Origin of the sequence: Bradyrhizobium sp. WSM3983, from assembly GCF_000473045.1 — a bacterium.
Taxonomy (GTDB): domain Bacteria; phylum Pseudomonadota; class Alphaproteobacteria; order Rhizobiales; family Xanthobacteraceae; genus Bradyrhizobium.
The window spans coordinates 1-56,780 of sequence record NZ_AXAY01000007.1 but is presented as its reverse complement, the minus strand read 5'-3'; the positions used below and the strand labels follow the sequence as shown (position 1 = coordinate 56,780).

Annotated in this window: 57 protein-coding genes and 1 pseudogene (1 of these 58 running past the window's edge); 27 read left to right on the top strand and 31 right to left on the bottom strand. The window is 64.2% G+C overall.

Going from position 1 to position 56,780, the window contains the following annotated elements; genetic code table 11:
- The 11 genes from YUA_RS0113205 to YUA_RS50995 form a co-directional block, all read right to left on the bottom strand.
- Positions 1-592, bottom strand: partial view of a response regulator transcription factor gene (locus YUA_RS0113205; RefSeq protein ID WP_035970992.1) — the 5' portion only. 89 nt of this gene lie to the left of the window's left edge; the window shows 592 of its 681 coding nt (coding positions 1-592); it begins with the start codon at positions 590-592; its stop codon lies beyond the left edge, outside the window.
- A gap of 283 nt (positions 593-875) precedes the next feature.
- Complete coding sequence (locus tag YUA_RS0113200) at positions 876-2,453, bottom strand: Do family serine endopeptidase (protein ID WP_027531124.1); 1,578 nt, start codon at positions 2,451-2,453, stop codon at positions 876-878.
- A gap of 210 nt (positions 2,454-2,663) precedes the next feature.
- Positions 2,664-3,146, bottom strand: a complete 483-nt coding sequence (locus YUA_RS0113195; RefSeq protein ID WP_027531123.1) for a cytochrome c-type biogenesis protein — start codon at positions 3,144-3,146, stop codon at positions 2,664-2,666.
- A 4-nt stretch (positions 3,147-3,150) separates the two neighbouring features.
- Complete coding sequence (locus YUA_RS0113190) at positions 3,151-5,133, bottom strand: heme lyase CcmF/NrfE family subunit (RefSeq protein WP_027531122.1); 1,983 nt, start codon at positions 5,131-5,133, stop codon at positions 3,151-3,153.
- Positions 5,130-5,675 (bottom strand): cytochrome c maturation protein CcmE, encoded by a 546-nt coding sequence (ccmE, locus tag YUA_RS0113185; protein ID WP_027531121.1) that lies wholly within the window; start codon positions 5,673-5,675, stop codon positions 5,130-5,132. Before ccmE ends, YUA_RS0113190 begins: the two co-directional genes overlap by 4 nt.
- Before the next feature lie 37 nt (positions 5,676-5,712).
- On the bottom strand, positions 5,713-6,828 hold the full coding sequence (gene ccmI / locus YUA_RS0113180) for a c-type cytochrome biogenesis protein CcmI (RefSeq protein WP_027531120.1): 1,116 nt from the start codon (positions 6,826-6,828) through the stop codon (positions 5,713-5,715).
- Between the two features lie 131 nt (positions 6,829-6,959).
- Complete coding sequence (locus YUA_RS0113175; protein WP_027531119.1) at positions 6,960-7,229, bottom strand: hypothetical protein; 270 nt, start codon at positions 7,227-7,229, stop codon at positions 6,960-6,962.
- 100 nt (positions 7,230-7,329) lie between these two features.
- Positions 7,330-8,733 carry a hypothetical protein gene (locus YUA_RS0113170; RefSeq protein WP_027531118.1) on the bottom strand — a complete coding sequence of 468 codons (1,404 nt, stop codon included), beginning with the start codon at positions 8,731-8,733 and terminating at the stop codon, positions 7,330-7,332.
- 149 nt (positions 8,734-8,882) lie between these two features.
- Positions 8,883-10,259, bottom strand: a complete 1,377-nt coding sequence (locus YUA_RS0113165; protein WP_027531117.1) for a sensor histidine kinase — start codon at positions 10,257-10,259, stop codon at positions 8,883-8,885.
- Between the two features lie 106 nt (positions 10,260-10,365).
- Positions 10,366-11,037: a response regulator transcription factor gene (locus tag YUA_RS0113160; protein WP_027531116.1), complete on the bottom strand. Its 672-nt coding sequence runs from the start codon at positions 11,035-11,037 to the stop codon at positions 10,366-10,368.
- Between the two features lie 230 nt (positions 11,038-11,267).
- On the bottom strand, positions 11,268-11,423 hold the full coding sequence (locus YUA_RS50995) for a hypothetical protein (protein ID WP_177248457.1): 156 nt from the start codon (positions 11,421-11,423) through the stop codon (positions 11,268-11,270).
- A 235-nt stretch (positions 11,424-11,658) separates the two neighbouring features.
- Between YUA_RS50995 and YUA_RS0113145 the strand changes: the two genes are divergently transcribed.
- From YUA_RS0113145 to YUA_RS0113110, 7 genes are all read left to right on the top strand, one after another.
- Positions 11,659-12,627 carry a Ku protein gene (locus YUA_RS0113145; protein WP_027531115.1) on the top strand — a complete coding sequence of 323 codons (969 nt, stop codon included), beginning with the start codon at positions 11,659-11,661 and terminating at the stop codon, positions 12,625-12,627.
- A gap of 58 nt (positions 12,628-12,685) precedes the next feature.
- Positions 12,686-12,916: a hypothetical protein gene (locus YUA_RS0113140; RefSeq protein WP_027531114.1), complete on the top strand. Its 231-nt coding sequence runs from the start codon at positions 12,686-12,688 to the stop codon at positions 12,914-12,916.
- Positions 12,917-13,149: 233 nt separating this feature from the next.
- Entirely contained in the window at positions 13,150-13,293 is a 144-nt protein-coding gene (locus YUA_RS0113135; RefSeq protein WP_245285158.1) for a hypothetical protein, read from the top strand.
- Positions 13,294-13,479: 186 nt separating this feature from the next.
- A complete protein-coding gene (locus YUA_RS0113130) occupies positions 13,480-13,644 on the top strand; it encodes a Flp family type IVb pilin (protein WP_027531112.1) in 165 nt (54 codons plus the stop codon).
- Between the two features lie 2,063 nt (positions 13,645-15,707).
- On the top strand, positions 15,708-17,363 hold the full coding sequence (locus YUA_RS0113120; protein ID WP_256375365.1) for a thiamine pyrophosphate-requiring protein: 1,656 nt from the start codon (positions 15,708-15,710) through the stop codon (positions 17,361-17,363).
- 124 nt (positions 17,364-17,487) lie between these two features.
- Entirely contained in the window at positions 17,488-19,971 is a 2,484-nt protein-coding gene (locus YUA_RS0113115; protein ID WP_027531109.1) for a GAF domain-containing protein, read from the top strand.
- A gap of 78 nt (positions 19,972-20,049) precedes the next feature.
- Complete coding sequence (locus YUA_RS0113110) at positions 20,050-21,693, top strand: alpha/beta-hydrolase family protein (protein ID WP_084292536.1); 1,644 nt, start codon at positions 20,050-20,052, stop codon at positions 21,691-21,693.
- Here YUA_RS0113110 and YUA_RS0113105 read toward each other — a convergent pair whose 3' ends face one another.
- The gene (locus tag YUA_RS0113105) at positions 21,694-23,283 is read right to left on the bottom strand and encodes an MDR family MFS transporter (protein ID WP_027531107.1); all 1,590 of its coding nucleotides are present in this window, start codon (positions 23,281-23,283) and stop codon (positions 21,694-21,696) included.
- A gap of 162 nt (positions 23,284-23,445) precedes the next feature.
- Complete coding sequence (locus YUA_RS0113100) at positions 23,446-23,961, bottom strand: YcgN family cysteine cluster protein (RefSeq protein ID WP_027531106.1); 516 nt, start codon at positions 23,959-23,961, stop codon at positions 23,446-23,448.
- A gap of 292 nt (positions 23,962-24,253) precedes the next feature.
- Here YUA_RS0113100 and YUA_RS0113095 point away from each other — a divergent pair, with 292 nt between their 5' ends.
- The 4 genes from YUA_RS0113095 to YUA_RS49945 all read left to right on the top strand — a co-directional run bounded on the left by YUA_RS0113095 (position 24,254) and on the right by YUA_RS49945 (position 28,180).
- Entirely contained in the window at positions 24,254-26,548 is a 2,295-nt protein-coding gene (locus YUA_RS0113095) for a transglycosylase domain-containing protein (protein WP_027531105.1), read from the top strand.
- 9 nt (positions 26,549-26,557) lie between these two features.
- On the top strand, positions 26,558-27,136 hold the full coding sequence (locus YUA_RS0113090; protein WP_027531104.1) for a DUF1214 domain-containing protein: 579 nt from the start codon (positions 26,558-26,560) through the stop codon (positions 27,134-27,136).
- Positions 27,133-27,717 carry a DUF1254 domain-containing protein gene (locus YUA_RS0113085; RefSeq protein WP_027531103.1) on the top strand — a complete coding sequence of 195 codons (585 nt, stop codon included), beginning with the start codon at positions 27,133-27,135 and terminating at the stop codon, positions 27,715-27,717. Before YUA_RS0113090 ends, YUA_RS0113085 begins: the two co-directional genes overlap by 4 nt.
- A gap of 247 nt (positions 27,718-27,964) precedes the next feature.
- Positions 27,965-28,180, top strand: coding sequence for a hypothetical protein (locus YUA_RS49945; protein WP_156947110.1), 216 nt, complete (start codon positions 27,965-27,967; stop codon positions 28,178-28,180).
- Between the two features lie 12 nt (positions 28,181-28,192).
- On the opposite strand, the gene YUA_RS0113070 is transcribed toward YUA_RS49945, so the two are convergent.
- The 4 genes from YUA_RS0113070 to YUA_RS0113055 are packed head-to-tail and all read right to left on the bottom strand — an operon-like array spanning position 28,193 to position 32,350.
- Positions 28,193-29,371: an MFS transporter gene (locus tag YUA_RS0113070; RefSeq protein ID WP_035970943.1), complete on the bottom strand. Its 1,179-nt coding sequence runs from the start codon at positions 29,369-29,371 to the stop codon at positions 28,193-28,195.
- A gap of 28 nt (positions 29,372-29,399) precedes the next feature.
- Positions 29,400-30,620, bottom strand: coding sequence for an MFS transporter (locus tag YUA_RS0113065; RefSeq protein WP_051383162.1), 1,221 nt, complete (start codon positions 30,618-30,620; stop codon positions 29,400-29,402).
- On the bottom strand, positions 30,617-31,984 hold the full coding sequence (locus tag YUA_RS0113060; protein WP_027531100.1) for an NAD(P)-binding domain-containing protein: 1,368 nt from the start codon (positions 31,982-31,984) through the stop codon (positions 30,617-30,619). The genes YUA_RS0113065 and YUA_RS0113060 overlap by 4 nt, the downstream gene beginning before the upstream one ends.
- 48 nt (positions 31,985-32,032) lie before the next feature.
- Entirely contained in the window at positions 32,033-32,350 is a 318-nt protein-coding gene (locus tag YUA_RS0113055; protein ID WP_027531099.1) for a helix-turn-helix transcriptional regulator, read from the bottom strand.
- A gap of 136 nt (positions 32,351-32,486) precedes the next feature.
- Between YUA_RS0113055 and YUA_RS0113050 the strand changes: the two genes are divergently transcribed.
- The 8 genes from YUA_RS0113050 (at position 32,487) to dapD (ending at position 36,871) form a co-directional block, all read left to right on the top strand.
- On the top strand, positions 32,487-32,849 hold the full coding sequence (locus tag YUA_RS0113050; RefSeq protein WP_027531098.1) for a helix-turn-helix transcriptional regulator: 363 nt from the start codon (positions 32,487-32,489) through the stop codon (positions 32,847-32,849).
- The gene (locus YUA_RS0113045; RefSeq protein WP_027531097.1) at positions 32,842-33,402 is read left to right on the top strand and encodes an arsenate reductase ArsC; all 561 of its coding nucleotides are present in this window, start codon (positions 32,842-32,844) and stop codon (positions 33,400-33,402) included. Before YUA_RS0113050 ends, YUA_RS0113045 begins: the two co-directional genes overlap by 8 nt.
- Positions 33,402-34,103: an MIP/aquaporin family protein gene (locus YUA_RS0113040; RefSeq protein WP_027531096.1), complete on the top strand. Its 702-nt coding sequence runs from the start codon at positions 33,402-33,404 to the stop codon at positions 34,101-34,103. Before YUA_RS0113045 ends, YUA_RS0113040 begins: the two co-directional genes overlap by 1 nt.
- Positions 34,100-34,501 carry an arsenate reductase (glutaredoxin) gene (arsC, locus tag YUA_RS0113035; protein ID WP_027531095.1) on the top strand — a complete coding sequence of 134 codons (402 nt, stop codon included), beginning with the start codon at positions 34,100-34,102 and terminating at the stop codon, positions 34,499-34,501. The genes YUA_RS0113040 and arsC overlap by 4 nt, the downstream gene beginning before the upstream one ends.
- 335 nt (positions 34,502-34,836) lie before the next feature.
- Entirely contained in the window at positions 34,837-35,064 is a 228-nt protein-coding gene (locus YUA_RS0113030; RefSeq protein WP_027531094.1) for a hypothetical protein, read from the top strand.
- Positions 35,065-35,176: 112 nt separating this feature from the next.
- A complete protein-coding gene (locus YUA_RS51620; RefSeq protein WP_027531093.1) occupies positions 35,177-35,383 on the top strand; it encodes a hypothetical protein in 207 nt (68 codons plus the stop codon).
- Positions 35,384-35,426: 43 nt separating this feature from the next.
- Positions 35,427-35,567, top strand: coding sequence for a hypothetical protein (locus YUA_RS50990; protein ID WP_198029409.1), 141 nt, complete (start codon positions 35,427-35,429; stop codon positions 35,565-35,567).
- A 332-nt stretch (positions 35,568-35,899) separates the two neighbouring features.
- Positions 35,900-36,871, top strand: coding sequence for a 2,3,4,5-tetrahydropyridine-2,6-dicarboxylate N-succinyltransferase (gene dapD, locus YUA_RS0113015; RefSeq protein WP_027531092.1), 972 nt, complete (start codon positions 35,900-35,902; stop codon positions 36,869-36,871).
- A 99-nt stretch (positions 36,872-36,970) separates the two neighbouring features.
- Here dapD and YUA_RS0113010 read toward each other — a convergent pair whose 3' ends face one another.
- The 5 genes from YUA_RS0113010 to YUA_RS0112990 form a co-directional block, all read right to left on the bottom strand.
- Positions 36,971-37,735, bottom strand: coding sequence for a hypothetical protein (locus YUA_RS0113010; protein ID WP_027531091.1), 765 nt, complete (start codon positions 37,733-37,735; stop codon positions 36,971-36,973).
- Positions 37,736-37,737: 2 nt separating this feature from the next.
- Positions 37,738-37,860: a hypothetical protein gene (locus tag YUA_RS52310; protein WP_256375363.1), complete on the bottom strand. Its 123-nt coding sequence runs from the start codon at positions 37,858-37,860 to the stop codon at positions 37,738-37,740.
- 71 nt (positions 37,861-37,931) lie between these two features.
- Positions 37,932-38,375, bottom strand: coding sequence for a hypothetical protein (locus tag YUA_RS0113000; RefSeq protein ID WP_027531089.1), 444 nt, complete (start codon positions 38,373-38,375; stop codon positions 37,932-37,934).
- Positions 38,376-38,401: 26 nt separating this feature from the next.
- Positions 38,402-41,821, bottom strand: a complete 3,420-nt coding sequence (locus YUA_RS0112995) for a CHAT domain-containing protein (RefSeq protein WP_027531088.1) — start codon at positions 41,819-41,821, stop codon at positions 38,402-38,404.
- A gap of 155 nt (positions 41,822-41,976) precedes the next feature.
- Positions 41,977-42,603: a LysR family transcriptional regulator gene (locus YUA_RS0112990; RefSeq protein ID WP_027531087.1), complete on the bottom strand. Its 627-nt coding sequence runs from the start codon at positions 42,601-42,603 to the stop codon at positions 41,977-41,979.
- Between the two features lie 128 nt (positions 42,604-42,731).
- Here YUA_RS0112990 and YUA_RS0112985 point away from each other — a divergent pair, with 128 nt between their 5' ends.
- The 3 genes from YUA_RS0112985 (at position 42,732) to YUA_RS0112970 (ending at position 44,524) form a co-directional block, all read left to right on the top strand.
- Positions 42,732-43,124: a RidA family protein gene (locus YUA_RS0112985; RefSeq protein ID WP_027531086.1), complete on the top strand. Its 393-nt coding sequence runs from the start codon at positions 42,732-42,734 to the stop codon at positions 43,122-43,124.
- A gap of 43 nt (positions 43,125-43,167) precedes the next feature.
- On the top strand, positions 43,168-43,860 hold the full coding sequence (locus YUA_RS0112980; RefSeq protein WP_027531085.1) for an L-2-amino-thiazoline-4-carboxylic acid hydrolase: 693 nt from the start codon (positions 43,168-43,170) through the stop codon (positions 43,858-43,860).
- Positions 43,861-44,158: 298 nt separating this feature from the next.
- Complete coding sequence (locus YUA_RS0112970) at positions 44,159-44,524, top strand: hypothetical protein (protein WP_156947109.1); 366 nt, start codon at positions 44,159-44,161, stop codon at positions 44,522-44,524.
- A gap of 205 nt (positions 44,525-44,729) precedes the next feature.
- On the opposite strand, the gene YUA_RS0112965 is transcribed toward YUA_RS0112970, so the two are convergent.
- Both YUA_RS0112965 and YUA_RS0112960 read right to left on the bottom strand, forming a co-directional pair.
- Positions 44,730-45,491, bottom strand: a complete 762-nt coding sequence (locus YUA_RS0112965; RefSeq protein WP_027531083.1) for a hypothetical protein — start codon at positions 45,489-45,491, stop codon at positions 44,730-44,732.
- A 15-nt stretch (positions 45,492-45,506) separates the two neighbouring features.
- Positions 45,507-45,695 (bottom strand): hypothetical protein, encoded by a 189-nt coding sequence (locus YUA_RS0112960; RefSeq protein ID WP_027531082.1) that lies wholly within the window; start codon positions 45,693-45,695, stop codon positions 45,507-45,509.
- Between the two features lie 253 nt (positions 45,696-45,948).
- On the opposite strand from YUA_RS0112960, the gene YUA_RS0112955 reads away from it, so the two are divergent.
- The gene (locus YUA_RS0112955) at positions 45,949-46,926 is read left to right on the top strand and encodes a DUF2336 domain-containing protein (RefSeq protein ID WP_027531081.1); all 978 of its coding nucleotides are present in this window, start codon (positions 45,949-45,951) and stop codon (positions 46,924-46,926) included.
- Here YUA_RS0112955 and YUA_RS0112950 read toward each other — a convergent pair whose 3' ends face one another.
- The 4 genes from YUA_RS0112950 to YUA_RS0112935 all read right to left on the bottom strand — a co-directional run bounded on the left by YUA_RS0112950 (position 46,927) and on the right by YUA_RS0112935 (position 50,504).
- On the bottom strand, positions 46,927-47,271 hold the full coding sequence (locus tag YUA_RS0112950; protein WP_027531080.1) for a DUF1491 family protein: 345 nt from the start codon (positions 47,269-47,271) through the stop codon (positions 46,927-46,929).
- Between the two features lie 3 nt (positions 47,272-47,274).
- Positions 47,275-47,808 (bottom strand): BrnA antitoxin family protein, encoded by a 534-nt coding sequence (locus tag YUA_RS52540; RefSeq protein ID WP_371259881.1) that lies wholly within the window; start codon positions 47,806-47,808, stop codon positions 47,275-47,277.
- Between the two features lie 106 nt (positions 47,809-47,914).
- Entirely contained in the window at positions 47,915-48,625 is a 711-nt protein-coding gene (locus YUA_RS0112940) for a peptidoglycan-binding domain-containing protein (RefSeq protein WP_027531078.1), read from the bottom strand.
- A complete protein-coding gene (locus tag YUA_RS0112935) occupies positions 48,618-50,504 on the bottom strand; it encodes a PAS domain-containing sensor histidine kinase (protein WP_084292482.1) in 1,887 nt (628 codons plus the stop codon). The genes YUA_RS0112940 and YUA_RS0112935 overlap by 8 nt, the downstream gene beginning before the upstream one ends.
- A 392-nt stretch (positions 50,505-50,896) precedes the next feature.
- On the opposite strand from YUA_RS0112935, the gene YUA_RS0112930 reads away from it, so the two are divergent.
- On the top strand, positions 50,897-51,328 hold the full coding sequence (locus tag YUA_RS0112930; protein ID WP_027531076.1) for a DUF5330 domain-containing protein: 432 nt from the start codon (positions 50,897-50,899) through the stop codon (positions 51,326-51,328).
- A 70-nt stretch (positions 51,329-51,398) separates the two neighbouring features.
- Complete coding sequence (locus tag YUA_RS0112925; RefSeq protein WP_027531075.1) at positions 51,399-51,827, top strand: SufE family protein; 429 nt, start codon at positions 51,399-51,401, stop codon at positions 51,825-51,827.
- 120 nt (positions 51,828-51,947) lie between these two features.
- Here YUA_RS0112925 and YUA_RS0112920 read toward each other — a convergent pair whose 3' ends face one another.
- Positions 51,948-52,361 (bottom strand): MucR family transcriptional regulator, encoded by a 414-nt coding sequence (locus YUA_RS0112920; protein WP_027531074.1) that lies wholly within the window; start codon positions 52,359-52,361, stop codon positions 51,948-51,950.
- A gap of 162 nt (positions 52,362-52,523) precedes the next feature.
- Positions 52,524-53,378 (bottom strand): hypothetical protein, encoded by an 855-nt coding sequence (locus tag YUA_RS0112915; RefSeq protein WP_027531073.1) that lies wholly within the window; start codon positions 53,376-53,378, stop codon positions 52,524-52,526.
- 313 nt (positions 53,379-53,691) lie between these two features.
- On the opposite strand from YUA_RS0112915, the gene YUA_RS0112905 reads away from it, so the two are divergent.
- Complete coding sequence (locus tag YUA_RS0112905) at positions 53,692-55,341, top strand: glycosyltransferase family 39 protein (RefSeq protein WP_027531072.1); 1,650 nt, start codon at positions 53,692-53,694, stop codon at positions 55,339-55,341.
- Positions 55,342-55,512: 171 nt separating this feature from the next.
- The gene (locus YUA_RS0112900) at positions 55,513-56,292 is read left to right on the top strand and encodes a class II aldolase/adducin family protein (protein WP_027531071.1); all 780 of its coding nucleotides are present in this window, start codon (positions 55,513-55,515) and stop codon (positions 56,290-56,292) included.
- A gap of 345 nt (positions 56,293-56,637) precedes the next feature.
- Here YUA_RS0112900 and YUA_RS51615 read toward each other — a convergent pair.
- Positions 56,638-56,780 (bottom strand): annotated as a pseudogene (locus tag YUA_RS51615) (IS701 family transposase); the annotation flags it as partial.

Genomic DNA, 56,780 nt, shown 5'->3' with positions numbered 1-56,780 from the left:
GCCGCGAAATGTGCACGTCGATCACGTTGGTCTGCGGATCGAAATGATAGTCCCAGACGTTCTCCAGCAGCATCGTGCGCGTCACCACCTGGCCGGCGTGCTTCATCAAATATTCGAGCAGGCGGAATTCGCGCGGCTGCAGCGTCAGCTCATCCTTGCCGCGGGCAACGCGGTGGGAGAGCCGGTCGAGCTCGAGGTCGCCCACGCGATAGAGCGTATCTTCAGCCGGGCCACCGCGACGGCGCGACAGCACCTCGACGCGGGCGAGCAGCTCGGCGAAGGAATACGGCTTTGGCAGATAGTCGTCGCCGCCGGCGCGCAGGCCCTTGATGCGGTCATCGACCTGCCCGAGCGCGGAAAGAATCAGCACCGGCGTCGAGTCGCCCTTGTCGCGCAACGAGCCGATCAGCGACAGCCCGTCGCGCTTGGGCAGCATACGGTCGACCACCAGCACGTCGTAATCGCCGTTCTCGGCCATGGCGAGGCCCTCCTCGCCGTCACCGGCCAGGTCGGCAATGTGTCCGACCTCGCGAAACGCCTTCACGAGATAGTCGGCGGATTCGCGGTCGTCTTCGATGATGAGGAGGCGCATCGTGCGTTCGGCGGCGGTCAAGGAGGTCAACCTTCTCTAAAACATGGCGCGAGCGGCGATCGCATGCAAGCCAAGCGAACGAGACTTGGGTAGGCAAAAAGGCGGGCGGTGAAGCTGGGGGGACCTCACCGCCCTAGGCCTTCCGACGGAGGGGGGCGTATTCCACCGGAAGGTAGGAATGGGGAGCAAGCGTTGCGCTGCTCCCCGGAAGAGTGCCGACGGCGGGGGCGACTGATGCCGGCGACACACTTCATCTCGTAAGCCTCCTGAGGCCTGGCCCTTGTCAGCCCTTGGCGATGGGCACTGCGACGAAGCGCGACTGACCGCCGCTCTTCACCCGCATCAGGACGCTGTTCTTGTTGTCGGTCCGCGCCGTGTTGATGGCGTCGCGGACGTCGCCAGCGGTGCTCACGCTCTTGCCGCCGACTTCGAGAATCACATCGCCTTCCTTGAAGCCGCGCTCGGCCGCGGCGCTCTTCGGATCGACCTCAGTGACCACGACGCCGTCCTTGCCGGCGCCGGCCACGGAGTTGGCGGGCGCAACCGTCATGCCGAGCTTCGGCACGTCGGTGCCCTTGCTGGCGCCCTTGCCGCTGTCGTTATCGACGTCGGCCTTGGCCTCGACCGTGTTCGGGAGCTGGCCGAGGGTCAGGTTCACGACCTTGTCCTGGCCCTTGTGCAGCACGTTGAGCTTCACGGTGGCGCCGGGCGCCATGCCGCCGATGGTGCGGGCGAGTTCGCGGGCATCCCTGACGGATTCGCCGTTGACCGACGTGATGACGTCGCCGGACTCGATGCCGGCCTTGGCGGCCGGACCGTTCGCCTGGGGCTCCGCCACCAGCGCGCCTTCGGCCTTCTTCATGCCGAGGCTGTCGGCGATGTCTGATGTCACCGGCTGGATCTGCACGCCGATCCAGCCGCGGCTGACCGAACCCTTGTCCTTGAGCTGGGCGACCACGCTCTTCACGGTGTTGGCGGGGATCGAGAACGCGATGCCGACGCTACCGCCGGAGGGCGAATAGATCGCGGTGTTGACGCCCATCACCTCGCCGTCGGTGTTGAAGGCCGGACCGCCGGAATTGCCCTTGTTCACTGGCGCGTCGATCTGGATGAAATCGTCATACGGGCCGTTGCCAATGTCCCGACCGCTGGCCGAGACGATGCCCGCGGTCACGGTGCCGCCGAGACCAAAGGGGTTGCCGACCGCGAGCACCCAGTCGCCGATCCGCGGCTTGCCGTCGGCAAGCTTGGCAAACGGGAAGTTCGAACCACCCTCGACCTTGATCAGAGCGAGATCGGTGCGCTGGTCGGTGCCGATCACCTTGGCGGTGTAGGTCTTGCCGTCGTCGGTGGTGACCTCGACCTTGTCGGCGCTGTCGACCACGTGGTTGTTGGTCACGGCAAAGCCGTCAGCCGAGATGAAGAAGCCGGAGCCCTGGCCCTGAACCACGCGGCCACGACCGCCCTTCAGGCCCGGGATGCCATCCGGGCCGCCGAAGCGGCGGAAGAAACGCTCCATCGGCGAGCCCGGCTGGAACGGCGAGGCGGAATCATCGCCGTCGTCGTTGCTCGCGGTCTTCTCCTTGATGTTGACCTTCACCGAGATCACCGAGGGCTTCACCCGCTCGACGATGTCGGCGAAGCCGATCGGACGTTCGACCTTCTTGACCTCGTTGTTGACCTGCGCGTGCGCCGGGCTGGAGAACAGGTTGGCGGGCGACGTCGACGGGCTGAAGCCGTGGACGGCGATGCCGAGACCGGCGACGACCGAGGCCATCAGTGCGATCCTGCGGGCGGAAAATACCGACCGGCGCGGTTGCCGGTAGGACGGAAGGTTCGTGAGATCGGGACGGTCGGTCATGCAGAGGTCTCCAGGGCCTTGAAATCCATTTGGTGCCAGATGGCGGCACCTTGCGAACCTGAACATGGGGACTTGCGCCTTACCGCGCGCTGGCTGCGGGGTTAAACTTTTGTAATGAAGGATGCTCCGCGATGCGGCAGTTTAACGCAGGCCAAAAGTCGCAATCGTACAGGAACTTAACAAGGTTCCGGCGACAGGCGCCGCGCGGCTCTAGCGAGATGTCGCATCGTCTGACATCAACGCGGCGAGCCGCGTCTGTTCGTCGGGCGTGAGCGGCGGCAGCGGTACATCTGCACCGACCTGCGCGCGGCGTCGGTTTTGCCGCCACAGCGCAAAGCCACCGCCGGCCAGCAGCAGCGGCGCGAGCAGCCACAGCAGCATGGTCTGCCGTTCGAAGCGCGGCTTCAGCAGCACGAACTCGCCGTAGCGCGCGACCAGGAAGTCGAGCACCTGAGAGTTGCTGTCGCCGGCCGCGATCCGCTCGCGCACGAGAAGCCGCAGATCGCGCGCGAGTGGGGCATCGGAATCGTCGATCGACTGGTTCTGGCAGACCATGCAGCGCAGCTCGCGCGACAGGTCGCGCGCGCGCGCCTCCCTCGCGGGATCCGACATGATCTCGTCGGGCTGCACGGCATGCACCGCCGGCATGGCCAGCAGCACCAGCGCGACGATCGCGGACATTCTCCGGCGCATCGCGTCACTCCGCAGGTTGCAGGCGTTGCTTGGTCCGCGCCGGCTTCGGCGCACCGACCCGCAGGCGCCGGTCGGACAGCGACAGCACGCCGCCGAACGCCATCAGCACAGGGCCCCACCAGATCATGAGCACCAACGGCTTGTGATAGATGCGCACGGCGATCGCGCCTTCGGCGGTAACATCGCCGAGCGAGATGTAGAGCTGACTCGCGCCGCGGGTCAGCAGCGCAGCCTCGGTGGTGGAGGAGCCGCGCGTGGTGAAGCTGCGCTTCGACGGCGTCATGACGCTGAGCGCTTCGCCGCCCCCACTGACGTTGAACTGGGCAATCATCTCGCGGTAGTTCGGCCCCTGCCGCTCGAGCAGACCGTCGAGCTTCAGATCATATCCGGCGACCTGCGCAACGTCGTTGGGCTTCATGGTCGCGATATATTCGCTGTTCCAGGTGGTCTCGCAGACAATGCCGATAAGGGCAACGCCGAGACCGGCATGCGCAAACGCGGCGCCCCAGGCCGAGCGCGGCAAACCGCGGGCGCGGTGCAGCGTCGTCGCGAGCGGCAGGCGGAACAGGCCGGTTCGTTCGGCCAGATCGGTCACGGCGCCGGCGATGACGAAGACGCCAAGCCCGATTGCCAACGGCGCCAGCGCGCTGCCGCCACGCGTCCAGGCCCAAACAATGGCGATCAAGACGAGGCCGGCGACGCCCGCCGCGAGCAGACGCTGAGTGACGCCGAGCAGGTCGCCTCGTTTCCACGCCAGCATGGGCCCGAACGGTACCGCGAGCAGCAGCAATGCGAACAGCGGGGCGAAGGTGAGATTGTAGAACGGCGCCCCGACCGACATTTTGAAATCGGCCAGCACTTCCATCGCCAGCGGATAGAGCGTTCCGAACAGCACGACCGCGCAGGCCACCGTCAGCAGCAAATTGTTCAGCACCAGAGCGCCCTCGCGCGAGATCGGCGCGAACAGGCCACCCTGCTTCAACGAGGTCGCGCGTCCCGCGAACAGCAACAGGCTGCCGCCGATGAACAGGCAGAGGATCAGGAGAATGAACACGCCGCGGGTCGGATCGTTGGCGAAGGTGTGCACGGAGGTGATGACACCCGAGCGCACCAGGAAAGTGCCGAGCAGCGACAGCGAGAAGGTCAGGATCGAAAGAAGGATGGTCCAGACCTTCAGCGCGTTGCGCTTCTCCATCACCAGCGCCGAATGCAGCAGCGCCGTGCCGGCGAGCCACGGCATCAGCGAGGCGTTCTCGACCGGGTCCCAGAACCACCAGCCGCCCCAGCCGAGCTCGTAATAGGCCCAGTAGGAGCCCATCGCGATCCCGAGCGTCAGGAAGATCCAGGCGACCAGCGTCCACGGCCGCACCCAGCGCGCCCAGGCTGCATCGATCCGCCCCTCGATCAGCGCCGCGATCGCGAACGAGAACGAGATCGAGAAGCCGACATAGCCGAGATAGAGCATCGGCGGATGCACGGCGAGACCGATGTCCTGAAGCACCGGATTGAGATCGCGGCCCTCGATCGGCGGATTGACGATGCGCAGGAATGGGTTCGAGGTGATCAGGATGAAGAGATAGAAGGCGCTCGCAATCCAGGCCTGAACCGCGAGCACATGCGCGCGCAGCGACAGCGGCAGATTGTTGCCGAAGGCGGCAACGAGACCGCCGAACAGTGCCAGGATCGACACCCACAGCAGCATCGAGCCTTCATGGTTTCCCCACACCCCGGTGATCTTGTAGATCAACGGCTTCATGGAGTGGGAGTTCTCGTAGACATTGGCGACCGAGAAATCCGAGTTCACGTGCAACGTCACCAGCGCGATGAACGACGCGCCGACGAACAGGAGCTGGGCCAGCGCGGTGGAGCGCGCCACGTTCATCAGCGCGGGATCGCGCAAGCGCGCGCCGATCATCGGCACGAAGGACTGGATCAGCGCCAGCGCGAGCGCCAGCACCAGCGCGTAATGTCCGGCTTCCGCGATCACCGCACCGCTCCCTGCGAATTGCCCTGCGCCGTTGTCGCCGAAGGCTTTGCGTCACTAGAAGGCTTGGGGTTACCAGAAGGCTTGGTGTCACCAGAAGCTTTGGCGCCGTAATCGTCCTTCCAGTGCCCCTGCTTCTTCAGGGCATCGGCAACATCCTTGGGCATGTAGGTCTCGTCGTGCTTGGCGAGCACGGTGTCGGCCTTGAACACACCGTTGGCATCGAGCGCGCCTTCGGCGACGACGCCCTGCCCTTCACGGAAGAGATCGGGCAGGATGCCCTTGTAGGCGACGGGCAACTTGGCACCGCCGTCGGCCACTTCAAACGTCACCGCGAGATTGTCGCCGCGCTGGAGCGAGCCCGGCTGCACCAGGCCGCCGAGGCGAAAACGCTTGCCGGGCTGGACGTGCTTTTCGGCCACCATGGTCGGCGTCGAGAAGAACACGATGGAGTCGCGCAAGGCATTGAGCACCAGCGCGGCTGCGAGCGCGAGCACGGCGAGCGAGCCGCCGATGATGGTCATACGTCGCTGCTTGCGCGTCATGGCGTATCCGTTCTCCGCTCGTCTCGTGCTGCGACTGTCATCCGTCGAGTCCGAGAGTCTTGAGGCCTTCGTTGAGCTGGCGCAGCCGCTCGGAATTTTTGGCGACCGCCTGGCGGGCGTCGGTCGAGGCGCCCAGCGCCTTGTCGCGATCGCCCATCACCAGATAGGCGCGCACCAGACGCAGCCAACCCTCGACATCGTCGCCGTTCTGCTTGAGGCGCGTGGCGAGACGTTCGACCATGCTGCGGATCATCGCGTTGCGATCGCCGTCGTTCATCTCCTTGGACGCTGCGATGGTCTCGTCGGACAGCGCCGGCATCGTCACGCCGCCACCGCCGACCCTCGCGAGCGAGGTCTGCACCAGAGGCCGCCACGGCGCATCCGCCGGTGCTTTCGCCAGCAGCGCGCGCCAGATATTGGCCGCATCATCCTTGCGGCCGTCCTGCTCGGCGGCGAGCCCGAGGAAGTAGTTTGCCTTGGGATCGTCGGCGTTGAGCGCATGCGCGCGCTCGAGCTCGGTTTTGGCTTCCGCCGTCACCACGCCGCTGGCGGCAGCCGTGATCGCCTCGCCGAGATCGGAGCGGCGCTCCGCGCTTTCGCCGTTATAGGTGATCGAGTTGCGATAGGCGCGCACGGCCTCGTCGAAGCGGCCAAGCCGCTCCAGCACCGGCGCGAGCACATTCCAGCCGCGGCCGTCGGTCGGATTTTTTTCCAGATGTTGCTGGACCTGCACCACGAGGTTCTCCAGCGACTGCGCCATGCCCTGCCCCGCTCCGCGCTCCCGCTGCGCCAGCGGAAAGTCGTGAAGCGCCGGCGAGCCGAGCGGAACGTAGATCGCGGCCGCCACCAGGGGCAGGCCGACCAGCGCCAGCGCGGCAGCCGCGCGACGCCATTTCAGACTGGATGTCGGCGAAAGCGCAGACTCGCTGCCGGCGGCGGCGAGGAGCCTGCGGCTGATCTCGACGCGCGCCGCCTCGGCCTCCGGTGCGGCGATCAGTCCTGCCGCGAGATCACGCTCGATCTCGGCCAGTTGATCCTTGTAGACCGCAACCTCGCTGCCTTGATTGTCAGGACTCGCGCCACGGCCGAGCGGCCAGAGCACGGCGAATATCGCCGCGACCGTCATCAGCGCGAACACGAACCATAGCGTCATCTGGCAAGCTTCCGGCGGCGCGCGAGCCGCGCCTGTAGGTGGCTTTACACCACGGCCGGATGATGCGGCAATTGACAATTGTCAATTTGGCGCGAGCGCACATAGTCCCGAAATGGTGAAAATCCAACGGCTTAGCCGATCTCGAAGTCCACGCTTTGAGCCGCATCCTCGCCATGCCCGTTGAAGGCCTTCAGGAAGTATGTTCCCGGCTCGATTGCCTCAGGCAATCTGATCCGCAACGCCCCGACGGGAACGGGCGATGCAACCCTGGTGACGGTCTCAGGCAGTTGCCGACCGCTTGCCTTTTCGACCAGGACCATCTTCGCGCCGACCATTAGCCTTTGATATTTGGCAACAATGACGCGGTTTTCAATTTCGATGGAGCTGATAACGGGTTTCATGCGCCCACAAATAGAAATTCCAGAAGCTTGCACGGGGACCGTAGGGCCCACAACCGGCAGCGTCAACCTCAAATTGTGATCACGAAAAGATGCGCTTGGATCAGCTTGCCCGGGTCGATTTGCGCTCGCCCGTCGCCGCATTCTCTGCGGCGCGGCTCATCAGCGAGGCATAATCGTCGCCAAACAGCACCTGGCAGAAGCGGATCGCGGCCTGCACCTGCTGCTGCCGGTAGGTGCGGACCTTGTGATCGGCGGCGCGCAGCGACTGCACCAGCTGCTCGGTCGACCGCTCCACATATTGCTGGAGGTCGGAATAGGTACGCAGCGTCACCTCGTTGATCGCGAGCTCGCTGGCATAATTGCGGCAGGTTGCGACGAAATCGATCAGCGCCACGGTTTCCTCGACTTCGGTGCTGTCGATCCGCGCGCCCGGCGGAATGTCCTTCTCGGGGCGCTGGCGCAGGATGCGGCGGACGCGGCCGGGAACGCTGTCGATCTCGGACTGCAGCGCGTTCGAGATGTCGGCCCGGATCGAGGTCAGCTGCTTGCCCCAGGCGGAATCGTTGCGCAGGTCGAGCTCGGTGCGCAGGCCACGGGCGCCGTCATGCAGCGCCTTGAGATTGTCGGCGACGGTCTCGAAATGGCCGCGCTTGATGTCCATGCGCAGATTGGCGGCTACGCGGGCCAGGTCGTGCAGGGCTATCGTGACGGCAACGCCATAAGGCGTTGCCGCGACGCGGATCTCGTCGTCGGATGCGGCAATCTTGATGGCGAGGCGAATGATCTGCCACGGCGCGGTCATGCGCTGGACCACCACCGACAGTGCAAATGGCAGCATTTGCGGGGTCTGGAGCACGGGAATGTTGAGCGCAGCGGTCACCGAGGCGATCTGGGGATCGCCGAACGCGCGCAGGAAGCGCGGCAGCTTTTCATTGAGCGTGCCGATGGCCTCGCGAACCCCGAGCACCGCGCCGATCGAATAGAGGTCCTCGATCACGCTGGGGGGACCGACGCGGGCGAGCGCACGCGACTTGTCGCCGCCGCCTGGCCCCGTCAGCTCGAAGATGGCGTCCGCGGCTACGACCTGAAGCTTCAGCGCCAGCGCCTCGACCTGCCCCACACTATCTGCAGTCGGCATGCGCGCCAGCGACACCTCGAATTCGTTGATCTTGTTCGGGGCGCCATCGCGGCCGAGCCATTGCCAGATCGGATGTAGCGAGGAGCGGCGGATCTGTCCGACCCTGGTTGGGGCACCGGCCTCGACCAGGAACGGTTCCAGCACCTGGAACAGCAACCGCGACAGGTCGTCGGTGCGCGGCGGCGGGGCTTCGTCGGCCTCGGTCTTGCGCACGATCTTGCGCAGCTGCTCGAGCACGAGGGTTGCCACCGCGGTGTCCTGGCCGCGCTCGAGCGCGCGCTCGAACTCCCGCATCAGCAGCGCCTGCGCCTGCGGCGGGAGCTGCGCGAGATATTCCCTCAGCCGCTCGATCGATGTCTGGCTCATGCGCCCGGGTGATGCACGGTAAAATGGTGGACGTAGGATGCGTCCTCCCACGATCATAGGTGGGCGCGCCTTAAGAAGCCGTTGAGGAAGTCGCTCCGAATACCGCCGGTTTGACCCGCAAGCCCAAATAATCGTGCAGGATCAGAGGATTATATTCCCGGCAACACCAGCTCGGCCCGCAGGCCTCCGATCGGTGCGCTGCCGAGCGAAAGGCTCCCGCCATAGAGCGCGGCGAGGTCGGTCACGATCGACAGGCCGAGCCCCGAGCCCGGCTTGGACTCATCGAGCCGCTGGCCGCGCCGGGAGACCTGGGCGCGCTCGGCCTCCGACAGGCCGCGCCCGTCGTCATCGACGATGAGCCGCAGCCTGGGGCCTGCGCCGGCCTGGGTCGGTGCCTCCACCAACACTTCGATGAAGACGCGCGACGCCGCCCATTTGCAGGCATTGTCGACGAGGTTGCCGACCATCTCCTCCAGATCCTGCCGCTCGCCGCGGAATTTCGCCGACGGATCGGCCTTGGCCTCGACGGCAATGCCGCGGCCGCGGTGGATCTTCTCCATGGTTCGCCGCAACGCTTCGATGGCGGGCGCAACCTCCGTCACGGTGCCGACGACCGAGACCCTGGCCGCCATGCGGGCGCGTTCCAGATGATGGGCGAGCTGGTTACGCATCACGTCCGCCTGCTCCATCACCTTGGCCGCGAACGGATCGGCGGCGTGCGAACCGGCCTCGTTGACGATCACCGACAGTGGCGTCTTGATCGCGTGGGCGAGATTGCCGACATGGGTGCGCGCCCGCTCCACGATCTCGCGATTGGCGTCGATCAGCGCGTTGGTCTCGCGTGCCAGCGGCGCGATCTCGACCGGGAATTCGCCCTCGAGCCGCTCCGCCCGCCCCGATCGGATGTCGGCGATCGATTCCGAGATGCGCTTGAGCGGCGCGAGGCCGAAGCGGACCTGGAACACGGTGGTCAGCAGCAGCACGACACCGAGCGCAGTGAAGGTGCCGCCGAGATAGTAATCAAAGCTCCGCGTCTCGTCGAAAATCTCGGTGTCGTCGCCGGCGACGCTGACCAGATATTTGCCGTCGGCGCCGAGATCGACGGGGCGCTCGACCATGCGCAAATTCTGCCCTTCCGGCCCGTCAACATAAGCGAGGCGAATGCCGGCTGCGGTGAGCTCGGTGCCCCGGTCTTCCAGCTTCGGCAGCTTCTTGTCCCAGAGCGAGCGCGAGGACCGTACCTCCGGCTTCTCCGTGTCGGTGCGCGTGATCTGCCAGTACCAGCCGGACAGCGGCAGCTCGAACAGGGGCTCGCCGAGCGACTGGAACTGACGGTCCGGCGGCTCGTCGGGGGTCGCGACCTCGGCGATCAGGGTGCGGAGATAGAGGTTGAGCCGGCGATCGAAGGCGCGTTCGCTCGCGTTCTTGTAGACCGACGACAGCACGACACCCGTGATGGCCAGGATCACCACGAGCCAGGCGGTCGCCGACAGGAACAGTCGGTTGGCAAGCGAGCTGGCGGGCATCGGAATGATCCCGGAGGCGCGAGGTGGCGGCATGGCGTCGGCGGTCATGACCGGACCAAGGCCCGTGTCGGGCCGCCCGTCAAGCCAAGATGCTTCGAAGGACCCCTCAGGCGCCCGGGGCCGGCGGGGTCAGGAGATAGCCGAGGCCGCGGACGGTCTGGATGATGTCGACGTCGAGCTTCTTGCGGATGCGGCCGACGAAGACCTCGATCGTATTGGAGTCCCGGTCAAAATCCTGGTCGTAGAGATGCTCGACCAGCTCGGTGCGCGACACGACGCGCCCCGAATGGTGCATCAGGTAGGCCAGAAGCCGATATTCGTGCGAGGTCATCTTGACCGGATTGCCGGAGACGCTGACCCGGCCGGTGCGGGTGTCGAGCGTGACCGGGCCGCAGCTGAGTTCGCTCTGGGCATGGCCGGTCGAGCGGCGCAGCAGCGCGCGGATCCGCGCCAGCACCTCCTCCAGATGGAACGGCTTGGCGACGTAATCGTCGGCGCCGGCGTCAAAACCCTGGACCTTGTCGCTCCAGCGGTCGCGCGCAGTGAGGATCAAGACCGGCATGGTGCGGCCGTTGCGGCGCCAGGCCTCCAACACCGAGATGCCGTCCTTCTTCGGCAGACCGATATCGAGCACCACGGCGTCATACGGCTCGTTGTCGCCGAGATAGTGCCCCTCCTCTCCGTCGAAGGCGCGGTCGACGACATAGCCGGCGTCCGTCAGCGCCTTGGTGAGCTGGCGATTGAGATCGGGGTCGTCCTCAACAACGAGCAGGCGCACGCTTCTCTCCAGAAATAGGCCGCATGAACACCGCAACAGATGAGCAATTCCGGCGTGAACTGAATATGAACGCGGGGAACCGGTCGCGTTACTTTTTGGTCATATACGATGTGTTCGCCCCCGACGCGACTGCGCCCGCCATGCCACCGGACGAGGCCTGTAGCATGGCGGGCGCAATGTGCCGCGTTAGCGGGTGAGTCGGAAGCCCGGCCTTCCCGTAGATTTAACCGTCAGGTCCGGAAGAACACGAACCAGATGACGGCAAGAATCAGGATCGCAAGCCCGGTCGAGATGGCGAGCAGCGCGGCCACCGACGGGCCAGGTTCGCCCTGGCGTGCCTCGGTCGCAGTTTCGACGATCTGACGGTCCTCGCGCGTGGTTGCCATGGTGACCTCAATCCCTGGATGTCGCCTCCGATGACCGCGACCTCATCACGGCCATTTGTCCTGAGCCAACGCCTGATCCGATTTGATGTTCCGGCGTTTTGCCGAGGGATCGGGCAGAACCGCAGGGTCAGCGACTGGTTAACGCAGTTGCAAGAATCCGCACTGAGCCGTGTATGATTCGCTGTTCCCCGATGGTATCCTCATAAGTCTGTCCCTGTTGCGTTTGGAGTAGCCCATGGCCCCCCGCGCCAATTGGAAGGGTTTTCTGCGTCTCTCGCTCGTGACCTGCCCGGTCGCGCTGTATCCGGCCACGTCGGATACCGAGAAGGTCTCGTTCAACCAGATCAACCGCAAGACCGGCCACCGGATCAAGTATCTGAAGGTCGACGCCGAGACTGGTGACGAGGTGACCTCCGAGGACATCGTCAAGGGCTACAAGGTCGACACCGACACCTACATCGAGGTCACCAAGGACGAGCTCGACGACATCGCGCTGGACTCGACCCATACGATCGAGATCGACGAGTTCGTGCCGAAGACCGACATCGACAACCGCTATCTGATCCGCCCCTATTATCTCGTGCCGGACGGCAAGGTCGGCCACGACGCCTATGCGGTGATCCGCGAGACCATCCGCAGCATGGACAAGGTCGCGATCGGCCGCGTGGTGCTGACCAACCGCGAGCACATCATCGCGCTCGAGCCGCTCGAGAGCGGGCTGATGGGCACGTTGCTGCGCTACCCCTATGAGGTGCGCAGCGAGAGCGAATATTTCGATGACATCCAGGACGTCAAGCTGACCAGGGACATGCTCGACCTCGCCAAGCATATCGTCGAGAAGAAGTCCGGCGCGTTCGAGCCCGAGCTGTTCGAAGACCATTACGAGACCGCGCTGATCGATCTCATCAACAAGAAGCGTTCGGGCGCACCGATGGCAGTCAAGTCCACACCGAAGAGCGGCGGCAACGTCATCAATTTGATGGACGCGCTGAAGAAGAGCCTCGCGAGCGAGAAGGACGCAGGCCCCGCAGCGAAGGTCGCCAAGGAGACGGCCAAGAAGCCGAAGAAATGCGTCGAGGGCCAGCGCGAGATGCTGCTGCCGATCTCCGGCAAGGGCGGCAAGGACGCCGCGGCCAAGGAGGCCGCCCCCAAGAAGGCCGACAAGCCGGTGCGCGCGACCACACGGACGAAGAAGGCCGGCTGACAGCGTCACATCCGCGATCGCGCCGTGACGTCTCCCCTCACCGATCGGGCAGCCTGACATGCCCTGGTCGACGCCGTTCGACGATCCGATCGGCTTGCGCGGCGGCGCCAAGCTGCGCACGCTGCAAGAGGCCGCCGACTTCATCATGGAGTTGCCCGAAGCCGAGCAGCAGGAGCCGCGCTGGCAGAGCGCGATCGAGATGCTGATCAACGCGGCGGAGACCGGCGGCGGTTGGCTGATGTTCGCGCGCATTGGGATGCTGCGGGCGTTGAACGCGGGCGGTCGGTAGGGATAAGCCGCGATCGGCATGCTTGCCGATCGGTTGACGAACAGCCTCAACAATCCCTTAAGCGGCCGAGGCAATTTCGCCACCAAATTGTCATCGTGTCGCACCGGGTATTCCTACGGGAGCCAAAATTAACCTCCGATTTCCCTTACGCGCAGCATGATCCGGCCCTCGATCGAGCCAGGGTTCGCACCTTCGTGCCGCAGCAGAACGCCAGAAAGAACTACATCGGGATCGTGAGTGACACGACCGAGGAAGAGCGCATCGCCGACGGTGCAGCGCGCGTGCAGCCGGAAGTGGTGGGCTATCTGGTCGGCCGTCTCGCGGCCGTGCTGGGACGCGCTCGCAAGGACGCGCCGGGACGCACCACCACGAGTTGAGGCGGGCCGGCTTCCGCTCATTTGAATTGGATAATGAAACCTTCGTTTAACGGCTGATACGTTAAGACACGGCAGGCAGGGTTCGGCCGAGCCTTGTATATTTGACGCGCGCAAATGCCCGTCGATCACTTTACCAGTTTGATAACGCTGCGCGCCTACATTGGACCGGATGATGAGGAGTTGGCGATGATTTTGCTCAGGTCTTTTCTTGCCGACGAAAATGGCGCCACTGCGATCGAGTATGGCCTGATCGCCGCCGGCATTGCGCTTGCCATCGTCACGGTCGTGACCAACACGGGCAGCGTCCTCCTCAGCAACAAGTTCAACTCGATCAGCGCAGCCGCGAAGTAACTTCGTCGTCGTGTCACGCCTCGCGAAGCAATCCCAGAGTCCTTCCGCTGAGGGATTCTGGATTGCTTCGCTTTCGCTCGCAATGACGGAGCACGAGGCATTCGTGCTGCCGTAGGATGGGTAGAGCGAAGCGAAACCCATCAAGATTCTTCCGCGTTGAAGCATGATGGGTTTCGCAAGTGCTCTACCCATCCTACGGCCTCGCAGACATACCTTCGCGTTCTCGCGGCCTGTTTCGCCCGAGCTTTGCTTGGTCGCCTCACCCTCCATTGAAAGAGGGCGCAGGGAAGGCCGGGAGCCGGCTGGCTCCCATCGACCGCTATGCCATGAGTAGATTGCGCTACACTGCACAGCGGGTAACAGGGCAGCCGGAGGCATCCCGGCCTTCCCTGCGCGGATGGTTGGAACGGCTTATGACGTGCTCTCCGGGGAGCGATGCACTATTGCCCCCGTCGCCATGCAGATCACTGATGTGCGTGCCCGATCGGGCCGCCACATCACCGCAGGACTTGACGCACAGGCTCCGGGCGCCAGGACCACACGACTTCTCCGTCCGCGCACATCCTCGCATGCATCCTTCCCGGCTGGCGTGCGCTCACCGTGAAAGCCCTGCGAAGACGCTGTCAGCGCCGTGTCGTGCCACGCGAAGCGCTGCTCACGGTTGCCCGCCCTGCAGCCAACTTCCCGCGCCGACGCCGTCGCGGCCACCGCATCCCAGCCCCGTCTCGTGACGATCGCGAAACGCCCTTGTGGCGGGCGGGATATTTCGACTTGTACGGCAAAACAGAATTTCTGTAAATACGAATAGTTTGACGGCCGCCGATTGACCCAGCGCTGGCGTGTTTTGCCCGTCGGGCGACACAAGGGATCGTGGCACGGATGGAGGCTCGCACCCCATTTCCGTCAACTTTGACGGTCACGTGGGTGCTGATATTCTTCGCTGCGCGGCTCGAGGAGCCATGCTGTCAATCATTGACCAGGGCAATTTGAAGGATGCCGATGAGACGCACAACGCTCCTGGCTCTCAGCCTCTTCTTTGTCTGCGCCTGGTCGCAGGACAGCGCGAGAGGCCAGAATTCGGCCACGCCGCCGGTTTCTCTCGCCCCGCCCCATGCAACGCCGCCGCATGCGGCCGCCAAGAACGCCAGGCCCAAGGGAGAACCGGCAGTGGTGACAAACGATAGAACCCCGCCGGCGGCCGGCAGAGAGCCTTCGCCACCTGTGATTGGCGCACCTCCTCCGCCGCCAAATCCAGCCGCCGATTATGATGGCTTCAGCGCCAGTACCGACGACAATGACGCACCGAGTCAGATGGCGCCGCCCGTGAAATCACGCGCAGCGAAGGGCTCCAGTCGGGATACAAATGGCCTCGACGCGCAGTCATCGATCGATCAGGAAGACGAGGCGCTGAGGCGTAAATTGACCATCTGCAAAAACTGCAAATAGTGCGTTTGCCGCTGCCGGGCCGACCAACGCCTGTGGCGGCTGGCAAGTCCGGGCGGCCTGATGCGCGCACCATATGGCTGATCTAGCTCAGCGATGGTGTGTTTTGTCCGCCATGCAACCTCACGAAAGCGTTGAATTTTCCGCTCGCGGAGCCGTGAAGAGACTTCGTCAGCCGTGCGGGACGAAACAATCGACCTTGAGATTGAAGCCGCTTTCCAGCTGTCGCGAAGTCACAGCAAAACATCGCCGGGCTATCGTTGCAACTCGTTTTGGTACGGAGAGGCAACAATGCGTTCGCATCAGGCTTTCGTCGCTCCAGCAATTATTCTCTGTTGCTCGCTGTTGAGCATCGCCACTCTGGTGATGATCGGGGCGTGGTGAAATCGGGTTGAACGACCATGCACGAAGAATTTACATCGCTTGCCTTTCTGGCCGTCACCGTGGCCGGCGTTGCATTACTGGGATCAGGCCTGCTCGCACTGGTCTTGGTGGGATAGGCCGCTCCCCGTCTGGGTGCACGCTCGCGCTGCATAGCTGCTCTCTGCGTGCGAAGCGGAGCTTTACCATCCCCCAAATTCCTGATCCTCTCTCGTCCAATCGGCCGGACCAACCGGCCCCTGCCGGAGGAGAGAGACGCCATGAAGCTCGGCACCGCCATTGCGGAAATCATGCGGCGCGAGGGGATCGAGATCCTCTGCGGCTATCCCGTCAATCACCTGATCGAGCACGCGGCGAAGGCCGAGATTCGCCCGGTGATGGTGCGGCAGGAGCGCGTCGGGGTGCACATGGCGGACGCGATCTCGCGGGTTACGTCGGGGCGCACGATCGGCGCGTTCTGCATGCAGCACGGGCCCGGCGCGGAGAACGCGATGGGCGGCGTCGCGCAGTGCTTTGGCGAATCCGTGCCCGTGCTGGTGCTGCCGATGGGCTATCAGCGACGGCTTGCGCATATCGAGCCGAACTTCAATTCCAGCGAGGCGATGAAGCCGTTTTCGAAATCGTCCGAGCCGATCATCCTCGCAGCCGAGGTCACCAACATTTTTCGACGCGCTTTCACCAAGTTGAAGAACGGCCGCGGCGGGCCGGTGATCGTGGAAATTCCCGCCGACATGTGGAACGAGGAGGTGCCGGAACCGCTGAACTACACGCCGGTGCTGCGGACCCGCTACGGCGCCGACCCCGTGCACGTGAAGGAAGCCGCCGCTCTGCTCGTCAATGCCAAGCGTCCGGTGATCTATGCCGGCCAAGGCGTGCATTACGCGCAGGCATGGCCGCAATTGAAGCGGCTTGCGGAACGGCTGGCCATTCCTGTTACCACGAGCCTCGGCGGCAAATCGTCATTTCCGGAGACGCATCCGCTCTCGCTCGGCTCGGGTGGTCTTGCGGTGCCGCGCGCGGTGCCAAAGTTTCTCGCCGAGGCCGACGTCATCTTCGGCATCGGCTGCTCCTTCACCGAGACCAGCTTTGGCATCGCAATGCCGAAGGGAAAGACCATCATCCATTCCACGCTTGATCCCAATCATCTCAACAAGGATGTCGAAGCCAAGATCGGCCTCGTCGGCGACGCCGGTCTCGTGCTCGACGCGCTGCTGGAAGAGATCGGCAAGACCGTCAATGCGGATCGCGATGCTTCCGCGGTCGCGGCCGAGATTGCGGCCTCGCACAAGGAGTGGCTGGCGAAATGGATGCCGAAACTCACCAGCAACGATGCGCCCTTGAGCCCCTATCGCGTGCTGTGGGACTTGCAACACACCGTCGACATCGACAACACCATCATCACCCATGACGCCGGCAGCCCACGCGACCAGCTCTCGCCGTTCTGGAAGGCGGTCACACCCCTCTCCTATCTCGGCTGGGGCAAGACGACGCAGCTTGGCTATGGCCTTGGCCTCGCGATGGGCGCCAAGCTCGCCAAGCCTGACAAGCTCTGCATCAATGTCTGGGGCGATGCGGCCATTGGTTTTACCGGCATGGATTTCGAGACCGCAGTGCGCGAACGCATCCCGATCATGTCGATCCTGCTCAACAATTTCTCGATGGCGATCGAACTGAAGGTGATGCCGATCTCGACGGAGAAATATCGCTCGACCGACATTTCCGGCGACTATTCCGCGATGGCACGCGCCTTCGGCGGCTACGGGGAACGGGTGACAAGGCCTGAGGACATCATTCCCGCGATCAAGCGCGGCATCCAGAAGACGCAGGATGGCATTCCCGTGCTGCTGGAGTTCATCACCAGCAAGGAGACCGAGGTGTCGCGGCCCGGGACGTGAGCCGGCCGGAGTGTCACCTCTCCCCAGCGGGGAGAGGTGACACTCCGGGCACTGGCTCCGGCCGCAGGAGATGTGATAATCCGGGATGGTGCCGCGCATGGCGCGGCATTCAGCCGGAATGCGAATGACCACCCTTCCCAACGATGTCGCCGGGATCGACGAGCTCAAGCGGCAATTGCAGTCGGCAGCCGTCGAGAACGCGCGGCTGCGCGATCGGCAAAACGCCAGCGCCGAGATCTTGCGCACCATCGCCGCCTCTCCCTCCGATGCCCGGCCCGTCTTTGCGGCGATCGCGTCCAGCTCAAAACGCCTGCTCGGCGGCTTCTCCGCTACCGTGCTCCAGTTCATCGGCGATGAGCTGCACCTCGTGGCGTTCACGCCGACGAGCCCGGAAGGCGACGCAGGGCTGCAGGCGTCGTTCCCGCGGCGGATCGAGGATTTCCCGACCTTTGGGCTGGTTCGCGGCGGCGAGACGATCCAGTTTCCAGACAGCGAAGCCAGTGACGTGCCGGAGTTGAATCGCGATCTGGCGCGGCTGCGCGGCTTCCGCAGCGTACTGTTCATGCCGCTGATGAACCGCGGCGCGGCGGTCGGCATGATCAGCGTCACCCGCGCCGAGACCGGCGCGTTCGCGCCTGACCTCGTGCAGCTGCTCCAGACTTTTGCCGACCAGGCGGTGATCGCGATCGAGAACGCGCGGCTGTTCAACGAGACGCGCGAGACGCTGGAACGCCAGACCGCCACGGCCGACATCTTGAGAGTAATGGCGGCTTCGCCCTCCGACGTGCAGCCGGTGTTCGACGCCATCGCCGCCAATGCCAACCGGCTGATCGGCGGCTTCTCCACCGCCGTGCTGCGCTATATCGACGGCGCTGCACATCTTGCGGCCTTCACGCCGGGGGATCCCGAGGGCGATCGCGTGCTGCAGGCATGGTTCCCGGTGCCGTTCGCGCAGTTTCCGGCCTACCAACTCACGGCCAATGGTCAATCGGCGCAGTTGCCCGATACCGAGCTGGAGCCGGCTGCACGCGACATCGCGCGCGCCCGCGGCTTTCGCAGCATGCTGTTCACGCCGCTGATGAGCGAGGGCGAGGCCAAAGGCGTCATCGTCGCCACGCGGCGGACGACCGGCGCGTTCGCCGAGCATCACGTGCGGCTGTTGCAAATCTTTGCCGACCAGGCCGTGATCGCGGTCAAGAATGTCAGCCTGTTCAACGCCACCAGGGAGGCGCTGGAACGGCAGACCGCGACCGCCGATATCCTCAAGGTGATCGCGGCCTCGCCCGCCGACGTCACGCCGGTTTTCCAGGCGATCTCCGACAGCGCCAAGGCGCTGGTCGGTGGCCATTCCTCCACCGTCACCCGCGTCATCGACGGCATGCTGCATCTGGCCGCCTTCACCACCGACAACGAGGCCGGCAATGCAGAGCTGCTCAGCACGTTCCCGGCGCCGCTGTCGGCACCAGGCATTCACAGCCGGGTGGCGACCAGCGGTGAGTACGCCTTCCGCAGCGACATGCAGAACGAGGCCGACCTGACCGAGGCGATGCGGGAGCTGGCGCGGACGCGCGGCTATCGCAGCATCCTCGTGATCCCGATGCTGCGCGACGGCGTTGCGATCGGCACCATCGGCGTGACGAGGCCCGAGGCCGGCCCCTTCCCCGACAAGGCGATCAGCCTGCTCAAGACCTTTGCCGACCAGGCCGTGATCGCGATCGAGAACACGCGCCTGTTCAACGAAGTGCAGGACCGCACGCGGGAGCTTGCGAAATCGCTCGACGATTTGCGCGCGGCGCAGGACCGGCTGATCCAGACCGAGAAGCTGGCCTCGCTCGGCCAGCTCACCGCCGGCATCGCGCACGAGATCAAAAACCCGCTCAACTTCGTCAACAATTTCGCCGCGCTCTCCGCCGAGCTCACGGACGAGCTGAACGAGGTGCTTGCGCCCGCCCCGCTCGCAAACGATCTCCGCAGCGACGTCGATGAGCTGACCGGAATGCTGAAGGACAATCTGCAAAAGGTCGTGCAGCACGGCAAGCGCGCCGATTCCATCGTCAAGAACATGCTGACGCATTCGCGCGAAGGCGGCGGCGAATATCGGTTGGCCGACATCAATGCGCTGGTCGAGGATAGCCTCGACCTCGCCTATCATGGCGCGCGCGCCGAGACGCCGCAGTTCGACGTGACGCTCAAGCGCGAGCTTGATCCGGCGGCAGGCTCGGCCGAGTTGTTTCCGCAGGAGATCACGCGGGTGCTGCTGAACCTGGTCTCGAACGGATTTTATGCGGTGGCCAAGCGGAAGGCGGGGACCGACGCCGGCTACGAGCCGATCGTGACCGCCACGACGCGCGACCGCGGCGACACCATCGAGATCCGTATCCGCGACAACGGCATCGGCATTCCCGATGACGTGAAGGCAAAGATGTTCAATCCGTTCTTCACCACCAAACCGGCCGGCGAAGGCACCGGCCTCGGACTGTCGATGAGCCACGACATCGTGGTGAAGCAGCACGGTGGCACGATCGACGTCGCAACGGAGCCCGGTGCGTTCACGGAGTTCACGATTTTGCTGCCGCGGAAAAGCGGGTTTTCAGACAACAGCAGGTGATAATTGCCGCTGAGTGCTTTCCAGAAACTGGCGTGGCTCATCCGGCGGCAAATGCTGTCGCTGTCCGGCGTCGGCCTCATGCTCGGCGCCCTGTTCTTCGCCGCCGCGCTGACGCCGACGCTGATCCCGCGGAGCTATCTCACGCAAGGCGCCCTCGCCGGCGCTTGTTTTGCGATCGGCTATCTCGCCGGAAACCTCTGGCGCTGGCTATGGCACTATCTCGAACTGCCCGAGCCCTCGCCGCAGCTGAGATCCAGCGCGAATGCGCTGGTCGCGGCCGGCTGCCTGATCGTCGTCATCGTCTATCTGTGGCGGGCAGCCGGATGGCAGAACTCGATCCGCGCCGTGATGAAGATGCCACCGGTCGAAACCGCACATCCGCTCAAGGTCTGCGCCATCGCCCTGATCATGTTCGTGGTGCTGCTGGTGCTGGGGCGGCTGTTTGCGCTCATCTCGCGGTTCCTCGCTGTCCGCACGAAGCGCATCATTCCGCGAAAGGTCGCCAATGTCCTCGGCGTCTTGATTGCAGGCCTGCTGTTCTGGTCGATTGCCAGCAATCTCCTGATCAGCACGGCGTTTCGCGCGCTCGATTCGTCCTTCCGCGAATTCGATGCCTTGTTCGAGCCCGAGCGGCCACAACCGACCGATCCCGGAAAAACGGGAGGCGCGGCATCGCTGGTGAAATGGACGGAGCTCGGGCGCACGGGACGCCGCTTCATTGCCTCAGGTCCGACCGCAACCGGGATCAGCGCGGTCACCGGACAGGCTGCGCAGGAGCCCGTGCGTGTCTATGTCGGCCTTGCCGGCGCCGGCACGGCGCAGGCGCGTGCCAGGCTCGCGCTCGACGAGCTCAAGCGACAGCACGGTTTTGAACGCGGAACACTCATCGTCGTCACGCCGACCGGCACCGGCTGGATCGATCCGGCCGCGATGGACACTGTCGAATATCTCCACCACGGCGACGTCGCGAGCGTCGCGATGCAGTACTCCTATCTCAACAGCCCGCTGTCGCTGCTATTTCAGCCCGAATACGGCGCGGAAGCCGCGCGCGCGCTCTTCTCTGAAATCTATGGCTACTGGACGACGCTGCCGAAGGACCGGCGGCCGAAGCTGTACCTGCATGGGCTGAGCCTCGGCGCCCTCAACTCGGAAAAATCCGCGGAGCTGTTCGAGACGATCGGCGACCCCATTGCAGGTGCGCTGTGGAGCGGGGCGCCGTTCGCGAGCCGCATCTGGCGCTCGGTCACCGCGAACCGCAATCCGGGCTCGCCGGCCTGGCTGCCGGAATTCCGCGACAGCCGCTTCGTGCGTTTCATGAACCAGAATGGGCCGACGGTGCCGGCAGATGCGCCCTGGGGCCCGATGCGCGTCGTCTATCTGCAATATGCAAGTGACGCGATCACGTTCTTTGCCTACCGCGACGCCTTTCAGGCGCCGGCCTGGATGACGGCGCCGCGCGGGCCCGACGTATCACCGGAGCTGCGATGGTATCCAATCGTCACGATGCTGCAGCTCGCGCTGGACATGGCGGTCGCCAACGGCGCGCCGATGGGCTTTGGCCATGTCTACGCGCCCGAGCACTACGTCGATGCCTGGGTCGCGGTCACCGATGTCCGTGATTGGTCCGCCGAGGCGCTGGCGCGGCTCAAAGAACAGCTTGCGGCGAAAGCGCGGAAGACCGGCGCAGACAATCCCGGCGACGATGCCGACCGCGGCGGCTAGCTACTCCGCCATCTCGACCGGTTGCGTGGTGGTGGGACCGGCCAGCGGCCGCTCCTCCATCATGATCAGGCACAGCGCGGCGGTGGTCATCAGCGCGGTCGCAGCCGCAAAGACGTAGCGGAACGCGTGCCGCATGTCCTCGGTCGGGATCGCGGGGATGCTGCCCGCGGCGTGATGCTCGCCGGCCAGCGGAATGTCGGCGCCGAGCGCGATCAGCAGGATGGCGGCGAACGCGGCGACCGTGAACGAGGACATCAGCGAGCGGAAGAAGTTCATCGCGCCGGTGATGGTGCCGACCTGCGGACGGGCCACCGAATTCTGCAGCGAGACCACGCAGACCGGGAAGGTCGTGCCGAGGCCGAGCGCAAACGCGGCCATCAGCGTCAGCAAAGCCCATAGCGGCAAAGTCGTCAGCGTGAGGCCGAGCGCGCACAGCGCGGCCCAGGACGTGCCGATAATCGCGACGCGCTTGTAATGCCTGGCGCGCGCCATGGTACGGCCGGCGACCGCCGCACCCACGGTCGAGACCGCTGCGAGCGGAATCAGTGCAAGCCCCGCCTCGCTGGCGCTGAGGTGATAGACCGACTCGTAATAGAGCGGCAGCTGCACGGTGAGGCCCGTGATCGCCCCGAGCCCGCAGCCGCCGGCGGTCAGCGCGAAGGGCGCGACCGATCCCGAGAGCAGCGGCAGCGGCAGGAACGGCTCGTCCGACCGGCGCGCGTGCCACACGAAAGTCACCGCGAGTGCGACGGCGCCGCCCACCATCGACAGCACGGTCGGCGAGAGCCAGGGATAACGCGTGCCGCCCCAGGTCAGCACCAGCATGAAGACGACGGCGGAGGCCATCAGCAGCACGCCGCCGAGCCAGTCGACCTTGCGCTTGCGGTGAAACACTGGGATCTTCTTCATCTTCGGCAGCAGCAGCGCGAGGGCTGCAGCTGCGAGCGGCAGGTTGATCCAGAAGATCATGGACCAGTGCAGATGCTCGGCGAACACGCCGCCGATGACGGGGCCGAGAATGCCGCCGACCATCCAGACGCTGGAGAAATAGGCCTGGTACTGGCCGCGCTCGCGCGGGGACACGACGTCGGAGATCACGGTCTGCACGACCGGCATGATGCCGCCGCCGCCGAGCCCCTGGAGGCCGCGCGCCAAAATCAGCATTGGCATGCTCGGCGCGATCGCGCATAGCACCGAGCCGGCAATGAACAAGCTCAACGACACGATCAGCATGGCCTTGCGGCCGTAGATATCGCTCAGCGTCCCGAACACCGGCGCGACCGCGGTCGAGGCGAGCAGATAGGCGGTGATCACCCAGGATAGGTTCGAGACGTCCTGGAACTGGCGCCCAATGGTCGGCAGCGCAGTGGCGACGATGGTCTGGTCGAGAGCGGCCAGGAACATCGTCAGCATCAGGCTGATGACGATGGTGCGGACCTCATCGGACGACAGCGGTGCAGGCGGCGAGATCGGCGGTGCGTCGCTGACGCTCATGACCTCGCCCGGAAGGCGGGTCAGTTCCTCGGCGATGTCGTCGGGCAATGTCTGGATGTCGGCAGGCTGGCTGCTCTGCCGTGTGAACTGGTTCATCTCGGGCTGTCAGATCGAGCGTGTTGCGGTGCAAAGCCGCGAAGGATTCGTTCTATGAAGCCCAATCTAGACAGCAAAGTTCTTCTCAGGCAGGCACCGCGGCGCATGGGTGCATCCCGCACCGCGGTCATCCCGAACAAGTGATCCGGAACGGCGGGCAGATCAGTCCTTGGGACGTCGCTTCAGGCGTGCCCGCTTCGGCACCTGCGCCGGCCATTGCACGAGGTAGTTCTCGAGCTTGTCGTCCGGGACCTCGTCCTCGGTGCCCGCGACCCGGCCGCGCACGGAGACGCCGGCCTCGTGCACCGTATTGGGATCGCCTGAGATCAGCGGGTGCCACCAATAGAGATCGCGGCCCTGGGCAACGAGCCTGTAGCCACAGCTCGGCGGCAGCCAAGGCAGGGTGCGGACCTTTTCGGGAGTCATGACGACGCAGTCCGGAACGAAGTCGAAGCGATTCGCGTAGTCCTTGCAGCCGCTGGTGCAGGAATCGAGCATCTTGCAGCTGACATCGGTGTAATAGATCTTGCCGGTATCCTCGTCTTCGAGCTTGCTCAGGCAGCAACGGCCGCAGCCGTCGCACAGGCTCTCCCATTCGGCCGTCGACATGTCCTCCATCTTCTTGGTTTTCCAGAAGAATCCATCCTGGTCTGAAGGTCGTTTGCGTGCTGCGGTCATGCGCCTGATACGATTCCAAAGAGCTGCGGCCAGCGCCATCTAGGGCGTGCGGCCCTGGGCCTGCAAGCAACGCCCCCGCAAGGCCCGTAATGAACCGGGGTTCAATTAGGCCTGTTGTTCAAAATTGCGAGCCTGACCATTGGTTTATAAGCCCCGCTCGGCTAGAAGAACAGCAAGTCCCCACGGACGCGAAACGGGCGCCTTGGGTTTGCCGCAACAATCCCGCAAGACGTCTCGATGCCGCCCCGGCCGGGTGCTTGAACGCTTTCGAAGCGAGCCTCAAGGGTTCTAGGTGGTCCAGAACACACCATCCAACTGGAAGAGTCGGATCCGGAACTTCTTTCTGGACCTCGACGCGCGCATCGACTCCTCGCTGTTCTCCTCGGCCAAGGGCCTCCGCGAGCTCTACGAGCGCTACTCGACCTTCATGGACCGCTTCTATGTCGGGCGGTGGAAGCGCTGGGTGTTCATCGAGCCGCTGTCGGAGGCCGCAACGCTCGGCCTCGGCGGCATGGTGCTGATGCTGATCCTCGCCATCCCCGCCTTCCGCGAGACCGCGGACGAGGACTGGCTGAAGAAGTCCGACCTCGCGGTGACGTTCCTCGACCGCTACGGCAACCCGATCGGCAGCCGCGGCATCAAGCACAACGACTCGATCCCGCTGGAAGATTTTCCGGACGTGCTGATCAAGGCGACGCTCGCGACCGAAGACCGCCGCTTCTATGAGCATTTCGGCATCGACATCGCCGGCACCGCGCGCGCGCTCGTGACCAACGCCCAGGCCGGCGGCGTGCGCCAGGGCGGCTCCTCGATCACCCAGCAGCTCGCCAAGAACCTGTTCCTGAGCAACGAGCGCACCATCGAGCGCAAGATCAACGAGGCCTTCCTCGCGGTCTGGCTGGAATGGCGCCTGACCAAGAACGAGATCCTGAAACTCTATCTCGACCGCGCCTATATGGGCGGCGGCACGTTCGGCGTCGATGGTGCTGCGCATTTCTACTTCAACAAGTCGGCGCGCGACGTGACGCTGGCGGAAGCCGCGATGCTCGCCGGCCTGTTCAAGGCGCCGACCAAATACGCGCCGCACATCAACCTGCCCGCCGCGCGCGCCCGCGCCAACGTCGTGCTCGACAACCTCGTCGATGCCGGCTTCATGACCGAGGGCCAGGTGTTCGGCGCCCGCCGCAACCCGGCCTTTGCCGTCGACCGCCGCGACGAGGCCTCGCCGAACTATTATCTCGACTACGCCTTCGACGAGATGCGCAAGCTGGTCGACACCTTCCCGAAATCCTACACCGAGCGCGTGTTCGTCGTGCGCCTCGCGATCGACACCAAGGTGCAGAAGGGCGCGGAAGACGCCATCGAGAACCAGCTGCGCCAGTTCGGCCGCGACTATCACGCGACGCAGGCCGCGACCGTGGTGTCCGATCTCGACGGCGGTATCCGCGCCATGGTCGGCGGCCGCGATTACGGCGCAAGCCAGTTCAACCGCGCCACCGACGCCTATCGCCAGCCCGGCTCGTCGTTCAAGCCTTACGTCTACACCACGGCACTCCTGAACGGTTTTACGCCGAACTCGATCGTGGTCGACGGCCCGGTCTGCATCGGCAATTGGTGTCCGCAGAACTATGGCCATTCCTATTCCGGCGCGGTGACGCTGACGCAGGCGATCACGCGCTCGATCAACGTCGTGCCGGTCAAGCTCTCGATCGCGATCGGCCAGAAGGAACAGCCGAAGGCGCCGAACCCGGCCAAGATCGGTCGCGCCAAGATCGTCGAGGTCGCCCGCCGCTTCGGCCTGAAGGCGCCGCTGCCCGACACGCCGTCGCTGCCGATCGGCTCCGACGAAGTCACGGTGCTCGAGCACGCCGTCGCCTATGCGACCTTCCCCAACCGCGGCAAGGCCGTGACGCCGCATGCGGTGCTCGAAGTGCGCACCGGCGCCGGCGATCTGGTCTGGCGCTGGGACCGCGACGGTCCGAAGCCGCGGCAGGCCATTCCCGCGAACATCGCCGCCGACATGGCCGGCATGATGAGCCACGTCGTCAGCGAAGGCACGGCGCGCCGCGCCGCGCTCGACGGCATTCCGACCGCGGGCAAGACCGGCACGACGAACGCTTATCGCGACGCCTGGTTCGTCGGCTACACCGGCAATTTCACCTGCGCGGTCTGGTACGGCAATGACGACTATTCGCCGACCAACCGCATGACCGGCGGCTCGCTGCCGGCGCAGACCTGGCACGACATCATGGTCGTGGCGCATCAGGGCGTCGAGGTCCGGGAAATTCCCGGCATCGGCATGGGCCAGAAACTGCCGCCGGAACGTATCGCCAACGCGCAGGCCAATGCGGCGCCAAAAGTGCTGGAGACCAAGCCCGGTCCGCCGCCGGTGCTGACCAAGCGCGGCGCCGACGTCCTGGTACGCGTCGAGAAGCTGCTCGACGACGCCGCCCGGACCGCGAACAAATCGGCAGCCGACGACAGCGCGACGCCGGCCAAGCCCGCATCGTCAACGAGCGCGCTCGCCTTCCCGCAGAACTATGCGGCGGAGGAGAACGCGAACTCATCCACCCCGCGCAAGAACTGATCTGATCCCGTGCGGCTGATCCTGATCACATTGACGGCCCTCCTGCTCGCGACCGTGGTCGGCGTCGGCGCGACCTGGATGACGACGACGCGCGGCACCGAGATCGGCGCGCTGACCATCGGCCCCTGGACCGCGCGGCCGCGCACCGGCACCGCCGACGTCGATCCCTATTCGCGCGCCACCATCGCCCGCAACGGCGAGCTGCCGATCGGCACCGGCGACGGCGTCGCCTTCACCGCGACCGCCGACGGCAAGAAGAAGGCGCTCGACGGCCGCTGCGACGTCGTGGTCTCCGGCGTGACGCCGCCGGCGCGGTTCTGGACGCTGACGCTGTACGACCGCAAGGGCCACCTCGTCGCCAACTCGCTGCAGCGCTACGGCTTCACCAGCCAGGAGATCATCCGCCAGTCCGACGGCTCGTTCGAAATCCACATCGCCGCGCGCTCGCGCGCCGGCAACTGGCTGCCGACCGGCGGTATCGAGCGCTACGCGCTGATGTTCCGCCTCTACGACACGCCGGTTGGGGTTGCGACGCGCACCCAGCGCGACGCGCCGATGCCGACGATCGCGACGGTGGGCTGCTCATGATCCGCCTCGCGTTCACCATCATTGCCGGCGTGGTGCTGGGCCTCGTGGTCCATCTCGTCAGCGTGCTGGCCTTGCCGCGGATCGCAACGCAAGACGCCTATTCACGGCTGACGCCGATGACCAAGCTCAACGGCGTGACGCAGCTTCCGCTTGCTGATCCCAACACCTCGCCGATGCCGTTCATGGATCCGGCCTTTGCGCTCGCGATCTGCCGCTACGATCTTTCGGGCGGACCGCTCAAGCTCACCGTGCCGGTGAGCCAGGCCTACACGTCGGTGTCGTTCTACACCCGCAACGAGATCGCCTATTACGCCATCAACGACCGCTCGGCCGGCAAGAAGGTGATCGAGCTCGACCTCATGACGGAAGCGCAGCACGACGCCCTGCCCGAGGACGAAGAGGTCACCGCGGCCGACCGCCTGATCATCGATTCCCCTGCTACCACCGGCCTGATCGTGATGAAGGCGCTCGCCGCCGAGCCCGGCCTGATGCCACAGGCGCAGGCAACGCTTGCCGCCGCAACCTGCGCGCCGCAGACCGAAGCACCCGCCAAGGCCGAGGCGCCGCGCGGCCGGCGCTGACGCGCAGGCGTTTCGACGCCCTCAAAGCCAAAGCGCGAAAAACAACCCCAAGCACAGTAGCGGGGGCATTGAAATCATAGGGCTTAATTCAAGCACCCCAATCAGCAGCCGAGCGATCAGCAACGCGACCGTTCTGATCGCGTTTGACACGTCGGGCAAAACACTGGCAAAGTGGCATCATCGAAAAATCGTCACACCCGCGCGGAGTAATCCGCCGCGGGTTTTTTCATGCCTGAGGAGGAATGCCATGATCAAGGAACCGTCGTCGCCCGCCGCGGTCATCAAGGCCGCTTTGCCTGCTAACTCGGGATTGGATTTGGAGAGCTGGCCCAGCTGGATTCGCAAAGCGCCTGCAATCCAGCCTGCGATCGAACCACCCGAAGATCCGGAGATCGCGACAGCGCCAGCGCGCCTCGATCCCGCGAGCGTACGTGTTCTAAGTCGCGTACTGTCGCATTCGTGAGATGCTTCGCGCTCACGATAATTGGCGCTTCGAATGAGCCATCCGCGCCCAAAGCAGAGCGAGCGGACCCAGCGCGATGCCGACCGCGAGCACGATGAACATCAGCAACCAGCCGGTCGCGCTCTGCGGGCCACCGGCCGCGTCGAGCGCAGCACCTGTCCCCCAGGCCCCAAGCGCCGACAAGCCGAAGCCGATCGTTGAATGCAAGGCCAGAGTCGCGCCGCGATGCTCCGACACGGCCGCGGCTGACATGCCTGCGGTCAACGCGCCTGAATCCGCGGGCACAGTCAGGCCATAGATGATCAACAGCAGCGCGAGCACCCCCGCCGGGGCCGTCGCGTTGAGACCGATGATCAGCGCAACGCAGGCTGACGCGATCATCACGATCGTGATCGCGCGATGGCGACCGAACCTGAGCGCCGCTTCGTTGCCGAGGACACTTGCGGGCATCGATATCACGGCAAAGCAAAAGCTCATCACGACAGGGCTCAACCATGAGGGCGCGCCCTGATGAGCGATGACGAAGGTCCAGAAGCCGACCAGCCAGGTGCGGATACCGTAGAGTTCGAAGCAATGCGCGCCGTAGCCGAAGATATAACCGAGCGCCGCGCGATTAGCGAAGACGGGCGCGAAATTGAGGAGGCGCCCCGCCTTCGGCGCGGGCCGCTGCCCCTCCATGAGAAGGCACGCGACGACCATTGCGACGGGACCGAAGCCGGTCACAACGAAAGCGGTCCGCCACCCCCAACGATCAGCGATGATCTGCGCCACCAAGAACGAGAGGCCGACACCGACCGAAAAGCTCGACGTGTACAACGTGACCGCTCGCGAGCTATCGCCGGCGGGCAGCCGGTCGGTCAGTGCCTTCAATCCTGGCATATAGGCGCCGGCAAATCCAAGCCCGGCAAGGGACCAGATTGCCGTACCCGACCAGAAACCCTGCGCGAAGATGCCGAATGCTGCGGCCGCAAGCCCGCTGACGATCGAGCCCCAGAGCAGCACGAGCCGCGCATCGATGCGGTCGGTCAACGTCGTCAACAACGGCACCGCCAGCATGTATCCGAACGCATAACCGCTCGCCATCAAGCCGCCTTCGGCGGCGGAGAGCCCCCATGCCGGCATCAGGTGCTGCGCCAGGTTTGCAGACAAAGTCACATGCGGCAGCAGATTGCCGACCTGGCCGATGCACATCACCGCAATCAGAGAGCGACCGCTCAAGCTACGAATTTTGTCCTCCCACCTGGAGCGACGTTGATGGTGACGGGTCCACACGAAGGAACAGAAGCGCGAAGAAGGCGGAGACCGAGGCGAACGCGCTGATCCACAGCGCACCGCGCCCGATATGCTCCACCATCAGGCCCAGCACCAGCGGCGCGGCCGCTCCCGTTAGCCGAGACGGCAGCGAAATCATGCCGACGCGTTTCCCGAACCCCACCGGTCCAAACAACGTCAATGGCAGCGTGCCACGCGCGATCGTTATAATCCCGTTGCCGGCTCCATAGAGAACGGCGAAAACCGGCGCAAAGAATGAGCCTCCTGCGATCAATGCGACAACACCGATCGGATTCATGAGCGTCGCGAGCCTCGCCGACAAAAGCGGATGGAAACGGCCGAGCAAGCCCGCTTCGAGCAGACGCGCGCCGACCTGAGCAGGCCCAACCAACGTTCCGGCGAGCAAGGCTTGAGCTGGTGTAGCCCCAAACGCAACCAGCATCGAAGGCAGAATGGCCGAAACGCCTGAACTGACGAAGCTTGCTGCCGCGAACATGTAGGCCAGCAAACCCATCGCAAACGTTTCGCTCTGGCGTTCGGGATACAGGCCCGGTTCGGATGCCGGTTGGGAAACTCGATCGAGCGGCATAGCAGGCGGCAACGCAAGATTGAGCGGCAAAGCGAGGCAAATGTGGATGATCGCCCAAATTTGGCAGGCCGCGCGCCAGCCGTACTCTGCATCCAGCCAGGTCGTGAGTGGCCAGCCAACGGTGCTCGCGAACCCGGCGATCAGGGTGATGCCGGTGATCGCCTTTCGAGCGCCCGTTCCGTAAATGCGCGTGAGCGTGGCGAATGCCGCCTCATAGAGGCCCATCCCCATGCCGATCCCGAGCATCAGCCACGCGGCGATCAGCACTGCAACGCCATGAGCAACCGACAGCAAGAGCAACCCTGCAGCAAAGACGGCGTTGGAACTTGCGAGCAGTCTACGCCCGCCAAATCTGTCGATCGCGTGACCGACACGTGGGCCGAGCAGTCCGGAGAGGATGAGCGCACCCGATAGTGCCGCGAACACGTAAGTCGGCGCGAGACCGAGATCCCGCGCGATTGGAGCGGCGAGGACGGCCGGAAGGTAGTAGCTCGACGCCCATGCAACGGTTTGCGTGGTGCCGAGGCCAATGACGACAGCAAGTGAGCCGGCAGCCTGGCCCGGAACAATTTGTTTCATGAACAACCGCAACCCGCAGCGCCAGCCTTCCTGGCTGTTTCGTCTGCGGCACAGCACGCCGACGCCTCTTCCTTCGCCGGGCCGCCGCAACATCCTGATGCAGCCTCGGCCGACTCGACACCACCACGCGTGCAGACGCCGGTTTCCGGCAGCACAAGCTCGACTCTCGCCGCGGCCTCCTTGTCGCCAGCGAGTTCCGCGGCAATCGATCGGACCTGCTCATAGCCCGTCATCATGAGGAAGGTCGGCGCGCGGCCATACGATTTCATACCGGCAAGGTAGAAGCCCGGCTCATCATGCGCGAGCTCGTGCGCACCGTGCGGGCGCACGGTGCCGCAGCTATGTTCGTTGGGATCGATGAGCGGCGCCAGCGCGACCGGCGCCTCGATGGCCGGATCGAGCCGCAGACGCAGCTCGGACAGAAACGAGAAGTCGGGACGGAAGCCCGTCGAGACGATCAGTTCGTCCACGATCACGCTTCGCGCACCGCAGCAGGAGCCGGCCGCGACCTCTAGGCGATCTTCGGAGCCCGAAAGATGGGTGACGCCGAATTCGGTCTCGACCGTGATCTTTCCGGAGGTCACGAGCGCGGCAAAGACGGCGCCAAGCTCGCCGCGCGCGGCAAGCTTGTCATTGCGGCCGCTGCCGAAAGCTTTTGCCGGATCGGCGCCACGCAACAGCCAGACGGCCTGGGTCCCCGGCACCTCGTCGGCAAGACGCGCGAGATCGATCAACGTGCCGACCGCAGAATGGCCGGCGCCCAGAACCGCAACAGTCTTGCCGGCATATCTGGAACGACCGGCCCCCCTCACGTCGGGCATGCCGTAGGCAACGCGGCCAGCGCGCTCAGCCTCGCCGATCGCCGGCAGACCGTTGCTGCCGGCCGGATTGGGGGAGAACCATGTGCCTGACGTATCGATCACGGCATCAGCGCGCAGGACCTCCGGTCCCTTGCCATTCCGGTAGCGGATTTCGAAAGGCGCTTGCTCACGTCCCCTCGTCTTCGCCTTGTCGAAGCCGACACGACTGATGGCCGAGACGCGGCTGGACGTGCGGATCACCTCGCGCAACGGCGTTCTCGTCGCGAGCGGCGTGAGATATCGATCGAGCAGTTCGCCACCGGTCGGATAGGATTGAGGGTCTGGTGAATTCCATCCCGTCGGCCCCAGCAGGCGCGCGGCGGCCTTATCGACATTGTATTCCCAGGGCGAGAAAAGCTGGACTTGCTGCCACTGGCGAATCGCATGCCCCGCTTCCGGCCCGGCTTCCAGCACGACCGGCGACATCCCGCGTTCGAGCACATGCGCAGCAGCAGCCAAGCCGACGGGCCCCGCCCCGATGATGGCAACAGTTCTATCGCCCATTGCTTTTTCCGATCATTCTAGAACCATCGAATAAGGTGGCCAAAAAAATCATGCCGCCGTCCGCGCATCCTTGCATTCGGTTTCGTCCGCACAGCACTCGGACACCAGAAAGTCCACTAGGCCGCGCATCGCATCGTAGTTTGCGTGGCAAACCAGGGTCGTGGATTCGCGGACCTGACTAATGAGGCCGACCGCGACCAGAGACTTGATGTGATGCGATAGCGTCGATGCAGGAATCTTCAGCTTGTCCTGTAAGCGACCGACCGGCAGGCCCGGTTGTCCAGCCCGAACCAGCGCCCGATAGATCTGAAGCCGGGTTCGGTTGCCCAAGGCTTCCAAACGGGTTGCTGCGTCGTCGATCTTCATGACTCGTACGATGTCCCCGTTCCGCCCGCTCTGTCAACCATATTTCTAGAATATTCGAAGCAACGCACGTTGAGCCACGACACGACTTATCGATCCTGGATTGACGCGCCCGAAATACTTCTATAAATCTGGATATATGGAAACCGAGATAGCCGTTCTCGCGCTCGCCGCCCTCTCCCAATCGACTCGTCTAGAGGCGTTCCGGATGCTGGTCAGGCACGAGCCCGACGGTCTTGCGGCTGGCGACCTCGCACGCCTGTTGGAAGTTCCGCCGAATACGCTTTCGGCCCATCTGTCAATTTTGACGCGCGCGCGCCTTGTCACCTCCGAGCGGCACAGCCGTTCGATTGTCTATCGCGCCAACCTCGCCGAATTCCGGGACGTTGCGGTCTTCCTGCTTCGGGATTGCTGTGGCGGGCGACCGGAAGTTTGCGAGCCGGTCGTCGAAAGCCTCAAAGCTTGCTGTTCGCCAAAACGAAAGGAGCGAAGCCGTGCCTGATCGGATGTACAATGTCCTGTTTCTCTGCACCGGCAATTCGGCGCGCTCGATCCTCGCCGAATCGATCCTTCGCAAGGACGGCGCAGGGCGATTTCGTGCTTTCTCCGCAGGCAGCACGCCAAAGGGCGCCGTCCACCCGTTGGCCTTGCGTGTTCTCCAGCACATGAATTACCCGACCGATGGAATGCGCTCCAAGAGCTGGACGGAGTTCGCAAAGCCTGATGCACCTGTGATGGATTTCATCTTCACCGTCTGCGACAACGCAGCCGGCGAGGCATGCCCAATCTGGCCTGGTCAACCGACCACGGCTCATTGGGGTATTGACGATCCCGCTGAAGCGCAAGGTACGGAGCTTGAAAGGGAGGCCGCGTTCACCACGGCGTTTCGCTACCTCAAGAACCGGATCGGGGCCTTCGCCAGCCTGCCGCTGGACAGTATCGACGCTTTCAAGCGTCCGCCGCTGGACAATATGGACAAGCACATTCTTGCCGCCAAGCTGCGGGAAATCGGCAGCCTTCCGGGCACGACCGATCCGAAGCCGAAGGCAAGCTGATGGACGCGTTCGATCTCCCGCGCCGCGTCGTGGCGGAAGCTCTCGGTACGGCCGTTCTCGTCGCGACCGTTGTCGGCTCCGGTATCATGGCCGAGACGCTGACCAAGGACGTCGCTCTGGCGCTCCTCTGCAACACCTTGCCGACCGGGGCCATCCTGGTCGTCCTGATCACCGTGCTCGGTCCAATTTCCGGCGCGCATTTCAATCCCGCGGTCACGCTGGTCTTCACCGGAAAGCGCGAGTTGCCGGTGAACGAGGCCGCACTCTACGTAATTGCGCAGATCGCCGGCGGCATCGCAGGCACGATAGCGGCGCATCTGATGTTCGGATTGCCCCTGATCGATCTCTCGACGAAGGTTCGAACAGGCGGGCCACAGTGGTTCGCCGAAGCCGTCGCCGCCTTCGGGCTGATAGCGACGATCCTGGCCGGCATCCGCTTTCAGCGGACGGCGGTCCCGTGGCTGGTCGGCCTTTACATCACGGCGGCCTATTGGTTCACGGCCTCCACCTCGTTCGCCAATCCGGCAGTGGCCATCGCGCGGTCTCTGACAAACACGTTCTCCGGCATTCGTCCCACCGACCTGCCCGGATTCATCCTCGCGGAACTCTGCGGAGCGTTCGCCGGCATGCTGTTGATGAACTGGCTGCTCGGGCACGCGCGCGCGCCGGCCCCTCTCCCGATTGCGGAAACCATCCAATGAGCGTCACCATCTATCACAACCCCGACTGCGGCACCTCGCGCAACACGCTGGCGATGATCCGGCAGAGCGGTGTCGAGCCCACCGTTGTTGAATACCTCAAGACGCCGCCGTCGCGCGAATTGCTCGGGCAACTGATCGCAGCTATGGGAATATCGGTCCGCGCGCTGCTGCGCGAGAAGGGAACGCCTTACCAGGAACTCGGGCTAAACGACGCCAAATGGACCGACGATGAGTTGCTCGACTTCATGATGGCGCATCCCATTCTGATCAATCGTCCGATCGTCGTGACCCCAAAGGGCACGCGATTGTGCCGCCCCTCCGAGGCCGTCATCGATCTCCTGAACGATCCTGTCGGACGGTTCGTGAAGGAGGATGGCGAGGTCATCGAAGTGCGGTAAGCGGCCGCCGGTCCTAGCGTTCCTCGGCCGTCACCAATTCGTGCACGCATTCCGAAGGCTTCAGCCACTTCGTCACCTCCATAGCTGCTCCGGTTGCTTCCGGCTGGAGCGTTCGCCGGGTGGGGCTTGCACCCACTGGAAAGCGCCGCCTTATCACGGCGCACACCCATGGAGGACATCGCGTCGGTCCCGATCGATGACCGACCCATTGCCGCCAGGCGGTCCTGTTCCTAACCGTTCCTTTTTGTTCTTATTGCACTGCAGGGTGTCCTTTAATTAGGTGTGTCCTAATTTGATTTTCGGGCGCCATAATGGGTCCGGAGCTAAAACCCAAAATGGCCATCTACCGCCTGTTACAGAACTCTCCATTGGGCCCGGAGGAAATAGCGATATTGACGGACGCCTACGAGCGCACTTTGCACGCGCTTTGCCTGGTTGACCGCAACGACCCAATCACAGACCTGATCGCAAAAAAAATCATAGAACTGGAACAGGGGGGCGTTCGCGAGGCAAAGCAGTTGTCGGCTTTGGCCATAAAAGAGCTCGGCGTAAGCCCGCCATAGTTGGCCGCGGCGGCTTATTTGAATCCAACTATGGAACCGGCGGCAGTGTATCTGCATATTCAGATCGGCAGTCCCGTTGACGGATTTGGAACCCGTATTCGGAGGTTGAGCGATGAGTGAGCGGCGTCGGTTCAAACAGACAAAGACCCTGGAAGTCCGTCTTGCCGAAGAAGCGAGTCGCCTACGTGATAAAGCCGCATTGGTTCCACCTGGGGCCGCTCGCGAGGAGCTGTTACGAAAGGCCCGACAGGCCGAGACCGGCTCGCACATGAGCGAATGGCTGCGGTCGCCCGGCTTGCAGCCGCCGAAGCAGTTTTGATTTACCTCAATGGTCGCCGTGGCACTGGATCGAACATCGGTCCGTGAGCAAGCTCGACAAGCCATCTCCGGGTCAGGAACCACCTCCCGAGCCGTCGCGCCTTGAGGAGGCACGGCGGGTCGTTGACGAGTACATTGAAAGTCTGCGCGAGATCATCAAGAAGCTGCAACGCAAGATGAATTGAGGCCGGCTCAGTTGTGCCCGGCAAGATGGCCGGTCACCGCAAGCCAGTGCTTGATCGCTAGTGGGTGGGATCTGCAAGTCGATACTGCGTGTCGTGGGTGTGGACAACGGAGGTTGCAGGTCGCGTTTGATCACGGGAGTCCGGCCAAACGCAACGCTTTTGGCTCGGCCCCGGTTCGGCGCTTACGGGCAGAAGCGGGCATCAACCAGCCGACAATCCCTGATGAATCCGTCGAAAATGACCAAGCGGACGTGTTCGAGAGTCCAGAAGTTGCCATTTCCACCAGAACTCGCGTATGCACTACGTGCAGGATTGCAGCGTGAGAAATTCAAATGGCGATGGAGCTGAGGGGCGCGAGAGGCGAGGGATTTGCGACGATTGCCGCTGATGGTCGCGTGCTGGATTCCTGGTTTCTTCGGCTACGCCTGGTTGTGGAGGCCGACAAGGCGGCAACGGTACGGCTGACGAGCGACGAGATCGACAGATCGCTGGGTGCGTCGGCAGACGGATATGCGCGACACGACGACATCCGCAATGTCGACATCGTTGCCATTCGTACAGAGATTGACTCCCTTGCATCTGCGCCGACTGATGTGCACGACGCATATCTTCGACTCCATCTCCTGAGCCACCGGCTCGTCCAGCCCAATTGCCTGAACCTTGAAGGAATTTTCAGTCTGTTACCCAACGTTGCATGGACGACACCCGGTCCCTGTGAATGCTCTCGTGTGCCGGAAGCGCGAATCCTGGCGCGAAGGCGTGCCGTCGCGTTTGAGGTGACAGGCGTGGACAAGTTTCCGCGCATGACTGATTATGTGACGCCTGCGGACGTGAGAATTGCAGATGCGGATCGCGTAAGGCTCGGAGCCTATTTGGCTCCGGGCACAACCGTCATGCATGAAGGCTTTTGCAATTTTAATGCGGGTACGCTCGGTCCCTGCATGGTCGAAGGCCGGATCAGCGCCGGTGTGGTTGTGGGAAGCGGCAGCGACGTTGGTGGCGGCGCGTCGATCATGGGCACTCTGTCCGGAGGAGGGAAAGAGAGGATTGCGGTTGGTGAGCGCTGCCTGATCGGAGCCAACGCCGGTATCGGCATTTCATTGGGTGACGATTGTATCGTCGAAGCGGGCTGTTATGTCACGGCAGGCGCGCGCATCCTTTTGGAAGATGGCCGAGTCTTGAAGGCCAGAGAACTCTCGGGTCAGAAGGGCCTTCTTTTTCGTCGTAATTCCCAGAGCGGCGCTCTTGAGGCAACCAGACGTACAGCAAATTGGGACGGCCTCAACTCGCAACTTCACGGCTAGGCAGTTCACTCGAAAGGCTTGCAGTCGCCGAAGTAAATGACACCCGGGCCCGATCAAACGGCTTGAGGCCGTCTCAGGCTCAGGCGATCCGTGTCCGAGCTACCCGAGCAGCCCCTTCAAGCCGGCGTAGATCGAGCCGACGGCCGTCACGGCGACGCCGGCCAATGGTCCGACCGTCTGCATGAGATCCTGGATCAACCGCGCCCGACGGCGCAGCTGTTCCTCACCGACATGCTGACCGAGCAGGCGCGCCATCCTGAAGGCGAACGCATTCGGCTTGCCGCCCTGGCTCAGCACACGCGGCAGGACCTGGAAGGCCACGACGCCCAGGATGTTCCCGGACACGAAGGCGAGCAGGATGCTGGCGCCGTATTCGAACACTTCGCGCCACTCGATCCATACCGTGGGAAGGATCGGAACATCATCGTGGAATCCGGTCACCGTCAGCATCGCCAAGATGCTGACGCTGGCGAGCAGGAACGCCAGCACGAACGCTCCTATGGCCGAGACCCGATGCAGGGGATAGGCCACGAACCCGAACAGCAGCGGTACGACGATCGACGCGATCCGGAGCGGGACTGGCGAGAGGTTGAAGGTGATGGTGACCAGAATATGTGTGATGGTCAGCAGAACGGACGGAATGACGACATAGAGAACGGCATGCGTCCCGAAATAGCGTAGCGGATTCCTGTACCGCTCGAGCCGGACGTTGACACGGTCGAGATCGCGCCTGAGCCTGTCCAGGTCGCCAACGATGTCATCGATCTCGAGAAGCGTCGGCCGCACGACGCGCAAATCGCGCGAGCAGTGCTTGCACGCAATGGCTTCGTCCTTGATCGTCTCGGCACAGAACGGACACTCCATCGTCAGCGCGACTTTCTGCGCCGCATGATGGCTTCGACCTCGTCTCTGGCCCGCGTCAGCTCATCGCGCAGCTGGTCCCGCTTGCGCAGGAGATCATCGCGCTCCGCAATCAGCGTCGCGGGCACGGCGATGTCTCGCGCACAGGATGCGCAAACCAGCGCGCGATCCGCATTCTCGGCCTGACAGTAGGGACACATCACTTGGGCGCGACCTTGAGGGTAAAAATAGCCGTGCCCGGCCGCCCATCACTGTCCTTGATATCGACCCGCACGGTGTATTCGCCCGGCGGCAATTCCGCATCCTGCATGTTGATCCCGTCAGCCCGCACGAACGGCTTGATCCGGGGCGTCAGATCGACGTTCGGCGTGCGGAGGAAGATCACCTTGACCGATTCCGGATCGATCTTGGCGCCCCCGAACGACTCGAACTTCAGTTGGAGCTTCAGGGGAGAGGCGACGGACTCGCCTGGCGAGACGAACTCCACCTTCGGCCCGCGCAGGATACCGCGACGGTCAGCCGCGACCGCGCCCCTCGGCGGCGGCAGCTTGGCCTCCTCTTCGGTGATCAACTGTGTTGCGCGCGACGTTCCCGAAAACAGGAGACCTGCCGCCACGAGCCCTAGCAAGATATTCCGCGTCATCGTCCGCTCAACCCTTCCCACGTCAATCATCGTACCCCGCCGTCGCCGATGATCGTGTACGGCGCCCAGAACAGCGGATGCGCATAGGCGAACTCGGTCTTGCCCTCGCCGTCGAGATAGCCGGGACCATCGACCAGGGCCATCATGGCCTGGCGCAGCGCTTCGCTGCGCGACAATTTTGGATCGTCCGCCTGCCGCTTGAACAGATCGGTCACCAGCTGCCGCGCCGATTGCGAATGCACCGACCAGTTCGTCACCAGCAAGGCGCGCGTTCCGGCGTAGAAGAACGCGCGGCCAAGGCCCGATGCCGCCTCGGCGCCAGCACCGGCGCCCGCACCGGTGTTACAGGCCGACAGAATGACCCAATCGGCATCGAGCTTCAGGCTGAGAATCTCCTCCATGGTCAGGAGACCGTCACCGCCCTCGCCCGTCACCGCCGGCGACGACAGGGCGAGCGCGGGCTGGGTCAGTCCGTTGAGCTCGCCCGGGACCAGACCGTGGGTGGCGAAAGCAAGGATGCGAAAACCGGACAGATTCATCGTCTTGACCGCGCTCTCGGTCGCGCTCTTGCCGAGGAACAGGACCTTCGAGGGGTCCGCCTGCAGGGCCAGCGCGATCGATTTGAGCTCATCGGCCGTGTCGGGAAGCCGCGGCAACAGGCCGAGCTCGGCGCTGTCGACGCCTTCGAGCTTCGGGCTGTTGCGGCGCTTCAGCGGCATGCCGCGGGTCACGTTGCCGCCGACGTCGGCCACCTGAACCTTACCGTCGCTCGCTTCGGCCTCTGCTTGCTGATCCTTGTTGAAATAGGGGTCGCCGAACGCCACGAGGTCGCCGCGGCCCGGCTTGCCCGGCGGCAGCTGCCGCAGCGTGCGCAACGCGGCCGCGGACGGCACCGTCGACACGGCATGGGTCCTGGCCAGCCACGGCACCTTGCGATAGCCGACGAACAGCGGATCCTCATCCGCCGCCACCTCCGCCGGAGCGGTCGGCAGCAGGGACAGCGGCAACAAGCCCAGCGCGCCGTTGGTCACCACGATCAGGTTCTTGGCCGGCTTCCATCCACTCTCGACCGGCTTCAGCAACAGCTCGTAGAGCTCGTAGCCGAGCTTCAGATCGAACGGCGGAATGTCCGAGATCATCGCCGCCTGCGGCTCGAGCGCCTCGCGCAGCTTGTGAATCCTGGTCTCGATATCGCCGATCTTGGCCTTGACGGCGGCGAACGCGACCGGCCCCGACTTCGGCACGGCCCAGACGAAGCTGCCGTACTGACCGAAATAGAACGACAGCATGGCTTCGTTGTCGGCAAGCGTCGCACGGATCTCGGCAACGCTCGGCGGCTTCGGCGAGACGAGATCGGCATACGTCGGGAACTTCTGCTTGATCTCCTGGCGCGCCTTGTCTCGTTCGTTGCGCAAGGCAGCGATCGAGGCCTGGATCTGCTGCGCACCCTTCTCGTCGCGCTCCGCCGAGGGAATGGCGAGAACGTTGGTGAGCGTGCCGAGCTGGGCGTTGACCTGCTTGGTGAGATCCTGCTCCTTGCGCACGAGCTCGGCCAACGCGGGATCCTTCGCCGCCGCACGCGCACTGGAGGCCGCCAGCGCCTGCTGCACGGAGCGCCCGCGGATCGCATCGGCCAAGCTGAACGTCTCCTCGCCGACGCCGCTACCGGTGCCTTCGGACCGCGCGAGCAGCAGGAGGTAGCTCTCGACGATGGTCTGGAGCCGCTGGCTGCGCGCGGCCACGACGGTCGTGTTCTCGTCGTCGGCGTTCTCATTTGCATTCGCCATCATGATCGGAATGGCGGCCTTGAACTCCCGGATCGCGTCGGCGTCGCGCTTCGCGCGCATCAATCCGATCGCCAGGGTGCCGCGCGCCGACGCCGCATCGAAATGGTTCTCGCCAACCCGCCCGATCTGCTTCTTGACCAGCTGCTCGGCGGCGGCGATGCCGGTGTCAAGCTGGCCGGAATTGTAGAGCGCGATGATGCGGGCTGGATTGAGCTCGATGACCTGACGGCGCTGCGGATCCCAATTGGCGACCGCCTTGTCGATCCGCGCAAACATGTCGTTGGCTTCGGCATTCTTGCGCTGCAGATTCAGGATACCGGCGAGCTGCGAGAGCAGCTGCACGGTCGACTGCGAGTCGTCCGGCACGCCCACCGCCTTGTTGATGTCGAGCGAGACGCGGCCGAGCTGCTCGGCTTCGCCGTAACGGCCCTGGTCGACCAGGATTCCGGCCAATCCCATCACGAAGCGCGGCGTCACCGGATTGTACTTGCCGGTGTCCTTCAGGCGCGACAACAGTGCCCGGCGCGCATCGACCTCGGCTTCGGCGAGCCTGCCCTGTCGCGCTTTCATGCGCGCCTGATTCAAGATGGTGGTGTCGACCGCCTGAAGCAGAACGGTCTCGGCGGGCGGATTGTCCGACTCCAGAACCCCCTTGTTGCCGGCGCGCTTGCGCGCTTCGGCCGTGCGATAGGCGGCCTCGGCTTCAGCGAACTGGCCCCTGGCCTCGAAAATCTGGCCGCGCGAAATCTCGATCTCGGCCTCCCAGCTCTGACCGAACCGGGCATAGGAGGTGCGCCACCCCGGAAGTCCGCTGGTGCGCGCTTCCTGGATCGCGGTCAGGCTGCGACGCAGATAGGCCTCGGCCTGCGGGATATCGCCCATCTGGATGAGAAGCGCCGCCACCGAACGATTGGCATTGAATTGATATCCCTTGGCGCCGGGCGTGCCGACAGATTCCCGCAACAGCCTTTGCATGATCTCGAGTGCGCGCTTGGGATCGCCGGCAACGGAATATTGCATCGCCTGAAGTTGCGCCAGCCGGCCCATCATGTTGGGGCTGACGGCCCCGCGTCCGGTCTCAACAGCCTTGTTGGCATCCGCGGTGGCGTCCGCGAGCCGGCCGAGCTGGGCGCGCGCGTTGGCGCGATCGAAGTAGAACTGCGCGAGATCTTCGCGGGACTCCTTGCCCGTTGGCACCGCATCGGCATCCGACTTCAGTTCTGCGATCATCTTCTCATCGGGCTTCTCGCCGTCGAGAATCGCCGTGATGTCGGAAATGTTGCGAGGCGGCGCGACGAAGTCCTTTGGCAGGGCGGTGCCGGGACTGAGCTTGGGCGCCGCTTCCTTCGGAAGCTCGACCGCGACATTGGCGCGGCCGTTGGCGGCGTTGAGCGCCGCCATCACGCAGGCCTTGACCTTGGGAGAGGCCGTGGCGCGGCACGCTTCCAGATTGGCGCCGCCCTTTTGTCCGCCGCCCGCATGCATGCAGGCCTGCACGATCGGCTTGCCGACGGTCATCCGGCAGTTCTCGATCGCCGCCTCCTTGGTCAGCGCGGCGGCCGAGCCGGTCGATCCCAGCAGAACGGCGAGGACCAGCAGTTTTCGCGGCAGGGTGACGTCCAGACGGCTCTTAAACGGACTCGCGGCGTCTAAGCTCATCTCGAAGGACCTTTGGGTAAAATGACTTGAAGAAATGGGATAATCCTACCCTTAGCACCAATCGTGCGGTGTCGGAATATGCTCAAGAGGGTTAGCGGCTGCGGCAGGCACCGGTTTTTCGGGCGCGGGTGCCGGAACGGGCCCCACAGCTCGCCTCAACTTCCGACGCCACCGACCAGTCGCGGACGGCGGTTCGCGCGCGGGGTCTCGCCCGCCACGGCCCGCAACCACGCGCGAAAGCTGACGATCTCAGGACAATCCGCGGTGCCCTCGGGCGCGATCAGCCAGTCGCCCAGACCGGATGCCTCACCAACCCGGTCGCAGCGATAGCCGGGATGATGGCCGAGGCCCCGGGCGATCAGCAGGTCGACCTTGCCTTCGACCAATTCGTGCAAGCCGGCGGGCTGCAGCACGCGCAAACCGATTTCCGCATGTGTGCTGCGAAACGCCGACAGATCGAGGCGACGTAAATCGAAGCTGGCATGCACGCCCAATTGCAGCAGCACCGCACCTGCCGGCTTCAATTGCGAGGTCGCATCCGCAATGTGGCGAAAGCCTTCGGACACCCCGGGCAGATAGGCTTGGCCTGCCGCGGTCAGGATGAGCTGCTTGTGCAGCCGCTCGAACAGCTGCACGCCGAGGCGCGCCTCCAGCGCTTTCACCTGCTGCCCTACCGCCGCGGGCGTCACGTGCAACTCGTGCGCGGCCAGCTTGAAGCTGAGATGCCGCGCGGCGGCCTCGAAAGCGCGGAGCGCGTTGAGTGGCGGAAGGGCGTGGGTCATCGCGCTTCAGTTTGACACTGATGGGCCGTGGTCTTGCAATAGATTTTCTTGCGCTGAACCGCAGCAACAATGCTTTGCGCTGCGTCGATGTCGCCGGATACGGTCGGCCCGCAATCCGGAGACACGTCATGCCCGCAGCTCACATAGTCAGCCACAATCCCGCAACGGTCCACCCTCCCGCCGGCGGTTACAGCCTGGGACTCGAAGTGACGCAGCATCGCCGGCTGCTGTTCATCAGCGGCCAGGTGCCTGAGGCGTCCGACGGCAGCGTGCCCGAAGGGTTTGAGGCGCAATGCGAGCAGGCCTGGCGCAACGTCATGGAGGTGCTCGCCGCCGCCGGTCTTGGCGTCGCGCACCTGGTCAAGGTCACCACGTTCCTGACTGACCGCCATCAAGTCGTGGCCAACCGCGCCATTCGTCGCAGGACGCTCGGGGACCATCAGCCCGCGCTGACGGTCATGATCGCCGAGACCGTCGACAGCAAATGGCTGCTGGAGATCGAGGCGATTGCCGCAGAATGAAGCCTCTGCCGACTTTCCAACAAGCCAACGATACGAGGGTGCAATGACTGAGACCGTCCATCCCTTTTACGAGCAGCATCGCGGTGCCATGGAGGCGGCAATGCGCCATCGACTTGACCTTGCCGAGGCGATGTTGCGCGAGCGCGCGCATCTCACCGACATCGCCGAGATCAGGCGGGAGGTGATGGATGAATTCGCCATCGTGCTCACCCAGATGCCTTATGTCGGCGGCGCCGCGAGCCGCATGAGCGATGTCTTCATACGTCTCACCGGCTTCATGGCAACCAGCCGTGTGCTCCAGCGACATGGCGTGCCGCTGCCTGACATCCGCGACATCGAGCGGGAGACCTACAAGGCGCAATTGCTCACCGCGCCCGAGGCGGAACGTCTCGCCGCGGGAGATCAATTCATGTCGCCGGAGAACCAGACCTTGCTGCGCGAGCAGGCTGCAACAAGCGCGACAGAAAGCCATCAGGCAGAATTTCCGGAGGATTTCGTCTACGATTTCGTGGAGCCGGGCCCGGGTGACAGCTTTGAATTCGGCATCAACTACAAGGCATGCGGCTTCTGCAAATTCGCAGGCCGCCATGGCGACAAGGAGATTTTGCCGAACATTTGCGGGCTCGATTTCGACGCCTACGCGGCGCGCGGCATCCATCTGGAACGGACGCAAACGCTGGCCGGCGGCGCGAGCCACTGCAATTTCCGCTTTTCCCGCCTGCGCCGCGACGGTTGAAATGTCAGGGAAGAACTCCATGCACTACGACGTAGTCTTACAGTGCACGCAAAACCTCGACAATCTCCTGACCTGCCTCGACAAAGCGGAGCAGCATGCGGCTGCGAAGAACGCAGAGTGCGTTTCCTCCCGTCGGCTTCGATAAGCTTGAATTAACGCCAAATGCAACCAGAGCGTGACTTTGCCTTTACCGCCGACCGCAACGCGGTAAGACGGGATTGGTGACAATTCAACGCGTGGCGGGACGGCTTTGGCTAGCTCGAGAGTTATTGGTTTCACGCTCGTCACGGGTTTTGTCTTGCTCTTGCCGAGCTTGACTGGTTTTTGCTTCGTACAACTGCGCTACGTGTCAAATCGCGAACTGTTCGAGCGAGCGATTGCGCATCAGGCCGGGAAAATTGGCGACTACGCGCCATCGGACACGCCGGCAAAATATCTTGAGAAGCACCCCGACTGCTGTTCGATTCCGGCGTTCCAGCCGACGGACTCGTTCCTGAACATGCTGCTCGGGCAAAGAATAAGTTACGTGCGCATGGTCTACCGGATGCAGCAATCGGAGATCGACAAGAACCCGCGCGAACCGTTCTACGAGGCCTTCGTGGAAACCACGCCTTGCGGAACGACATTCCACGCTACAGGCACCAGCCGTGCTGACATGGACTAAGACGGATGACGTTCTGCAAACGCGCTGCCGGAGCTACCGTATGCCTGCCCGTTGCCGCATCTCTCGCAAGCGCGCGCGAGGTCAGGCTCGCCTATCGCGCGTCAGCGCCGCTGGCGGACGCGTTGAAGGATTTTGTCGGAAAACTCCGGAAGCAGCGTCGCAAGCCCGAGCGGACCGGGCCGCGGCCTCCTCGCTCGCGGAAACCCTAGCCCTTCGAGACGACCGCGCGGCCGTAGGCCGGCTGCGAGGCAACCGGCGGATTGGTGGTCTGGGCGGCGAGCTCGCCGATCAGGCGGTCGGCGTCGGCGGCCATGCCGTCGGGCGCCTGGATCACCAGCCGCTCCAGCGCCCAGCGATAGGATGAGACGCGCTGCTCAAGGGACAGCTGCACCCACTGGATGATCAGCGAGTTCTCCCGCATGCGTTCGACCGCATCGGTCCTCTCCGCCGGCGAGAGCGCGGAGACGCGCGCCATGCTGGCCTCGCGCTTCTTGTCGAGATCGATGACGCGGATCGCGCTTCCGAAGAACGGCTCGAAGCGGGTGATGTCGTTGCGCACGTCCTCGATCAGCTGCGCATAGCGCGAGGAATGCGAGCGATGCGGCTCGTCGATCAGCGTGCGGCCATACATCGTGCGGTCGAACACGATCTTCTGCCGCCATGGCGACGGCAACGCCTTGTAGTCGCCGAACACACTCTTCCAGGCCGGCCGCGACAGCGGCGGCTCGATCATGGGATAGGCGAGATCGCGAAGCTGACGCTCTTCGTCGGTGAGCTGGAATTGCGACGGCTTCAGGCCGAGGCTGCCGGTGGCTTCAGTGCCGAGCCAGCGATGCATGTCGTCGCTGCGCATGTCGGCACGGGTGCGGCCGAAATCACCGCCGCTGCAGGCGGCGAGCGACGCGCCTACAGCTGCGAGCAGGATGGCCGATACGATTGTACGGATCTGGCGGATGGAGTCCGGCATTGCAAAAGCCGGAACCTAGCGGCGACGACGACGGCGCCCCGGCGCTGTGCCCGCTTCCGGCCCCCGATCGCCGCTGGTTTCGTCCGCTTCGCGCTCGATGCGGATGACGGGAAGGATCAGAATCGTCCCCATGTCCGCGCGCGGTGTGACGTCCCCCGACGAGCCCACCCGGCGACCGGCCGGAAATTCAATGATGGTCCCCATAGTCAGCTCTCTCAATTGCCGCGCGACCGAACGCGCCCCAGCAACATGCGAGTCATTAGGATCAGTTTATGGTTAATGGGATGTAAACATGGCCTTTGGACCGTAACCGCACGGGCCGGCCCAAGTCGTTCCGTTGCGGCACGGGAACGGCTGAAATGAGCGGGTCTGCTTCACACCTCGTTTTCCTTAACGAGCCTTTAAAGGACCCCCTGATAGGCTGAGACAACAGTTTTTCCGAGTTGCGTACGCCTCCATGACCAAATCGCTGTTTCCCGGATTCGACGGGCTGATGACACTCTCCCGCCGCGAGGGCGTCGATGTTCGTCCGACGCTGCTGCGGGTGCTGACCGATCTGTATGTCCAGGCGCCCACCCACAGCGAGGACGAGCAACGGCAATTCATCGAGCTCGCCACGCGGCTGATCGACCAGGTCGACGACGCCACGCGCGCCGCCGTCAAGTCGCGGCTCGCGATCTATCCGCAAACGCCCGTTCCGGTGCTGCAGAAGCTCGGGCTGGTTGCCGCGCAGGAAGGCCGCAGGGTGCCGCTCGCGCGCGAAATCCCGCGCGCAGCAATCGCCCCCTCGCCTGCCCGCACGCCGACCGATGCCGAGCAGCGCATGGCCGCCAACATGGCGATGCAGCCGAAGGAAGCGGCCGAGATCCACGACATGTTCTTCGGCGCCGATGCGAGCCAGCGCGTGCTGATCCTGCACAATCTGGCGCAGACGCCGCTGAAGGCCGCGCCGCGGACTCCGACCGTGCGCGCCAAGCGCGCGATCCAGATCCTGGAGATGGCGGCGATCGCGGGCGACGTCGAGAACTTCACCTTCGAGCTCGGCGACAGCCTGATCCTGCCCTCGCGCGTCGCAGCGGAGATCGTCGACGATGCCGGCGGCGAAGCGCTCGCGATCGCCGCCCGCGCGCTGGACATGCCGAGCCCGAACTTCCAGCGCATCCTCTTGTTCTTCAAGCCGGAGATCGGCAATTCGGTGGATGCGGTCTACCGGTTGTCGCGGCTCTATGACCGTCTCAGCGACCGCTCCGCGCTGGTGATGCTCGCCGCCTGGCGCGGCTCGACGCTCGCCGTGACGCGCGCGAAGTATCAGCCGTCACTGCATGACAGCGACCGCCAGCGCGCACGCGGCGCGTCTAGCGTGTCGCGGCCGAACGTGCAGCCCGGATCGAGCCCGGCCGTGCGCACCGGCAGCGGCGGGTCGTCGGATCGGTAGTTACGTCTTCGCCAGCTCCAGGAAATGCCGCCCCGCGCGGTCCTCGGTCTCCACGATCCAGGCGTCCGGGTCGAACCGGATTTCCTTGGTCAGGCGCTCTTCCACCGCAGGCTCCGGCATCGGCTGCGCTGCCGCCGGCACGAAGAAGCGATCGACCGGGCGACCGTCGTCGTAAGAGGTCTGCGGCGCCGGCACGTAGAGCATCGCGTTGCCGTCGAGCAGCGACACTTTGACGAACACCGCGCCCGCCTCCTCGGCACCGCGACGGCGCACGGCGCCGAACACGCCCTCGGTCTGGCACCGGCGCAAGTAGGCTGAGACCCAGATATTCGATTTCAAACGCATGAATTAGCCTGCGGCGGAGCTGCGCTTGCGCTTCACCACCTTGACGAGCGCTTCGTCAATCCGGCTCTGCCAACCTGGGCCCGCAGCCTTGAAATAGTCCACCACGGAGGGGCTCAGGCGCAAGGTCACCTGTCGCTTTGTGGGGGCTTTATTGGGACCGCGACCCTTCCGCAAGCCCGGGAAGACCTCATCGAAAGTCTTGGCCCTGGCGAAGTCACCCTTAGTCCATTCCGGATTGTCGCTCACCGCACGCATATCCCGCGCAGTGTAGCCCTTCTTAGCGTCGGCTCTTTTCATAGAGGTCCCTTTCCTTCTTGCTGGCCGGGCGCATGTTGATAATGCTGACGCCCCGGTTCCGCGAGTTGCAAAGATGACCGAGACGACACCACGAATATCGATACCTATCGCACGCCAGCGGTTGCGATACGTGGCCAAGACCAAAGCGTTATCGAAGAAGGTCTCGTTGAGATCAGCGAAATCCATCCCGTGCTTGTCGAGATTGGCTCGGCGCTTTGGCTCGTCCCAAACGATCTTCACAAGATTATTTTGTAGCTACAAAATAACCTGCGGTCAATTGTAATCGCGCCCACCGCGCAAAGGCCGCAAGGACGATCGGGATTATGGATGCCTGCACGCCTGACGGTTATTCGACGGGGTGTCCGATCGCGCCGGCAAGCTCGCGCAGCAGGCGGTCCGACACCTGGCCGGTGACGGGCATCTTGTGCTGGCGTTCGAACGTCTGGATCGCCGACTGGGTCTCGCCGCTCATCGTGCCCGTGATCTTCAAATTCCCATAGCCGTATTCGGACAATGCACGCTGCACACCGGCGAGGCGGCGTGCCGCCGGGCTTTGCTGCATCGGGATCGGCGCCGGCGGCCGCGCGACAGCCACCGCAGACGGTGACGGCGTGGGTGTCGTGGCCTTGATGACCAGATTGGTCATGGGATCGCCGGCGCGCGGCGTCGAGGCCGTCGTCTCGGCGGGCTTCTCCGGCGCCTTCTCGGCCGGCTTCGGCTCGACGCGAAACTCGGTTGCTTTCGGCTCGAGCGGCGACGTGTCGGCACCGACGGGACGCGGACGCGGCATGGGATTCGACAACGACGCGGACGACGGCGCGGGAAGGTTGATCACGGTGCCGAACATCGGCGCCGGGTGCCGGCCGGTCTGCAGGAACAGCGCGTTCGCAACGATGGCGCTGATGGCCGCGGCGGCGACGAGGCCTGCCAGCGTGTCCTTGGGACTATGCAAGAGCACGCGCATCACGAGATTGCGCTCGGTCTCGACATCCACGACCGCAGCCTTGGCGCCACGGCGGCGCGGAGCGGCATCGTTCTTTGCAGACTTTCTAGGCACTTTTCTTCACCAGAGCAGGTTGGTCCTGAGGTCGGTCTTGGGGCCGGTCTTGAAGTTCTTGGCGCTGCACCGGCGCCAACGTCGCGATCTTGCTCTCCGCCGGCTTCGCTTGCGGCGGCGTGTAGACGAGCGGCAGCTTGACGGTGACGGCGGTGCCCTCGCCGAGCTTGCTTTGTACCGTCAATTCACCGAGATGCAACGCCACCAGGCTCTTCACGATCGAAAGGCCGAGGCCGGTGCCTTCGTGACGGCGCTCATAGGTCTTGCCGCACTGGAAGAACGGCGCGCCAATGCGCTTGAGATCATCAGGCGCGATGCCGACGCCGGTGTCGCTGATGCGCAGCGTGAGCTGCGAGGCCGATGCCGCCGCAGACACCGTGACCTGGCCGCCGCGCTCGGTGAACTTGACGGCGTTGGCGACGAGATTAAGCACGATCTGCTTGAAGGCGCGCGGATCGCCGGTCATGACCGGCAGATCCTGGGGCGCATCGGTGATGAGGTCGATGCCGTTCTCGCGTGCCTTCAACGACAGCAGATTGCAGCAATGCATCAGCGAGGCGCGCGGCGCGAACGGCTCCGGCGCAATCTCGAAATTGCCCGATTCCATCTTCGACATGTCGAGGATGCCGTTGACGACCGAGAGCAGATGCTGGCCGGACGCGTTGATCAGCTCGGCATATTCCTTGCGCTGGCTAGCTGCCAGCATCAGGGTCTGCTCCTGCGCGATCATCTCGGAGAAGCCGATGATGGCGTTGAGTGGCGTGCGCAGCTCGTGGCTCATGGTGGCGAGGAAACGCGTCTTGGCGGCATCGGCGGCTTCCGCCGCGCTGCGGGCCTGATCGAGCGCCTGCTCCGACAGCTTGCGATCGGTGACGTCGCGCATCATGGCGACGACTTCAGCCTCTCGCGTGAGATCACGGCCCAGATCCTGATCGAGCGGCCGGCAGCGCATCTCGACCCAGATGAAGTCGACCTGAGGGTTGCCCTGGGCGCGCTCGGAACCGGTGGGCTCGCGCCGCAGCCGGAATTCGACGCTGCACACATCGCCGCGCGCGGCATCGGAGAGCGCGGTGAGATAGGCAGGACGATCGGCGACATGAACGCGATCGAACAAGCCATGGCCAAGCAGTTGCGCGACCGGCATGCCGAGCATGGCCTCCGCGGCCTGTGAGATGAACTGCACCGCGCCGTTGCGCTGATGCCGCGAGATCACGTCGCTCATGTTGCGCGCCAAGAGGCGATAGCGCTCCTCCTCGCGCGACAGCAGCGTGACGCTGGTGCGCGCGAGCGACTCGGCGCCGAAGGCGAGGCCCGCAGCGTAGAGCGTTGCCGACGCGACGCCGAATGCCATCATCGCACCGCGTTCTGCGGCGCTGAGGTCTCCGGCCGGCAACCAGCCAAGCTGGCTGAGCAGGATCAACAGTCCCGCGCAGGACAGCGCGAGCAGCGAGGCAAAGGCCGCGACGCGGCGCGAGGCCGACAGCGCGGCTTCGAGAGGAACCACGACCAGCCAGATCGCCGCAAATGATTCGATGCCGCCGGTCGTGGCCGCAATCGCCATGATCAGCCCGGCGAGCGCCAGCGACGACAGCACATGGGCGCCTTCATAGCGGCCGGTGCGCGAGAGGAACCACGACAACAGGATCGGCGCGATCAGCCAGGCGAAGGCAGCGACCTCGATCGCGCTTGGCGCGCCACGCAGGACGAGATAAACGGGAAATGCGGCAAAGGCGGCCAGGCTTCCGAGAAGCCGCGGCGCCATGAAGGCCCGATGGCGCGCACGCGTCAGCGCATCGTAACGCGCCGAGGGATGCAGCAGCGCATCGAGACAATCGCGGATGATACTCAAAACTGTCACGGGTCTCGCGCTTCGGCTCATTCGTCTTGGAAGACGTGCCGGAACGCCTCCTTGTCGTTGAGCCAACGTGTCAGAGCGACCTTAAACGAGTGCTAAGGCGGATCGGCCCGCCGCCGGACGCCGCGTTATCGCGGAGATTTTTAGACGATTTGGCGATGTCATCATCAGGGATGGTGAACACAGGGTTTCGCCGTCCCGCTCATGGTTTCGAATTGGTGGACGCGTGGGGCCGGAACACCACCACGGGCGCCGGCGTCAATCGAAAATTTACGAGACTTCCAATCGCGAAGGTTTTTGCGTCAATTTTCTGCGAATTAAGCGGAAGGCAATCACTTGCGATTTATCGAGAGTTGCTAGGTCCGACGCGTTCTGCGGGAATCGCCGCGACGGGATCTAACGTACAGGTTCGCAAGATGCGCTTTCTGCTCCGCATCACATTCTGGCTCGGGCTGGTGCTGGTGCTCCTGCCGCGGGACAAGACGCCCGAATCGGACAAGCTGCCGCAGATCGGCGCTGCCGACGCGGTGCAGGCTGCGACCGCGGCCGTCTCCGACATGACCCAGTTCTGCAAACGCCAGCCCGCGGCCTGCGAGGTCGGCGGACAGGCCGCCACCATCATCGGCCAGCGGGCGCAGGACGGCGCGAAGAAGATCTACCAGATCATCAACGACAAGAAAGAGCAGCTCGAGAAGAACGAGAAGATCGAGAACAAGAAGGCGCCCGACCACACCGGCTCGATCGCGGTCGCCGGTGAAGGCGATGCCGCCGCGACCGAAGCGCCGCGCGACACGCTGACCCAGGACGATCTCGCGCTGGAATGGCGCGGACCGGAGACGGCGAATTAGGCCCCAGATCCTATCGATTTCGGCAGCCCCCGTCCCTATATTGGGCTGAACGGAAACCGACGGGCCATCAATGACTGCGATCGACGAGATCAGGGACAATTTCGAGCTGCTCGAAGACTGGGACGACCGCTACCGGTACGTCATCGAGCTCGGCCGCACCCTGGAACCGATGCCCGAGGCGGAACATTCGGCCGAGAACAAAGTGAATGGCTGCGTCAGCCAGGTCTGGCTCCAGAAGCTGGTCGATCGCGGCGATGGCGCGCCGATCCTGAAGTATCGCGGCGACAGCGACGCGCATATCGTGCGCGGGCTGGTCGCGATCGTGCTCGCGCTCTATTCCGGCCGCACGCCGCAGGAGATCCTCGAGACCGATGCGATTGCCGTGTTCAACGAGTTCGGCTTCCGCGACCATCTGACGCCGCAGCGCTCCAACGGCCTGCGTTCGATGGTCGAGCGGATCAAGACCGACGCGAAAGAGGCGCTCGCGGAAGCTTCGTGAAATACGAACTGCCGTAGGGTGGGCAAAGCGGAGCGTGCCCACCATTCTAGGTGCGATCGAAGAAAGTTGGTGGGCACGGCGCTCCGCGCTTTGCCCACCTACGAAATCCGGGGCGCGGCCCTATTTCCGCTTCCGCTGCTGCTGTCCCAAGCCCATCTTCTTCGCGAGCTGCGAGCGCGCCACCGCGTAGTTCGGCGCGACCATGGGATAGTCGGCCGGCAGGCTCCATTTCTCGCGGTATTGCTCGGGCGTCATGTTGTACTGGGTGCGCAGATGGCGCTTCAGCGATTTGAAGCGCTTGCCGTCTTCCAGGCACACCAGATAGTCCGGCGCGATCGACTTCTTCAGTGAGACCGCAGGCTTTGCCGGTTCGAGCGGCGCTTCGACGCGGCCCGACGATACCCGCGTCAAGGCGCCATGCACCTGGCTGATCAGGTTCGGAATCTCCGCGGCCGGCGTCGGGTTGTTGCTGAGATAGGCCGACACAATGCTCGCCGTCAGCTCGATGAAATTTTTAGCCCCGGCATCCGACATGGGCTCGACCTCTCTCCAATCCGATTCCGTCGCGCTGCATTGGCGGCGGTGAAGTATTCTCTGTCAACAATACGTTTGGCCGAAATTCGACGACTGGAAAATATGAACCGATTACTGATCTCGCGACAACAATTGCGAGACTTTACTTGAACGCAGCGGGTCTCAGGACCGCTGGTCGAGATGGGCGCGCAGCTCGTCGATCGAAGCGAAGCGCATCATGCCCTCCGGCATCTGCGCCTCGATCGAGCCGTCGGAATAGAGCGAGTAGGCCATGCCGTCGACAACGCCGGATTTGAGCACTGTCACCGGCGACTGTTCGGCCGGCGGCGGCTCGGGTGCAGGCGGAGGTGGAGCAGAAGGTGTCGCAGGCTCGAAGGTCGATGCCGGGCGCGGCGGAGGCGGACGACGCGCCGCGGACGGCTCCGGCGGCCGCGCGCGGTCCAGCTTCGGCCAGGCATCGTCGAAGCTCGCGGGCGGAGCCTCAGGCGCGGCCGGCTCCGCGGGCTCGGCATGTGGTAGCGGCGGCAGGCTGTCGGTCGCCTTTGCCTCGGCGCGCTCGCGCTCCCTGCGCGAGCTCGACGCGAACATCAGGTTGCGCCGACGCGGTGCTTCCGGAGCTGCGGGCGGGGGCGGCGGCGCTTCCGGCTCGACCGCTGTCTCGGCCCGCGGGCGCTCGCGTACAGGCGCTTCAGTCTGCCATGGCGGCGCAGCGAGCGTTGGCGGGGGCTCTGCCACAGGCGCACTTGGTCCATTTGGCGCGGCGAGGCCCGGCGGCAGCACCGGCCTCACGCGAACCTCCGAGGCCGCGGCAGTTGCGGCCAGACGGCGGGCGATGCCTTGCAACTCCAGCAGCACGACGTAGAGGCCGACCAGTAACATTCCGGAGCAGACGCCAATCGTTCCGCTCGTTATGAGCGTGCTGCCGAGGCTGAAATCCCTGATCGAATAGCCAAACGCGACCGCAAGGAGGCCCGCCACCACGGCGAAAATCCCTACAATCAACAAAGCCAAGCTCATCGAACATACCCCCGGCCGCGCATCCACGCACGACACCCGTTACGCCACGATACCGTCATACTGCGTTCCTCGCCAACGACCAATTGCCGGCGCCGTTCCTAAAGGGAAGGATATCAGGGACTTATTCACATTCCCTTCAGCAACGATCCGCTACCTCTCAATGTGCTCCCAACTTTCTGGAATTGCTGCGTCGCATCAGGGATTTAGCCATAATGCCCAATTACTTGGTAATGGAACTGCGCTATAGGGAACCCGGGGAGCAGGCCCGCGCGCACCAGCAGGGCCAAGAGGGGATTCCGGGTCACCAATAGCCATGACATCCATCACGACTTCGGCGATCGACACGCCTCTCGGGCGCTCGGTTGAACGGACTTGCGACGACCTCGCCATGCTGGTGCTGGCTGCCGTCGCCGTCATCGCAGGCCTGACCTTCCGCGACTACGGGCTCGGCTGGGACGACTACACCCATGCCGAATATGCCGACCTGCTGCTGCGCATGTTCGGTTCCGGCTTCAGGGACACCTCGGCGCTCTCCTTCGCCAATCTCTATATGTATGGCGGCGGCTTCGACATGGTCGCAGCCCTGCTGCACAAGATCCTCCCGCTCGAGCTGTTCGAGACGCGACGCCTGGTCGGCGCGATCGTCGGCGTGATCGGGCTTGCAGTCACGTGGCGGCTCGGCCGCCGCGTCGGCGGACCGCTTGCAGGCCTTGCCGCGCTCCTGCTGCTGGCGCTCTGCCCGATTTTCTACGGCCACATGTTCATGAACCCGAAGGATGCGCCCTTCGCAGTGGCGATGATCATCCTGATGCTGGGCCTGGTGCGACTTGCCGAGGAATATCCAAAACCCTCGCCGCGCACGATCCTGATCGTCGGCCTCGGTGCTGGCCTCTCGATCGGCTGCCGCATCCTGGGCGGGCTCGCGCTGGTCTATGCGATGACCGGCTTCATGCCGCTGTTCCTGGAAGAGCTGCGCACCGAGGGCGCGCGCGAGGCGGTCCGCCGTTTCGCCCATGTCGTCTACGTGCTGCTGCCCGGCCTCGCCTTCGGCTATCTCGTGATGGGCCTGATCTGGCCGTGGTCGATCATGGAGCCCGGCAATCCCTTCGAGGCCCTGACCTATTTCTCGCACTTCTTCGAGAAGCCCTGGAAGGAGATGTTCGACGGCGCGATCGTATCCGTGCCCGACATGCCCTGGTCGTATCTGCCGACGCTGTTCGCGCTGCAGCTGCCCGAAGTGATGCTGGTTCTGATGGCCGGCGCGGTGTTCAGCACCTTCGCCATGCTGCCGCGTCGCGAGGTTCCGGCGCGCCGCAAGACCATCCTGCTGATGCTGACGCTCGCGGCCACCCTGCCGCTCGCGATCGCGATGGTGAAGCGTCCGGCGCTCTACAACGGCATCCGCCATTTCGTCTTCGTGATCCCGCCGATGGCGGTGCTCGGCGGCGTCGCCTTCGCCTGGACCATGGAACGCCTGCGCGCCAACCACCGCGCCTGGCAGCCGGCCATGCTCGCCGTCTTCTGCTTCGGCCTGGCGCTGCCGCTTGCCGAGATGATCCGGCTGCATCCCTATCAATACACTCACTTCAACCATATCGCCGGCACGGTGCGCGCCGCCGACGACCGCTTCATGCTGGACTATTGGGGCCTCGCGCTGAAGCAGGCCTCCGACGAGCTGCGCGAGCAGCTGGTGGAGCGCCAGGAAGTGCCGCCGCGCAATCGCAAATGGAAGGTCGCGGTGTGCGGTCCGCAGCGCCCGGCTCAGGTGGCGCTCGGCCCCGACTTCACCATCGGCTGGGATTCCAATGCGGCCGATTTCGCCATGACGCTCGGCGAATTCTACTGCAAGGGCCTCACCGCGCCCGTGCTGGTCGAGATCAAGCGCGACGACGTGGTGTTCGCTCGCGTCTACGACATCCGCGGCCGCAGCATTTCCAGCCTGCTGTCGATCCCGGCGCCGTAAAATTCTTCTCCAGCCTGTAGCCCGGATTACGCGCAGCGCAATCCGGGAGCCCCGCATTGCGCTTCGCTCCATGCGGGCTACGCTGAACTGCCGCGCTTCATGCGCCTTGCTGCCGGCCTCACCCAAGACTAGGCTCCCTCCCCGCAACAACGAAGTTCGGAGAGATTTGCCATGTCACCAGCGGAAGCGCGCCTGAAGGAAGTGCCGTCGAACATGACGGAGGCGGAGTGGCAGCAGCGGGTCAATCTCGCCGCCTGCTATCGTCTCGTCTCGCTGTATGGCTGGGACGATCTGGTCGACACCCACATCTCCGCGCGCGTGCCGGGCCCCGACCATCACTTCCTGATCAACCCCTACGGGCTGATGTTCGACGAGATCACGGCCTCGAGCCTGGTCAAGGTCGATTTGCACGGCAACCAGCTCAGCGAGAGCGAGTACAGCATCAACCCGGCCGGCTTCACCATCCATTCGGCGATCCACGAGGTGCGTGAGGACGCGATCTGCGTGCTGCATCTCCACACGCTGGACGGCACCGCGGTGTCGAGCAGTGCCGAAGGCCTGCTGCCGCTGAACCAGACCGCGCAGCTCGTCACCCACGACCTCGCCTATCACGACTATGAAGGCATCGCGCTCGATCACGACGAGCGGCCGCGGCTGCAGAAGGACCTCGGCGACCACAACCACATGCTGCTGCGCAACCACGGCACGCTGACTGTCGGCCGCTCGGTCGCTTCCGCCTTCGAGCGCATGTACCACCTCGAGCGCGCCTGTTCGATACAGGTGCGCACCCGCGCGCTGGGCACGCCGGTCTATCCGGTCGAGGACATCGCGATCGAGAAGAACACCGAGCTGCTCGCCAACCGCGACCGCGCCGAGCTGCGTGCAACGAACCTGGTGTGGCCGCCGCTGCTGCGCAAGCTCGATCGCGAACTCCCAGGCTACCGGTCTTGAAATTTGCGGGATTTCGTGTAGGGTAGTCGCCAACACCCTCTGCACGTTTTGGAATGAAACGCCGCCCAATTCCGGGCGGCGTTTTTATTTGTAAGGTTTCGTAGTTCGTAGGGTGGATTAGCTCGCGGCTGCGCGAAGCGCAGTCCGCTAGCGTAATCCACCACGCATCCGCACATGCAGAACGAAGTTGGTGGATTACGCCTTCGGCTAATCTTACTGCGTCATGGGCGTCGTCGTCCATTGGATGCTGCGCCGATGCCACAGCATGGACATCGCGGCAAGGTTTTAATGAGCATGCGGATCAATCGGGCGCGCATGGTTGCGATCGAGTTCGGGACGTGGCGTTCAGGCCGCGTGGGCGGAGCCTCTCGGTCGATAATCGTCGGGTAAGCGAGGTACCGGGACTGACGGGGCGGAACGTGGTCCTGAGGGGGGAATCGTCGCCTGCTCGGCGATCAGAAAGCCATAGGCTGCGATGCACAGGGTTG

Coding starts and splice junctions, on each gene's coding strand:
- YUA_RS0113140 (WP_027531114.1), top strand. CDS start 12,686: ATGCCCTGGTCGACGCCGTTCGACGATCCGATCGGCTTGCGCGGCGGC.
- YUA_RS0112950 (WP_027531080.1), bottom strand. CDS start 47,271: ATGCGTTTGAAATCGAATATCTGGGTCTCAGCCTACTTGCGCCGGTGC.
- YUA_RS0112930 (WP_027531076.1), top strand. CDS start 50,897: ATGCGCTTTCTGCTCCGCATCACATTCTGGCTCGGGCTGGTGCTGGTG.
- YUA_RS0113070 (WP_035970943.1), bottom strand. CDS start 29,371: ATGTGCATCGGCCAGGTCGGCAATCTGCTGCCGCATGTGACTTTGTCT.
- YUA_RS0113105 (WP_027531107.1), bottom strand. CDS start 23,283: ATGAACCAGTTCACACGGCAGAGCAGCCAGCCTGCCGACATCCAGACA.
- YUA_RS0112905 (WP_027531072.1), top strand. CDS start 53,692: ATGACATCCATCACGACTTCGGCGATCGACACGCCTCTCGGGCGCTCG.
- YUA_RS0112985 (WP_027531086.1), top strand. CDS start 42,732: ATGCCCGCAGCTCACATAGTCAGCCACAATCCCGCAACGGTCCACCCT.
- YUA_RS0113110 (WP_084292536.1), top strand. CDS start 20,050: ATGCTCGGCGCCCTGTTCTTCGCCGCCGCGCTGACGCCGACGCTGATC.
- YUA_RS0112920 (WP_027531074.1), bottom strand. CDS start 52,361: ATGTCGGATGCCGGGGCTAAAAATTTCATCGAGCTGACGGCGAGCATT.
- YUA_RS0113040 (WP_027531096.1), top strand. CDS start 33,402: ATGGACGCGTTCGATCTCCCGCGCCGCGTCGTGGCGGAAGCTCTCGGT.
- YUA_RS0113130 (WP_027531112.1), top strand. CDS start 13,480: ATGATTTTGCTCAGGTCTTTTCTTGCCGACGAAAATGGCGCCACTGCG.
- YUA_RS0112955 (WP_027531081.1), top strand. CDS start 45,949: ATGACCAAATCGCTGTTTCCCGGATTCGACGGGCTGATGACACTCTCC.
- YUA_RS0112925 (WP_027531075.1), top strand. CDS start 51,399: ATGACTGCGATCGACGAGATCAGGGACAATTTCGAGCTGCTCGAAGAC.
- YUA_RS0112915 (WP_027531073.1), bottom strand. CDS start 53,378: ATGAGCTTGGCTTTGTTGATTGTAGGGATTTTCGCCGTGGTGGCGGGC.
- YUA_RS0113010 (WP_027531091.1), bottom strand. CDS start 37,735: ATGGAGTGTCCGTTCTGTGCCGAGACGATCAAGGACGAAGCCATTGCG.
- YUA_RS0113050 (WP_027531098.1), top strand. CDS start 32,487: ATGGAAACCGAGATAGCCGTTCTCGCGCTCGCCGCCCTCTCCCAATCG.
- YUA_RS0113055 (WP_027531099.1), bottom strand. CDS start 32,350: ATGAAGATCGACGACGCAGCAACCCGTTTGGAAGCCTTGGGCAACCGA.
- ccmE (WP_027531121.1), bottom strand. CDS start 5,675: ATGACGCGCAAGCAGCGACGTATGACCATCATCGGCGGCTCGCTCGCC.
- YUA_RS0113060 (WP_027531100.1), bottom strand. CDS start 31,984: ATGGGCGATAGAACTGTTGCCATCATCGGGGCGGGGCCCGTCGGCTTG.
- YUA_RS0113145 (WP_027531115.1), top strand. CDS start 11,659: ATGGCCCCCCGCGCCAATTGGAAGGGTTTTCTGCGTCTCTCGCTCGTG.
- arsC (WP_027531095.1), top strand. CDS start 34,100: ATGAGCGTCACCATCTATCACAACCCCGACTGCGGCACCTCGCGCAAC.
- dapD (WP_027531092.1), top strand. CDS start 35,900: ATGGCGATGGAGCTGAGGGGCGCGAGAGGCGAGGGATTTGCGACGATT.
- YUA_RS0112965 (WP_027531083.1), bottom strand. CDS start 45,491: ATGCCGGACTCCATCCGCCAGATCCGTACAATCGTATCGGCCATCCTG.
- YUA_RS0113165 (WP_027531117.1), bottom strand. CDS start 10,259: ATGCCCGCCAGCTCGCTTGCCAACCGACTGTTCCTGTCGGCGACCGCC.
- YUA_RS0113030 (WP_027531094.1), top strand. CDS start 34,837: ATGGCCATCTACCGCCTGTTACAGAACTCTCCATTGGGCCCGGAGGAA.
- ccmI (WP_027531120.1), bottom strand. CDS start 6,828: ATGACGCTATGGTTCGTGTTCGCGCTGATGACGGTCGCGGCGATATTC.
- YUA_RS49945 (WP_156947110.1), top strand. CDS start 27,965: ATGATCAAGGAACCGTCGTCGCCCGCCGCGGTCATCAAGGCCGCTTTG.
- YUA_RS0112980 (WP_027531085.1), top strand. CDS start 43,168: ATGACTGAGACCGTCCATCCCTTTTACGAGCAGCATCGCGGTGCCATG.
- YUA_RS0113085 (WP_027531103.1), top strand. CDS start 27,133: ATGATCCGCCTCGCGTTCACCATCATTGCCGGCGTGGTGCTGGGCCTC.
- YUA_RS0112960 (WP_027531082.1), bottom strand. CDS start 45,695: ATGGGGACCATCATTGAATTTCCGGCCGGTCGCCGGGTGGGCTCGTCG.
- YUA_RS0113115 (WP_027531109.1), top strand. CDS start 17,488: ATGACCACCCTTCCCAACGATGTCGCCGGGATCGACGAGCTCAAGCGG.
- YUA_RS50995 (WP_177248457.1), bottom strand. CDS start 11,423: ATGGCAACCACGCGCGAGGACCGTCAGATCGTCGAAACTGCGACCGAG.
- YUA_RS0112990 (WP_027531087.1), bottom strand. CDS start 42,603: ATGACCCACGCCCTTCCGCCACTCAACGCGCTCCGCGCTTTCGAGGCC.
- YUA_RS0112995 (WP_027531088.1), bottom strand. CDS start 41,821: ATGAGCTTAGACGCCGCGAGTCCGTTTAAGAGCCGTCTGGACGTCACC.
- YUA_RS0113195 (WP_027531123.1), bottom strand. CDS start 3,146: ATGCGCCGGAGAATGTCCGCGATCGTCGCGCTGGTGCTGCTGGCCATG.
- YUA_RS0113000 (WP_027531089.1), bottom strand. CDS start 38,375: ATGACGCGGAATATCTTGCTAGGGCTCGTGGCGGCAGGTCTCCTGTTT.
- YUA_RS51620 (WP_027531093.1), top strand. CDS start 35,177: ATGAGTGAGCGGCGTCGGTTCAAACAGACAAAGACCCTGGAAGTCCGT.
- YUA_RS0113175 (WP_027531119.1), bottom strand. CDS start 7,229: ATGAAACCCGTTATCAGCTCCATCGAAATTGAAAACCGCGTCATTGTT.
- YUA_RS0112935 (WP_084292482.1), bottom strand. CDS start 50,504: ATGAGCCGAAGCGCGAGACCCGTGACAGTTTTGAGTATCATCCGCGAT.
- YUA_RS0113170 (WP_027531118.1), bottom strand. CDS start 8,733: ATGAGCCAGACATCGATCGAGCGGCTGAGGGAATATCTCGCGCAGCTC.
- YUA_RS0113200 (WP_027531124.1), bottom strand. CDS start 2,453: ATGACCGACCGTCCCGATCTCACGAACCTTCCGTCCTACCGGCAACCG.
- YUA_RS0113100 (WP_027531106.1), bottom strand. CDS start 23,961: ATGACCGCAGCACGCAAACGACCTTCAGACCAGGATGGATTCTTCTGG.
- YUA_RS0113065 (WP_051383162.1), bottom strand. CDS start 30,620: ATGAAACAAATTGTTCCGGGCCAGGCTGCCGGCTCACTTGCTGTCGTC.
- YUA_RS0112900 (WP_027531071.1), top strand. CDS start 55,513: ATGTCACCAGCGGAAGCGCGCCTGAAGGAAGTGCCGTCGAACATGACG.